Annotated in this window: 35 protein-coding genes and 1 tRNA gene; 16 read left to right on the forward strand and 20 right to left on the reverse strand. The window is 41.4% G+C overall.

All coding sequences use genetic code 11. The annotated features are described in order from the left end of the window. The first annotated feature begins 666 nt into the window (after positions 1 to 666). The 10 genes from MJ761_RS09870 (at position 667) to tssE (ending at position 14,448) form a co-directional block, all read left to right on the forward strand. Entirely contained in the window at positions 667 to 3,096 is a 2,430-nt protein-coding gene (locus MJ761_RS09870) for a type VI secretion system Vgr family protein (protein ID WP_093093572.1), read from the forward strand. Positions 3,097 to 3,099: 3 nt separating this feature from the next. Beyond that, a complete protein-coding gene (locus MJ761_RS09875) occupies positions 3,100 to 3,873 on the forward strand; it encodes a DUF4123 domain-containing protein (protein WP_093093570.1) in 774 nt (257 codons plus the stop codon). Between the two features lie 13 nt (positions 3,874 to 3,886). Then, positions 3,887 to 4,525: a tetratricopeptide repeat protein gene (locus MJ761_RS09880; protein ID WP_093093568.1), complete on the forward strand. Its 639-nt coding sequence runs from the start codon at positions 3,887 to 3,889 to the stop codon at positions 4,523 to 4,525. Beyond that, a complete protein-coding gene (locus MJ761_RS09885; protein ID WP_093093566.1) occupies positions 4,512 to 5,633 on the forward strand; it encodes a hypothetical protein in 1,122 nt (373 codons plus the stop codon). The genes MJ761_RS09880 and MJ761_RS09885 overlap by 14 nt, the downstream gene beginning before the upstream one ends. Before the next feature lie 20 nt (positions 5,634 to 5,653). Next, a complete protein-coding gene (locus MJ761_RS09890; protein ID WP_093093564.1) occupies positions 5,654 to 8,893 on the forward strand; it encodes an ImcF-related family protein in 3,240 nt (1,079 codons plus the stop codon). Continuing rightward, positions 8,883 to 10,463, forward strand: a complete 1,581-nt coding sequence (locus MJ761_RS09895; RefSeq protein WP_093093562.1) for a TssA family type VI secretion system protein — start codon at positions 8,883 to 8,885, stop codon at positions 10,461 to 10,463. The genes MJ761_RS09890 and MJ761_RS09895 overlap by 11 nt, the downstream gene beginning before the upstream one ends. Before the next feature lie 9 nt (positions 10,464 to 10,472). Beyond that, the gene (gene tssF / locus MJ761_RS09900; protein WP_093093560.1) at positions 10,473 to 12,230 is read left to right on the forward strand and encodes a type VI secretion system baseplate subunit TssF; all 1,758 of its coding nucleotides are present in this window, start codon (positions 10,473 to 10,475) and stop codon (positions 12,228 to 12,230) included. Beyond that, positions 12,230 to 13,192, forward strand: a complete 963-nt coding sequence (gene tssG, locus MJ761_RS09905) for a type VI secretion system baseplate subunit TssG (protein ID WP_093093558.1) — start codon at positions 12,230 to 12,232, stop codon at positions 13,190 to 13,192. The genes tssF and tssG overlap by 1 nt, the downstream gene beginning before the upstream one ends. Then, entirely contained in the window at positions 13,193 to 13,954 is a 762-nt protein-coding gene (gene tssJ / locus MJ761_RS09910; RefSeq protein ID WP_093093556.1) for a type VI secretion system lipoprotein TssJ, read from the forward strand. An 86-nt stretch (positions 13,955 to 14,040) separates the two neighbouring features. Then, a complete protein-coding gene (gene tssE / locus MJ761_RS09915; RefSeq protein ID WP_093093554.1) occupies positions 14,041 to 14,448 on the forward strand; it encodes a type VI secretion system baseplate subunit TssE in 408 nt (135 codons plus the stop codon). Positions 14,449 to 14,517: 69 nt separating this feature from the next. Here the strand turns inward: tssE and MJ761_RS09920 are convergent. The 9 genes from MJ761_RS09920 to thrS form a co-directional block, all read right to left on the reverse strand. Next, positions 14,518 to 14,594: transfer RNA gene (locus tag MJ761_RS09920), tRNA-Pro, on the reverse strand. 35 nt (positions 14,595 to 14,629) lie between these two features. Beyond that, a complete protein-coding gene (locus tag MJ761_RS09925) occupies positions 14,630 to 14,956 on the reverse strand; it encodes a hypothetical protein (RefSeq protein ID WP_093093552.1) in 327 nt (108 codons plus the stop codon). Continuing rightward, positions 14,940 to 15,242, reverse strand: a complete 303-nt coding sequence (locus MJ761_RS09930; RefSeq protein WP_037405883.1) for an integration host factor subunit alpha — start codon at positions 15,240 to 15,242, stop codon at positions 14,940 to 14,942. Before MJ761_RS09930 ends, MJ761_RS09925 begins: the two co-directional genes overlap by 17 nt. 100 nt (positions 15,243 to 15,342) lie before the next feature. Next, positions 15,343 to 17,700 carry a phenylalanine--tRNA ligase subunit beta gene (gene pheT, locus MJ761_RS09935; RefSeq protein ID WP_093093550.1) on the reverse strand — a complete coding sequence of 786 codons (2,358 nt, stop codon included), beginning with the start codon at positions 17,698 to 17,700 and terminating at the stop codon, positions 15,343 to 15,345. A 320-nt stretch (positions 17,701 to 18,020) separates the two neighbouring features. Next, positions 18,021 to 19,010 (reverse strand): phenylalanine--tRNA ligase subunit alpha, encoded by a 990-nt coding sequence (gene pheS, locus MJ761_RS09940; RefSeq protein WP_037405877.1) that lies wholly within the window; start codon positions 19,008 to 19,010, stop codon positions 18,021 to 18,023. Between the two features lie 279 nt (positions 19,011 to 19,289). Next, a complete protein-coding gene (rplT, locus tag MJ761_RS09945; RefSeq protein WP_025330521.1) occupies positions 19,290 to 19,646 on the reverse strand; it encodes a 50S ribosomal protein L20 in 357 nt (118 codons plus the stop codon). 12 nt (positions 19,647 to 19,658) lie between these two features. After that, complete coding sequence (rpmI, locus tag MJ761_RS09950) at positions 19,659 to 19,856, reverse strand: 50S ribosomal protein L35 (protein ID WP_037405875.1); 198 nt, start codon at positions 19,854 to 19,856, stop codon at positions 19,659 to 19,661. 280 nt (positions 19,857 to 20,136) lie between these two features. Continuing rightward, positions 20,137 to 20,670: a translation initiation factor IF-3 gene (gene infC, locus MJ761_RS09955; RefSeq protein ID WP_257377614.1), complete on the reverse strand. Its 534-nt coding sequence runs from the start codon at positions 20,668 to 20,670 to the stop codon at positions 20,137 to 20,139. Between the two features lie 6 nt (positions 20,671 to 20,676). Beyond that, complete coding sequence (gene thrS / locus MJ761_RS09960; RefSeq protein WP_093093548.1) at positions 20,677 to 22,584, reverse strand: threonine--tRNA ligase; 1,908 nt, start codon at positions 22,582 to 22,584, stop codon at positions 20,677 to 20,679. Between the two features lie 245 nt (positions 22,585 to 22,829). Between thrS and tgt the strand changes: the two genes are divergently transcribed. From tgt to MJ761_RS09975, 3 genes are all read left to right on the forward strand, one after another. Continuing rightward, complete coding sequence (tgt, locus tag MJ761_RS09965) at positions 22,830 to 23,945, forward strand: tRNA guanosine(34) transglycosylase Tgt (protein ID WP_093093546.1); 1,116 nt, start codon at positions 22,830 to 22,832, stop codon at positions 23,943 to 23,945. Between the two features lie 126 nt (positions 23,946 to 24,071). Continuing rightward, positions 24,072 to 25,454 (forward strand): argininosuccinate lyase, encoded by a 1,383-nt coding sequence (gene argH, locus MJ761_RS09970; protein ID WP_093093544.1) that lies wholly within the window; start codon positions 24,072 to 24,074, stop codon positions 25,452 to 25,454. A 1,274-nt stretch (positions 25,455 to 26,728) separates the two neighbouring features. Then, on the forward strand, positions 26,729 to 27,937 hold the full coding sequence (locus tag MJ761_RS09975) for a hypothetical protein (RefSeq protein ID WP_093093541.1): 1,209 nt from the start codon (positions 26,729 to 26,731) through the stop codon (positions 27,935 to 27,937). Positions 27,938 to 28,337: 400 nt separating this feature from the next. Here the strand turns inward: MJ761_RS09975 and xerD are convergent, their stop codons facing one another. The 8 genes from xerD to rph form a co-directional block, all read right to left on the reverse strand. After that, positions 28,338 to 29,237 carry a site-specific tyrosine recombinase XerD gene (gene xerD, locus MJ761_RS09980; protein WP_093093539.1) on the reverse strand — a complete coding sequence of 300 codons (900 nt, stop codon included), beginning with the start codon at positions 29,235 to 29,237 and terminating at the stop codon, positions 28,338 to 28,340. After that, complete coding sequence (locus MJ761_RS09985; protein ID WP_093093537.1) at positions 29,231 to 29,689, reverse strand: methylated-DNA--[protein]-cysteine S-methyltransferase; 459 nt, start codon at positions 29,687 to 29,689, stop codon at positions 29,231 to 29,233. Before MJ761_RS09985 ends, xerD begins: the two co-directional genes overlap by 7 nt. Continuing rightward, complete coding sequence (locus MJ761_RS09990; protein ID WP_093093535.1) at positions 29,682 to 30,128, reverse strand: peroxiredoxin; 447 nt, start codon at positions 30,126 to 30,128, stop codon at positions 29,682 to 29,684. Before MJ761_RS09990 ends, MJ761_RS09985 begins: the two co-directional genes overlap by 8 nt. Before the next feature lie 34 nt (positions 30,129 to 30,162). Further along, on the reverse strand, positions 30,163 to 30,546 hold the full coding sequence (locus tag MJ761_RS09995; RefSeq protein WP_093093533.1) for a cupin domain-containing protein: 384 nt from the start codon (positions 30,544 to 30,546) through the stop codon (positions 30,163 to 30,165). A gap of 71 nt (positions 30,547 to 30,617) precedes the next feature. Continuing rightward, on the reverse strand, positions 30,618 to 31,856 hold the full coding sequence (locus MJ761_RS10000) for an MFS transporter (protein WP_037405858.1): 1,239 nt from the start codon (positions 31,854 to 31,856) through the stop codon (positions 30,618 to 30,620). Positions 31,857 to 31,864: 8 nt separating this feature from the next. Then, positions 31,865 to 32,797 (reverse strand): tRNA 2-thiocytidine(32) synthetase TtcA, encoded by a 933-nt coding sequence (ttcA, locus tag MJ761_RS10005; RefSeq protein WP_093093576.1) that lies wholly within the window; start codon positions 32,795 to 32,797, stop codon positions 31,865 to 31,867. Positions 32,798 to 32,905: 108 nt separating this feature from the next. Then, positions 32,906 to 34,147 (reverse strand): aspartate kinase, encoded by a 1,242-nt coding sequence (locus MJ761_RS10010; RefSeq protein WP_093093530.1) that lies wholly within the window; start codon positions 34,145 to 34,147, stop codon positions 32,906 to 32,908. A gap of 205 nt (positions 34,148 to 34,352) precedes the next feature. Beyond that, positions 34,353 to 35,090 carry a ribonuclease PH gene (gene rph, locus MJ761_RS10015; protein ID WP_093093528.1) on the reverse strand — a complete coding sequence of 246 codons (738 nt, stop codon included), beginning with the start codon at positions 35,088 to 35,090 and terminating at the stop codon, positions 34,353 to 34,355. A 162-nt stretch (positions 35,091 to 35,252) separates the two neighbouring features. Here rph and MJ761_RS10020 point away from each other — a divergent pair, with 162 nt between their 5' ends. Then, on the forward strand, positions 35,253 to 36,125 hold the full coding sequence (locus tag MJ761_RS10020; protein ID WP_037405851.1) for a YicC/YloC family endoribonuclease: 873 nt from the start codon (positions 35,253 to 35,255) through the stop codon (positions 36,123 to 36,125). Positions 36,126 to 36,225: 100 nt separating this feature from the next. Here the strand turns inward: MJ761_RS10020 and dapC are convergent, their stop codons facing one another. Continuing rightward, positions 36,226 to 37,413 carry a succinyldiaminopimelate transaminase gene (dapC, locus tag MJ761_RS10025; RefSeq protein WP_093093526.1) on the reverse strand — a complete coding sequence of 396 codons (1,188 nt, stop codon included), beginning with the start codon at positions 37,411 to 37,413 and terminating at the stop codon, positions 36,226 to 36,228. Positions 37,414 to 37,591: 178 nt separating this feature from the next. After that, complete coding sequence (locus tag MJ761_RS10030; RefSeq protein ID WP_093093524.1) at positions 37,592 to 38,761, reverse strand: NAD(P)H-dependent flavin oxidoreductase; 1,170 nt, start codon at positions 38,759 to 38,761, stop codon at positions 37,592 to 37,594. 347 nt (positions 38,762 to 39,108) lie between these two features. On the opposite strand from MJ761_RS10030, the gene MJ761_RS10035 reads away from it, so the two are divergent. Next, positions 39,109 to 39,636: a C40 family peptidase gene (locus MJ761_RS10035; protein WP_093093522.1), complete on the forward strand. Its 528-nt coding sequence runs from the start codon at positions 39,109 to 39,111 to the stop codon at positions 39,634 to 39,636. Between the two features lie 58 nt (positions 39,637 to 39,694). Beyond that, positions 39,695 to 40,900 (forward strand): acetate kinase, encoded by a 1,206-nt coding sequence (locus MJ761_RS10040; protein WP_093093520.1) that lies wholly within the window; start codon positions 39,695 to 39,697, stop codon positions 40,898 to 40,900. A gap of 249 nt (positions 40,901 to 41,149) precedes the next feature. Here MJ761_RS10040 and MJ761_RS10045 read toward each other — a convergent pair. Next, on the reverse strand, positions 41,150 to 43,587 hold a 2,438-nt coding region (locus MJ761_RS10045; protein ID WP_275423026.1), incomplete at its 5' end, for a calcium-binding protein.

The raw sequence follows: 43,587 nt of genomic DNA on the forward strand, positions 1-43,587 counted from the left end.
TGCGCAGTGGGCAGGTTCCAGCAGAATTGCAGTCGTTGCCACAACACCGTCTGCAAATAATGGCTCGGGTGCTGGAAAGCTGGCTGGCTTAAAATTCAAATGGCCGGCAGGGGGGGATGCTTTTGCCGGCCGGATGAGGTAATTCTGTATGCTTTACATTGACTTCAATCCTAAAAATTGTGTCGTCATGGAAGTATGTAGGTGTTGCAAAATTGGTTTGAAAATTTATTTAACTACACAAAACACGGATTAATGTTAAAATTAGTCAGTTTTTAATTAATCTGATGAATTAAGCATGTGGTAAAGTTTGATATTATTTACATGCTGAAAATATTCGGAAAGATATTCTAGGATTTAACAGTGATATGTAACCATTTATGCTGAGTGCAGTGCTTGTCATGCGGCCGGATTGATGATGCGGCTGGATAGCAAGTATTACTGCAATACAATTTACCTGATGTATTGCGGGAAAAGTTGGCTGTTAGATACAAGGCTGGTTTGTGTGCAGCAAAGATATATGGATGCAATTGTTGTAATATATTCAGAATATGCTTACAGTATTTTCAGTAAGGAAATATTTTCTTTATGCCGCTAGGGAATATTTCTGCTTAATGTGTATGTGTAACAGCACCAAATATGAAAATTGTTTGAAAAAAGGGTGATTACATGCAACAGCGTTATTATCTGAAACTGAATGCAAATCTGGCTGTTTTTGACCAGTTTTCTGTACGCAGATTCAATCTGGAGGAAAAGCTGGATGATTATTATGTGTTACAGCTTGAGGCAACACATATTGCTCCTGATTTACCCTTAGGAGATTTTATCCATCAGCGTGTTACCTTTGAAATGACGCCGGATATTGACTGGACTGAGTCAATGCCGATATCGCGACAGGAATTGGATAATTCTGAAAATCAGCATTGGCATGGTGTAATTCAAAGCATGGAGCAGGTAGCTTCCAGTGCGGACGAAACGTGCTATCGTTTTACTATTGTGCCGCGGCTGGCTTTGCTAAATCGCATTACTACAACGCGGTTATTTCAGAATGAAACAGCACTGAGTATTGTTGAAAAAATTCTGCGTCATCATGGCTTTGCCAGTGAAGATTTTCGTTTGAAATCAAATCGCAGCCTGCCGCGCTATGAACACCGCATGCAGTATCGTGAAACGGATTACGCTTTTATCAAACGTGTGCTGGCACGAGAGGGACTGTGGTTTGCTTTTACACAAACAGCAGCCAATGAGGTATTTACCGTAGCTGATGATGTTAGCCAATATATTCAGCTTCGGCAGCAGGCTTTGCCTTTTAAACCTGATGCGGGGCTTGAAAGTGCTCAGGATGGGATTGAAGGTAAACTGCAAGCTCAGCTCTCATTTGATATTGCTGCAACTGCACAGGGCATTAAAGATAACTTGAAACAGCAGTTAATGCAGGGGCTGGCGGCTAAATACTCTGTATCTGAGTTTCACGTACGTTATAAGGCTCAATATGAAAGCGTGCAGGTTAAGGATTACAATTACCGGGATGCCAATAATAGTTTAGTAGGTAAGGCCGGTTTTAATGAGCAGCAACCGGCAGCATTCGGCCAGCCTTATATATATGGCTTTTTTCATCATAAAGATGCAGAGCAGGCGCAGCAGTATGCGCGGATTTTGCATGAGCATTCTACATCACGCCATATTCTTGCCACTGGTAAAAGTAATGTTCAGGGCTTTGCTCCGGGCTTCACTATGGGGTTTGCCACAGAGGCCAGAGTTGGTGCTATTCGTCAGTGGATGCTGGTGAGTGTGAGTCATTCAGGTGCTCGTGATGAAGATTATTTCAATACTTTTACTGCTATTCCTGCTGATTGCCAGTGGCGCCCCGAACCGATTAAGCATCCGATTATAGACGGTACTGTACCGGGAACGATTTGTGATGCTGGCCAAGGGCCATATGCCTGGGTGGATGAGATGGGGCGTTATATTGTTAAGCTCAATCTGGATATGGATAGCTGGCAGCCTGGTGGTGAAAGCCGGCCAATCCGTTTGGCTAAGCCTTATGCCGGTGGTCAGTACGGGCAGCATTTTCCTTTGCATGTAGGTACTGAGGTTCAGCTGGCTTTTCAGAATGGTGACCCGGATAGGCCGTATATTGTTGGTGTTTTGCATACCAGTTCAGCGCCAGACCATATTCCGAATACATGGCGTACGCGTAATGTAATCCGCACATGGGCAAATAATAAAATTCGCATGGAAGATCTGAATGGCCATGAACACATTAAAATGGCCACTGAATACCATAAAACTCAGCTGAATCTGGGGCATCTGGTAGACAGCGGGCGCGAAAAACGCGGCGAAGGCTTTGAGCTGCGCACCGATGGTTGGGGAGCTTTGCGGTCTGCACAGGCACTTTATTTGACTACAGAAAGTCAGACTGCGGCCAGTGGCATGCAACTGGATCGCAAGGTTGCAAATGATGAAGTCGAAGGTGCGTTGAATCAGGCAAACCATCTGGTTGATGTTACTGCCAAACATACCAATCTCAAGCCGAATCTGGATTCGCTGTCTGAGCTGGTGGAGGGCTGTTCTAATCTGAAAAAACCAGTCATTTTAACCAGTGCAGTGGCTGGTTTGGCACAGGTATCACCTAAATCTATTCTTAACAGTGTTGGTGAGGATATTCATCAGCAAGCCGGTAAGGATGTATTTACTGGAGCTGGCGAAAATATAACTCAAACGGCAGTAAAATCTGTACAGGTATTGGCACAAACTGAAGATTTAAATCTGATAGCTGGTAAAAAAACCGCACGGCTAGCTTCCCATGGCGATGCAGTGGAAATTACCGCAGCGAAAAAAATATCTGTGCAGTCTGTAGGTAATGAAATACTGGTTAATGCCAAAAGTGGCATTAAGCTGGCCAGTGGAGGAGCTTATATCGAAATCAAAGGTGGGAAAATCAGTTTATATAGTCCCGGACCAATTGAATATAAAGGTAATCACCAGTTTCAGGGACCTCAGGGTGGTAACTTTCCTTTACCGGAGTTACCTGCTTCAGTGTGTCGGGAATGTCTGCGTAAAGCCCGCGCACAGGGTGTTGGCATTGTAGAGAGATAATCAATGGTTACATATCGTGATGTGTTTGCGCAATTAGTCAGTTTTACGAATGAAACTGATGAGAAAATACTTTATTTGATTATCGATTTATGTAACTGTGATTATCCGCTGCTTGCTGCTATCGAGAATTGGCAACCGGCATTGCCGTATTGTCTCTTATTTGAACAAACACCTGAGGAGCAAATTAAAGAAGATGGACCTCTATTACTGGCTCTTGATACCAAAAATGAAAATCATTTGGAAATACTAGAGAAAATTTGTGAAATCACCCACATGAATAATCGCCTGCTGGCTTTTAATAGTAGCTATCCATTTGGCACTTTGGAAGAGCATTTACGTCGTGCCATGCAGGTTAAATGGGATAAACAGGAAGGTTTGCTGCGTTTTTATACACCAGATATGTTTGATCTGGTGAATATGGTATTGAGTGAAACGCAGAAAAAGTGGCTGCATCAATATATGCAGCGCTGGTTTTATATAGATGATCACGGTGAATGGATAGTTTATGAGACTGATTATCCGCTAAGTGATCAAAATGAATTTAATGTAAACGGTTTTGTCTTTACTGAAAAACAGTACAATACATTATTATTATGGGCTGATGTTTATAATTATCGGCGTAATTATGGCATTGCTCTAGATGCAGAGGAATATGGCGGTGAACGGATGCTGATAAATCAGCTATATGCTTTGGCTGCTGAGGCTGATGCTAAGCTGATTTTGAGTGAAGAACAGCGCGTTCAGTTCTTTAGTGATAATTTGCAGAAAATTATATAGGAAAGGCTGAAAGATGTTACGACGTATATTAATTACATTTTGTTTGTGTTTGGGGCTGGTACAGCTGGCTTGGTCTGGTACCTATGACGATGCTGCGGCTGCTGCTCAAAACAGACAGTATGATAAAGCCTTGGTTCTGTTTCAGAAAGCCATTGATGAAAATGATGACGCACGTGCCTATAACAGCTTGGGTACACTATATGAAATGGGATTAGGGGTTAAGCAGAATTATGCAACTGCGGTTAAATACTATACGCAAGCAGCCAAAAGAGGGAATGTAAAAGCAAATGGCAATCTGGCTGTTTTATATGAGCGCGGTTTAGGTGTTAAGCAGGACTGGGGCAAGGCTATGGGCTATTATTTTACTGGATTAAATAATGGCGATGGTAAGTCTATGAATAATCTGGGTGTAATGGCTCTTAATGGTGAAATTCTGCCAAAAAATATATCGGTGGCATGGGCATTATTTGCCAGTGCGGTAAACCGCCATGACAGAGAAGCTCCACATAATCTGGCCGTTTTGGAAAGCAGAATGACGAAAGCGGAAATTGAACAGGGTAAGGTTGTTTATAGAGCTTTGCATCAGGTAAATGCAAAAAAACCACCTATGGATATTATGTTGGATTATTTAGGCTGGCATGATACAGAATAATTTTAGACGCCAAACTAGCTGGGTACCGCCACGGCCGGTTCGCTGGTTTGTTTGGCTGACTCTATACGCTTTGGCTATTACTATTAATAAAAAATATGCTGATTCTATTATTACTCAGTTAGGGCTGGAAATTACTACGCATTGGCAAAAGTGGCTGGTTTCAGTATTGCCTGCTATTGCAATAGTTACTTTGTTGTTATTGTTACGTTGCATTTGGTATCAGATGTGGCTTATTTATCAGCGCAACAATCAGTTTATTTATAATGAAAAAGTAATGAATAATCAGAAGTATTGGTCGGAATTCATGCTTCTTGATGAGGTGATATTGCGCTGTGGGCAGCTAAATCACGCCACTGATTTTTACAATTATCTTAGCTTAAGTTCTGAAGAGCGCAAGGAATCAGTTTTTGAATCCATGAGTATGGAAATACCGACGCAAAACAGTTCTGTTGTTTATACCGATCGTTTACATACCGTTTTATCGCAGTTGGTTCAAACTTTATCTTCAAGAGAGGTTTTTACTGAACAGTATGTTCAGTATCTATGGTTATGGACGGCAGATAGGGAAAGCTGGTTGGTATTCAGGGAGTTGGTTATTGCTGAAGGTGGTTATTGCCCTGTAGTACCGGACTTTTATGTCAAATTTGGCGATTTGAATTGGGTGATTGACCGGTTTCAGGAAGAGTTGTATCAGAAAATTCTTCTGCTCGGGTTTGAATGTCAGCCTGAGTTTGAATTGTATCTGGCTATGATTTTTGCCCCTAAAGGTAAGTTGGCAAAAGTTCAGCGAGCTTTTGATAAGCATACATGGCACGCTGAACAGGAATATTTTTTCACGGCTATAACTGAAAAAATTTCTGGCTTTCAGCTTGAAAGCAGTACTCAGGAAAATATTCAATCAGAAGATACAGAATTGACTAAGGCTTTAATAGAGAAGGATTATGAAATTAAATCATATTCACTTGATCACCCAGAATTCTTTCAAAAATTGCAATATACAAGTGACTGGATGCAATTATTGCTGGCTATTTATCAGGCACATAAGCAATCCTATGTAGTGCTATTTCAGCATCATGAAAAAATAATACCTATTTCTCAGGTTAAGTAAATTAAGTTACAGGCGGGTTTATGTTAAGGTGGAATCAGTTACGACAATTTAGTTCTCATGTGAGTAGTCAATTGTCCAAGCTAAAGCAGGCGAATCAGAAAGTCACCCAGCAACCCAAAATTTTGAAATTATGGCTATTATGTAGCTGTCTTTGGTTGATATTGGTATGTAGTTTAGTTGCTTTCTTGTACTGGTATTATGATAAAAACTGGTTATTAAATCACAAATTTCACTTGCTATTACTGGCGTTGGCCGGTTTGTTTCTATGTATTATATTGCCATTATTCTGGCGTATTTTTGTGGTTATTGACGGACAGGAACGAACTATCCGTTTTATTGAGCGTTCTTCATATACCCGCGAAAGTCCTGCTCAGCAGAATTTAATTGCATTTCATAATTATCTGAAACAGAAATATCATTTACCGGTTTTTAACCGTTGTTACATTCTTGCTGTTCATGGTGAGCCTGATGCTTTTAGTGATGTGGGTGAGCAGTTGCAACGTAATGGCTGGGTACAGGTAGACAATGTTTATCTGATTTTGATTAATGCTATTGATGAGATCGAGTTTGTACCTTCATTTCGCGGTAAATATCTTTGCCCTTTTGATGGCTTGATAATTTTACGCGATATGAAAAGTAATCAAACTTCGGTTACTCATGATAATACGCAAATCTGGCTGGAAAAATTTTATCAGCTGTTAAACTGGAAAGTTCCATTTATTCATGTATTTCAAAGTGATATTGAGCTAAAAAAATTTCCATTAAATCAGGTTTTTGACTGGGATTGCTCATCAATAGATAGGGTTGCCGGTTTAAAAATCAAGGCAGATAATTTATTTATTCGGGCTTTTATGAAAAGCCGGGATCGCCAGTTTTTGTCTCTAATTGATTCCATTGCTTTGACTAATTTAAATCTAACTGAGGTTTATTCGGAACAGCAGCTGCTATGGTTTAGTGGTGTTGCTGTACAGGCAAGGCAAAGTAACTGGTGGGAATCATGGTCGATGGTTGCTGAGCATCTATATCAGCGTCCTGCCGAATTACTGGTACAGCCTGGTAGTTTGAAGCTGGCTAAAGTTGGTTTGGTGATTAATGCCATTGCATTGACTATGATTGTGTACGCCTTTGCCAGTAATTATCGCGAAGCGCAAACTTTCCATAGCCAGATTACTAATTTGAATAGATTTTCCGGTACTGGCAGCCCGCTTAACTCAATTCTGTCTTTACAGAATTATATTGCACAGGTGAATAATGTTCCTAAACCATTTTACCGGCGTTTGGGTTTCAATCATGATGATTTATTACTGAATAAGGCATTTGCAGCATATGGTAACGCAGCAAAAAAATGGTTAATAACACCTACTGACCAGCAGATTATTCTGGTATTAAAGTCTTTAGATCAGTTGCAGACTTTATCTAATGTAACAATTGCAAATGAAGCTAATGAAGAGGCCGCTAAGCAGTCCAGTAATGCTGTTGCTCTGGATGAGGGTTTTGATGCACTTAAGGCCTATTTAATGCTCCGGCGTCCTAAACGTATGGATAATATTTTTCTGAGTGATTATTTATCCCGTTTGTATCGTACGCAAGGTTTACAAAATGCGGACGCTGCGCAAAATATATTCAGATTTTATACCCGTAATATGAGTAAACATGCCAGTTGGTTTCTAAACGAAGATTCGGTACTGGTGGGTCAAAGTCGCGCAGTATTGAATAATATAGTGAGTCAACAACAGGAAGATGTGGATATTTATCAGAATTTGTTAGATAAGGCATTGAAGAAGTATGCTGATGTTGATTTGGTACAATTGGCTGGTAAAGAAAGCACTCAATTCTGGACAAACAAGAAAAAGTTATCTGGTGCTTTTACGGCTCGTGCCTGGAATGAATGGTTTAAACCGGAAATTGATAAGTTTAATCCTGAACACTTTAAAAATGGTTCATGGGTGCTTAATGAATCAGAGGAAAGTAACGAAAATAATGATATCCGTAAACAGATAATGATTTTGTATAAGCAGGATTATTTCGATGCCTGGAGAGATTTTTTATCCGGTATTCAGTGGGTTCCTGTTTCTGGTTTAAATAAGCAGATGGATCGTCTTAAGAAATATTCAGATAAAAAAAATTCTGTTCTGGTGAGATTATTAACAGTAGTTCAGATGAATGCCAGTATTGGCTATCCAGAGGATCGAACTGATAATGGTAAGGGCGTATTACAGGATTTTGAACCAATCATTGATTTAATTAAGACGGTAGAAGACAAAAATAAGCGAGCCAGCCGTAAACTGGATGAGTATCAGGAAAATTTATTGGCGATGTATCTGGAGGTGCAAAAAATTCAGGGTGCTAGTAATCAGGCATCTGCATCACAGCTTTCATTTAATACTATATTAAATGGGGATAATGGTTCCGGTTTGGCAAAAGCTGAAGAGTCAATCAATTTACAGATAGCTAATTTGGGCGAAGAGTGGCAGGATATCGGGCATACTTTGCTCAGTTATCCTTTTGTTGATGCCAAAAAAGCTCTTCTGGTTCCTGCTTTAAATAATATCAATATGTTATGGCAGCAGATGGTAGTATCGCAATGGAATTTTCGTTTTGCTAACCGCTATCCTTTAAATCCATCTGGTAAGCTGGATGTGTCTTTGTCTGAATTACAAAAGTTTATTGATCCACAAAAAGGTGTAGTGGCGCAATTTAATCAGCAATATTTAAACCACATTCTTAATCTAGTAGGTAATCAGTGGATTGTTAATCCGGCAGTAATGGATCAGGTTCAGGTAGAAGAGCAGTTTGTTAATGGCTTAAATGAATTAAATCAGTTGCTGGAGTTTGTAGCAGATGGTACGAATACAGCTTCTTTTGAGGTTATGATATTGCCCACTCCAGAAGTTAAACAGATTACGCTTATGTTTAACAAGCAAAGCATTGATTTCTATAATGAAAAATCATTCTGGCGCAAAGTTAACTGGTCTGTCAGTGAGAACACCGATAAGAAAGCGTCTATTCAGTGGATTGATACTGCAAATAAGACGGGGCAGCTAGAAGTGGTTGGCGATTTAAGCATTTTGCGTTTACTTGAAAAAGCTCAGGCGCGTAAAAATGATGACGGTACTTATCAGCTTAGTTGGACAATAAAAAACAGGGCAGTTGAAATGAATCTTAAAAATTTGCAGACTAATGATCTGATTACATTATTGAAGTTAAAAGGAGCTCAATTGCCACAACAAGTATTTAAGGTAGATCAAGATGCAAATTAGTGCGGCATTGAAAATTCTTCAAAGACGGAAAATCTATGAAGATGTGAAGCCTTTATGGGAAGAAATTGAATATTTATTGGCTCCTGTGGATGGTGAGCCTGAAGATGTTAATCATCATGATTCTTTTCTGGATATTCGGCAGGAGCTGGAAAAAGTTAGTGATATCCAGTTGGGTAAGATTGAGGATGCTGCTTATTATCTGTGCCAGAATGTAGGTAAAGATATTCGGGTCGTGGTGTATCTAACTTATGCATTGTTTCGTCGTGAGGCTTTTCGGGGATTAATTAAGGGATTGTTGTTATTGTATGGTGTGCAGGCAATATATCCTTCTTCTTTCCAGCCACAACGTATTTCTGTGATTAAAACGATGCTCCGCTGGCTAGGGGGCGCAAAAATGGAAGATGCCTTTTTATTGTGCCAAGATACGTTGCTACCAAATGAACACCAGGCTATTACTGTATTGTGCGAATTAATTCAGGAAAATTTGGCAACGCAATTTAAGGTAACAATTGATGAGCTGGCAGGTTTATTGGGTTTATTACCGGTTTTGTCAGGAGAAAGTCAAACTTTGACAGCGAGTCAGGCTACGTCCACTTTTGCTGCCAATAGCGCAAATGAGGTTGTCAGTGTTGCTAATGACGAGGTAATTTTATGCTCTTCTCAGGATTTGATGCAAACTATGAAGTCCGTGGGGCAATTCATTGCCGATAAAGAGCAGAAGGAATATGCTTCGTATCGGTTATTGCGGCAGTTCCGCTGGGATTTGCTGGAGCGTTTGCCTTTGCATCAGGATGGTATGACTAAAATAGTTCCACCACGACAGGAGTTAGTGAATCATTTGCAGACATTATACCAGCGTAAAGACTGGAGCGGATTATTGGCACAATGTCATGCCGGTTTTATGGAAGCATCAAATCATTTTTATTTTGATTTACAATTTTTTTGTTGGACAGCGATGCAACATTTGGCTCCGGAAGCAAATGTCTGGGCTGATATGCTTTGTAGCGATATGGCTTTTTTGCTGACTCGGTTAACCGGGTTGGAAACATTGACATTTAATAATGGTCAACCTTTTGCTTCAGGTGAAGTATTAGACTGGATAGCTGTTCATGCGCGCTTTCAGCAACAGAATATAGAGGAAATACAGTTATCTTCCAGCTGTGAGCTTACTTCAATGAATGATATTGATGCACAAGCTTTTGTTATTCTGGCAGAACAGGGATTTGATAAAACAATGGAATGGCTGGCTACGGTACAGTTTGAGGATGGTCTTGAACAGTTATATTACAAGCAGTTTTTATTAGCTCGATTGGCTATTAAAGGTGGTAAAACTGATTTTGCTTTGTCTTTACTGGAAAAACTTAATCTACCATTTTCACAGCAGCCATTATTTGAATGGAACAAAAAGTTAACTTTTCAGATTAAGCAGGAGTTGTTAAGGCTTTTACAGCAGAAATTTTTAACTATTAAAGGTAGCGGTAAGGAATTTGTTTCAGGGCAAATCGAAGAATTGAAAAAAGAGCTGGTGTTGCTCAATCCATTTCTGGCGCATCAATTATTGTATAGGTAGGTAGTAGATATGGATAAAAAAGACAATATTCTGCGTTATTATGAAGCGGAAATGCGCTATTTGAAAGAGGCTGGACAGGATTTTGCAGAGGCTCATCCTGATATAGCGCAGTATTTGAAGATGCAGGATTCTCTTGAGCGGGATCCGATGGTAGAGCGTTTATTTGAAGGATTTGCTTTTTTAACGGCAAAGTTATATCAAAAAATTGATGATGATATGCCTGAGTTAACAGAAAGTGCACTGGCGCTGCTATGGCCGCATCATCTTCAGCCTATTGCTTCTATGTCAATAGTACAATTGATGTTAAATAAGCAGATTTATACTAATAATCAGCATATTCCGGCCGGATTGATATTGCAGACAGCTGTTGATGCAAATACCCAAATTTCTTGTGAATATCGGACAACGCAAGCAGTTGATATTTATCCAATTGATATAAATGATTTTCGCTTAGTGCATAATGATTTGGGGCAATCTATTATTCAATTGCGTTTGCAATTGCGTCAGACTGATGCTGGTCAGAATATTCGTTTGCCAGACCAATTTTCGCTTAAGTTCCATCTTGTTGGTGAAATAGAAACTAGGTTAAATATTTATCATTATTTAATAAATCACTTAGCACAGATAACTACTGATGAAAATTTTAATACTATCAGTAATAAGCTAACATTACAGCGAGCACATTTTAACTATGATTCAGTAACTTGGTTAGGTGATAGACAGGCTAATGAACATGATTTGTTGATGGAATATTTTCTATTCAAAGAAAAGTTTTTGTTTTTTGAATTAACGGGATTGAGTGGACAAGATTTTGATAATGATAAACATGAGTTATTGGTTAATTTTCATTTAAAACGTGATTTTCCATTAGAACTGATATTTAATAATGAATATTTAAAGTTATTTTGTGTGCCGGTAATTAATCTGTTTGATTTAGAAGCTGAGCCGATAGTACGTTCTCATTTGTATACTGAATATAGATTAACACCAATGTTTTCAGCTTCTGAGCAGGTTACTGTATGTGCGGTTACTGAGGTTGAATCATTTAGTCAGATTAGTGGTAATAGAAAGCAATATTTACCTTTTAATGAATTCAAACACGGTAAACGGGAATTAAGTATACTTAAACAAGACAAACCTTATTATTATATTCGTACACGGCAAGGCATTGGCAATAAATACGATAATTTTATTAGTTTCAGTGGTGAAATGCAGGCAGATGAAGAAGAAATTTTTTCTATCAGTATTCTTGGCGCTAATGGTAATCTACCTCGACAAATCACTAAATATAATAAAATGTTAAGTCTGCATTCACCTGTTTTAGGAGTTAAGGATGCGCAAATGGTGATGGTGCCAACAGCGTTACACTATCCGCCTGATTATAAAAATCAGCAATGGCAATTTTTATTTGAAATGAGTAATAATTATCTGGCTACATTGGATACAGGCACATTAAAAAATAGTTTGCGTTTACTTAATTGGTCTACAGCTGCTGCTAATGAAAAGAGTATAGCTGCGATTAGTGCTGTTCAAACTGAAATTAAGCATATTATGCATCAGGGAATGATGATTAGATGTTTGGTTATTAATATTGAACTTGATAGTACTGGTTTTATTAATGAAGCGGATGCTGCTTTATTTGCCTATGTGTTGAATCGTTATTTAATTGCTTATGCTCAGCTTAATTTAGCCATTAAAGTTAATGTAATATTGCAGCCTGAGGCAATTACTTTGAGTTGGCCGATAAATGTGGATGAGAAAATTTAATGAATGCCAGTCTGTTCAATCGCTTACTGTTAGCACCAGAAGCATATAATTTTTTTCAGTTTTGTCATTTGCTGGAGCTATATCAGATTAATTTGCGTGTACCTGATTTACAGAGCGAAAGTGAATTGACATTGCAGTTTTGTTCTTGGCCATATCTTGGCTTTCCTGCTAGTGAACTTAAGCATGCTTTGCCTGAATCTGTTTATGATTACAAGCTACCAGTTGTATTTACTACTTTTATGGGATTAATTGGTACAGATGGTGTAATGCCCAACTGGCTTATTGCAGAAAGTGCTGAAAAAAAAGATGGTATGGAAAATCTGACAGCATTTCTGGATATATTCCATCATCGTTTGATGACTTTGTTTTATCAGATATGGAAACGTTTTCATTATGAATTCCAGTATCGTCATAATGCTTCAGATCGTTTTTCACAAGCTTTGCTCAGATTAATACATGGTCGTGATACTTTGGATATTGATCCGCGTTATTATCTGGGTGTTATTAAAGAGCTAAATAAAAAGAATAAAAATATCTTTGGTTTAAAAGAAATTGTACATTATGTTATTCCTTCTGCCAGCGAGGTAGTGATTGAAGAGTTTATTCCCGTAAAATATCCTGTTGCTCAGTTATCGCTGGGCACAGGTATTGCTTTTGGAAATGCAGTTTTAGGCCGGTTTCTGTATGATGCCAATAGCCGTATAAGAATATCGATAAAATTAAATAATTATGCGATATTGAATTTATTGTATGAGAATCGGCCTGTGCGAATGATTTTAAAAACTCTGGTCAAGAAATATGTTGGTTATACTCTTGATGTTGAACTGGTGGCTAAAATCGGTGCAGATCTGTTGCCGGTAGCTCAATTAACAGGAGCTGCTCCACAGCAATTAAGTGCAGGTGTCACTATAGGGCAGCCAGATCCGGATACGCAATTTTCGATTTTTTTAGGGGAGTTGTAGATGATTTTTCGGTTTTTGTCTGTGTTAATTTTTCTGATTGGGTTATCTAGTTGTGGATTATTGCAACAAGGATATGAGGATGCGCGTAAAGCTGGAAAAGAAGCTATTGAGCTAAAGCATTATCATTATAATTTAAGGGTGGTATCTGCGCATCTGTTAAATCAGACTGATAAATCGCAGCAAAATACTTTTAGAATGGTTATTTATCAATTACGTAGTGATGATTTATTTAATCAGGCCAGCTATTATGATTTACTTACTAATGCGGATAGTGTTTTGGCTGATGAGTTGATTAAAAAAGATATACGTATGATTTATCCTTTTGATACTCAAGAGATAAAAGGAGATATTGACAATAAAACGCAATATTTGGGTTTGGTATTTTTCTTTAATAAACCTGAAACTGATGATAAAACATGGAAAATTTTAGTTCCTGTGATTAAGTTGAATTTATTTAGAGATAACTATATTCTGGTAGATAGCTCACAGGCTCAATTAATAGCTAAAAAACAGGTTAAAGATTTGCTCAAGCAACAAAAACAAGCTGAAAAAGCACAGAAAAAAGCTGAAAAAGCACAAAAAAAAGCAGAAAAAGAGCGGGAGAAAGCATTAAAAGAGCAGAAGAAAAAGGAGCAGCAGGCGAAAAAAGCTCAGCAGATCATGCAGGAGCAGCTAGATAAAGTACGACAACAAGGTAAGCAGGAAGCTCAAGATAAATTAGACAAAAAGGTACAAAAGATATTTCCGGACGCTAAAAATTAGTATTTATTAAAAATGTGTATATTGGTATTGTTAAATAATCAAACGGAAATAATTGTTTTTATATTAGGAGGTATAAATAAATCATTATGATTGATGCGTCTTTATTGGAAAAGATTACTTTAAATTTTTTTGGAGATGTTCCGTTTGATATTCTGGATCCTAAAGAGCGCTATATTTATAGTGTGATGAATAATATCGAGCGCATTTTAAATACTCGTCGTGGTAGTGTTAAACATATACCTGATTATGGGCTACCAGATTTAAGTATTATTTATCGCCATTTGCCTTCCAGTTTGTCTTTATTACAGAAATATATTACTTTTACTGTTTTAAAATACGAGCCTCGTGTACAGGCTTTGCAAATTCAGATGGTGGAAAATAAATCTACAGATTTTATTATTGCTTATGAGCTATTGTGTAAGCTAAAAGAAGTTGGCTATATTCGTTTTTCTACTACTTTTGATGGCGATGAGGCAGTAAGAGTGTTTAGATAGTTTTAGTAACTTAAAAATCGTCTAAGTTGTTGATAAAAAAATACAGCCTGAAAGGCTGTATTTTTATTTTGGTCGGAGTGAAAGGATTCGAACCTTCGACCCCTTGCACCCCATGCAAGTGCGCTACCAGACTGCGCCACACTCCGACTTTGTAAGAAAAGCGATTATAAATATAATCGTTTTACTTGGCAAGTACGCTATTCAGGTTATCCACTACTTTCTCAATTTGCTGCCGAACCTCCGTAGCATCTATGGCCGGATTACCGTCAGCATCCACCTGATTGCGTGTAAACGGATCAATATATGGTTTAAAGCTATCGCGCAATTGTCGAATTTTAATTACATCAGCGCGAGTATAATGCTGGCCGCCATAGCCAACAACTACTCCGTGTATTTGCTGCCAGACAGAAAACTGTTCAGCACTGATGTCAGCAAGACGGCATAATTCGTCAAGGGTGAAGTACCGCTGTGCTGGAATAGGTAACAGTTGCTTATGCTTGTTTTCCATTATAGTGATCAACCATGCCTTTCAATTTTTGTGATGCGTGGAATGTAACAACACGTCTGGCTGAAATAGGTACTTCTTCGCCGGTTTTAGGGTTACGCCCCGGGCGTTGTGGTTTGTCGCGCAGCTGGAAGTTACCAAAACCGGAGATTTTGATTTGTTCTCCTTGTTCCAGCGTGCTGCGAATTTCTTCAAAAAACATTTCTACAATTTCTTTGGCATCATGTTTGCTCATGCCTGCAACTTTTTCTACCAGAATATCTGCAAGTTCAGCTTTTGTCAGCGTCATATCTAAATTTCTTTCATTAAAGAGGATGTAATTATCCCCAAATTAGTAAGTGTTTTCAAGTGTGTAAATTCACATCAAAGTAGCGTGTACAGCGATGATTTTAAGTGCGTAATTGTGCACCAATTGTACCTGCTATATCAATGAATTTTTTCATTATTTCTTCAACTTCTTCATCGGTTAGTGTTTGTTCTGTGCTTTGCAGTATAACTTTTATGGCTATACTCTTGGTATTTTCAGCCATACCTTTTCCGCGATAAACATCGAATATTGATATTTCTTGAATTGCTGGATGGGTTACTGTGGCTAAGGTGGTGATTAACTGTTCGGCGGTAGTTTGCTCCGCTACGATAAATGCCAGATCACGCCGTACCGGCTGGAATTTGGATACTGGCTGATAGGTAATTCTGGCTTGTGTTAATACAGCGTTTAAATCCAGTTCAAATAAAATGGGTGACTGGGGTAAATCATATTTTTGTGTCCAGCGTGGATGCAGTTCGCCAATAACACCAACTACTTTGTTATCAATTATGATTTCTGCTGTTCTGCCGGGGTGTAGGGCAGGATGCTGTGCGGCACGATAATCAATTTTATGTGCGCTTAATAAGCCAGCAATATCGTTTTTGACATCATAAAAATCAACATTTCGTGTTGTTACAGCCCACTGTTCAGGCAGAACTGAACCATAAGCCAGACCGGCAATTTTTTTGGTCTGAGTGTATTTTTCTGCCTGTTTGTTAAATACGCGCGCTACTTCAAATAATCTTACTCGGTTTTGTTTCCGGTTAAGATTGTTATGCAGTATTTCTATTAGCCCACCAAACAAAGTAGAACGCATAACGCTGAGCTGGCTGGCTATCGGATTTTGCAAGCGAATCGGGTTGGTGTTGCCTGCAAGATCATGTTCCCATGCTTCTTCTACAAATGCGTAGCTGATTACTTCCTGATAACCGCTGTTGGCTAATTGATGATAAATGCTGAAAAGTGGTTTTTGTGTTTCTGGTAAGGCCACCATATTCAGTTTGCCATTGGTGTGGTCGTCTGGAATATTTTCATAGCCATAGACGCGGCCAATTTCTTCAATCAGATCAGCTTCAATTTCGATATCAAAACGGAAGCTGGGCGAAGTAACTATAAACCCATCATCACAAGATTGGGGATTAAGTCCTAAATGTTGCAGGATGATGCCAATGTCTGTTGCCGCAATGGCAACGCCAAGTACTTTTGCCACTCTTGTTGTACGTACTTTTACTTGTTTTGTGGTCGGCAAGATACCTGTTGCTTCGGTGATTACGCCAATGTCGCCCCCGCAGATTTCTTTTATTAGGGTGGTTGCGCGTTCTATGGCCTGTTGCTGTAAATTGAAATCTACGCCTCGTTCAAAACGGAAAGATGAATCGGAACCAAAGCCATATTGACGAGCTTTACCAGCAATGCTATCTGGTGTAAACCAGGCGCTCTCGATAACGATATTCTGTGTATCATTCGTAACTGAGCTGGTGGCACCGCCCATTAATCCAGCGATGCTTAATACTTGTTTTTCGTCGGCAATCACCAGTGTATTACTGTTTAAGGTAACTGTTTTGTCATTCAGGCAGACCAGGGTCTCACCTTCATGGGCATGGCGAACAGTTAGGTTACCGGTGATTTTGTCTGCATCAAATATGTGCATTGGCTGTCCCAGCTCAAGCATGACATAGTTACCGATATCAACCAATGCATTAATACTACGCAGGCCACTGCGTTCCAGCCGTTGTTTTAACCATGTGGGTGTGGTGGCATCTGCATTGACTCCGCGCATTACCCGGCTAAGAAAGCGGCCACAGTCTTCCGGAGCATTGATGCTAACTGGTTGGCTGGTATTGATTGTTGGCTGATTTGGGGTAATTTCTATCGGATTTAGTGCTGTCTGGGTTAGGGCACCTACCTCACGTGCTATGCCTTTTATGCTCAGGCAATCTGCGCGGTTTGGGGTGATTTTCAGGGTTAGCAGATTATCATTTAAATCCAGATAATCACGAATATTATTACCAATTGGTGCATTGGCCGGCAAAATCAGTAGGCCGTTTACTTCATCTGGCAGTCCCAGTTCTTTGGCAGAGCAAAGCATTCCATTGGATACCTGACCGCGCATTTTGGTAGGTTTGATTTTGAAATTACCCGGCAAGATGGCACCAGGTAAGGCGCAAGGTACTTTGATACCAGGCTGTACATTGGGGGCACCGCAAACGATTTGTATTAGTTCACCTGTGCCTGCATCAACCTGGGTGATGTTGAGCCGGTCTGCATCGGGATGTTTAATTACGGATTTAACTTCGGCAATGACTACGCCGCTAAATTCAGGCGCGGCCAGACTGGTTTCTTCTACTTCCAATCCGGCCATTGTCAGTAAGTGAGCCAGTTGTTCGGCCGATAATTCAGGATTAACCCACGAATATAACCAATTTTGAGAAAATTGCATGATGCTTCCAGTATGTATTCTGTTGCGGTTTAATCCAAAAGTGTGGTGGCTATGCCAGTAATCCATGTGTTACACGATTATTTAATCAGTTTGGACGTTGGGTATTCACTTTTGGGATTAATGTTATTTGCTGATGAGTCTGTTTCGGTTGTTATTCAGTCTTAGGCACTGTTCACGATCTGAAAAATTCATCAGTAATAGGTATCAGGTTGTTTATGGCTTCGATATTAAAGCTAAAATCAGAAACAAAATATGCTGGGCTTGATGTCATGGTTTTGTTCCTGCTCTTTAATTGTCTTTTGTTTAAATAACAATTAATTTTAATCCTGAAACTGTTTCAGGAAGTTTAGGTCGTTATCGAAAAACAGGCGTAAATCGTTGATACCGTAGCGGAGCATGGCAAAACGATCTAAACCGATACCAAAAGCAAAACCTGTGTATTTTTCAGCATCTATGTTGACATTTTTCAGTACGTTGGGATGTACCATGCCGCAGCCGCCTACTTCGAGCCAGCCACGTTCGCCCATTATGTCAATTTCTGCTGAGGGTTCGGTAAAGGGAAAGAATGAAGGGCGGAAACGTACTTGTAAGTCATCGCGCTCAAAGAAACGACGGATAAAATCGGTAAATACAGCTTTCAGATCGGCCATGGTTACGCCTTCTTCAATCCATAAGCCTTCTGCTTGATGGAACATGGGCGAGTGGGTTGCGTCTGAATCGACTCTGTATACACGGCCGGGAGCAATAATGCGGATTGGCGGTTCTTTTTTGTCGAGCATGTAACGAATCTGAATGGGCGAGGTATGGGTACGCAATACGTTACCATTTTCTACATAGAAGGTATCCTGCATGGCTCGTGCCGGATGATTAGGCGGGATGTTTAAGGCTTGAAAGTTGTGAAAATCGTCTTCTATTTCCGGCCCGTCTGCTACGGTAAAACCCATGCTGTGAAACAGTTCAACAATGCGTTGTAAGGTTAGTGTAACTGGGTGCAAGCCACCCAGATTTTGCCCGCGTCCGGGTAAGGTAACGTCCAGTGCTTCGGCTGCAAGTTGTTGTTGGAGTTTTGCTTCATTTAAGGCTTCGCGTTGCTGGTTATATGCAGCCTGAAACTGATTTTTGCATTCATTAATATGAGCACCTGTAGTTTTGCGTTCTTCTGGTGTCATTTTTCCTAATGTTTTTAATAAGGCATTAAGTTCACCAGTTTTGCCTAGGTAGCGAGCTTTTACTAATTCTAATGCAGGTAAGTCAATGGCTGAGTTAACAGCAGCGATGCCTTCGGCAACGATGCGGTTGGCGTTTTCCATAACGAGATTCTTTACTTAAAAAATAAAACGAAGGTGTGTTTGTATGCTCTTTGCCTTGCTGTTGATTGTGCTGGAATTTTTATCAATACCGAGCCTGAAATGGACAAAATGGGCAATATAACACGCTATAATAAAATATGTGCTAAAAGGTTATTTTAACGCGAAATTCATGTAATCAACAATGCTAAACGATGATTTTGACAATGATTGGGTTGTTTAATCAGGCAGGAATACAAAAAAAGGAAACCGAAGTTTCCTTTTTTTTTCAAAATCAGTCTATCAGGCTAATGCTGCTTTTGCCTGTGCTGCCAGTTGGGCAAATGCGGCTTGATCGAAAACAGCCAGATCCGCCAAGACTTTGCGATCAATTACGATAGCAGCTTTTTTCAGGCCATTCATGAATTTGCTATAAGATAAGCCGTTTTGGCGTGCTGCTGCATTAATACGTACAATCCACAGTTGACGGAATTGACGTTTGCGTTGACGACGGTCACGGTAAGCATACTGACCGGCTTTCATTACAGCCTGTTTGGCAATACGATAGACGTTTTTACGACGACCGCGATAGCCTTTAGCTAACGCTAAAACTTTTTTGTGACGGGCACGAGCGGTAACACCACGTTTTACGCGAGGCATAGTTCAAACTCCTTAAGCGTAGGGTAACATTTTGTGGATAGAAGCCATATCGCGTTCGTTCACCAGTGAGGTGCCACGCAATTGACGTTTATTTTTGGTGGTTTTTTTCGTCAGAATGTGACGTTTGAACGCGTGAGCGCGTTTTACACCACCGTTACCCAATACTTTGAAGCGTTTTTTCGCGCTTGATTTGGATTTCATTTTCGGCATGGGAAAACTCCATTGTTGTTTGATCAGGCGAGGGGTGGCTGTAGACAGCACTTTAACCCACACACCACGGTTTTTGCCGCCTGAATATTGATTTATGCACAGCGGCGATGCATAAGGGAACGGATTATAATATACATGAGCCGGTAAGACAATATGGCAGTCATTATCTGTTATTAATACTTTGTGAACCGGGTAAGATATTGATAGGCTAGTATATGAAAAACCTCATTTTATCTAGGTAAAATGAGGTTTTGGTAACATAGCTGAATTCGGATAATGATTATTTCTTTTTCGGGGCAATAATCATTACCATCTGGCGACCTTCCATTTTGGGGAACTGCTCAACGGTACCAATTTCTATTAAATCAGCCTGAATACGCTTGAGTAGTTCTGCGCCCAGATGTTGGTGAGCCATTTCACGTCCGCGGAACCTTAAGGTGACTTTTACTTTATCACCGTCAGCTAAAAAGCGGGTGATGTTACGCATTTTGATCTGATAATCACCTTCGTCAGTGCCAGGGCGAAATTTAATTTCCTTAACTTGCACCTGTTTCTGCTTTTTGCGCTGTTCGTCGCGTTTTTTGGATTGTTCGTATTTGAATTTACCGAAATCCATTAATTTGCAGACGGGTGGCTTGGCGGTAGGAGCGATTTCTACCAGATCCACATCATGCTCTTCGGCCAGTTTCATGGCCTGCTGAGTAGATACTACACCCAACTGTTCGCCAGTTGGTCCAATCAAACGCACTTCTTTAATGGTGATTTCACCGTTGATGCGTGCTTCGCGTTCTTGAGCGATGGTCGTACTCCTTATTCACGTTTAATGAAGAGACAAGATTTCCTGTTTCAGTTGGGTAATAAATGTTTCAATATCCATCTGACCCAGGTCTTCGCCGCCGCGTTTGCGTACGGTAACCTTGTTGTCCTGTTTTTCCTTCTCGCCTATAACCAGTTGATAGGGTAGGCGTTGCGTACTGTTATCTCGGATTTTGTATCCAATTTTCTCATTACGCAAGTCTAAATGCACACGGAGGCCTTCTGCGCTTAAATGCGTGGCAAGTTGTTGACAGTATTCGGTCTGTGCTTCGGTAATATTCATAATTACCATCTGTACTGGCGCCAGCCATAATGGAAATGCGCCGGCATGGTGTTCAATCAGGATGCCGATAAAGCGTTCAAGTGAACCCAGAATGGCACGGTGGAGCATTACCGGGCGGGCACGGCCATTTTCTTCGGTCACATATTCAGCTCCCAAGCGCTCTGGCAGCACAAAATCTAGCTGAATTGTGCCACATTGCCACGAGCGGCCTAATGCGTCTTTAATATGGTATTCTACTTTGGGTCCATAAAAAGCACCTTCACCGGGTAATTCTTCCCAGGTAACACCACAGGCTGTCAGTGCCTCACGCAATCCTTGCTCGGCTTTGTCCCAGATGGCATCAGATCCAGCGCGTTTTTCTGGGCGCAGGGATAATTTGACGGCTACGTCGTTAAATTCAAACTGGCGGTAAATGCGCATTACCAGTTCGTTAAATGCTTTGGCTTCGCTGACAATCTGGTCTTCTGTACAGAAAATATGCGCATCATCCTGTGTAAAGCCACGTACACGCATCAGGCCGTGTAAGGCTCCAGAAGGTTCGTTACGATGACAGGAACCAAATTCAGCCAGACGCAATGGTAAATCTCGATATGAGCGCAGGCCTTGATTGAAAATCTGGATATGGCCGGGGCAGTTCATGGGTTTAACCGCATAAACACGTTTTTCCGATTCGGTAATGAACATGTTTTCTTTGTAGTTATCCCAGTGACCGGATTTTTCCCACAGGCTGCGATCCATAATCATTGGTGTTTTGATTTCCTGATAGCCGGCAGCGGCAAGTTCGCGGCGCAGATGCTGTTCAATAATCTGCCATAGAGACCAGCCTTTGGGATGCCAAAATACCATACCCGGTGCTTCATCCTGCAAGTGGAATAAATCCATCTGTTTGGCCAGTTTGCGGTGATCGCGCTTTTCTGCTTCTTCAATACGCTGAATGTATGCGTTCAGATCTTCTTTGCTCGCCCAGGCTGTGCCATAAATGCGTTGCAGTTGTTCGTTTTTGGCATCTCCGCGCCAGTAGGCGCCGGATAGTTTGGTTAACTTAAAGTTTTTCAGGAAACGGGTGTTAGGGACATGTGGCCCCCGACACATGTCTACATATTCCTGATGGTAATAAAGACCCATTGCTTTTTCATCTGGCATGTCTTCAATCAGGCGCAGTTTGTAGTCTTCTTGGCGCTGTTTGAATACATTGATGACTTCATTTCGTGGTGTAACTTTTTTGATTACATCGTAATTCTGTGCAATCAGTTCTTTCATGCGTGCTTCAATAGCTGCAATATCTTCGGGGGTAAATGGCCGCTCGTACCAGATGTCGTAATAAAAGCCATCTTCAATTACTGGCCCGATAACCATTTTAGCCTCAGGATACAGTTGTTTTACAGCATGGCCGACCAGATGGGCGCAAGAGTGGCGGATGATTTCGACACCTTCTTTATCTTTGGCGGTTATGATGCTGACTTGAGCATCTTCTGCTACCTGATCACATGTGTCTACCAGCTTGCCGTTAATTTTGCCGGCAATTGCGGCTTTGGCTAAGCCTGCACCTATGGAAGCGGCAATGTCTGCTATGCTTAATGGCGCTTCAAACTGACGGACGGAACCGTCTGGCAGGGTAATGTTTAACATGCATACTCCACAAATAACAGACCAGGCTCGCTTGCTACAAGTGAGAAAATCAGATGGCTGCTTTTGATTAGATTTATAAATTAAAGGGATTAGGTAAAAGCGTCTGTTGCTGGTGAACGTCCGCTTCAGTTAAGGAATTTATTTTAACGATTTGAATTTTGCTTGGCAATGCTTACGCGGCGAAATGTGTTGGTTTCGGCTATAATGGGATGTTCTGTCATAATTGTTGTCATTAAATTGGTTATATGCTGAAATTTACTTTACAGCGCACTGATGGTTTTGCGCGTCGTGGTACTCTGGAGTTGAATCATGGTACGGTGGAAACACCAGTATTTATGCCGGTTGGGACATATGGTTCAGTAAAGGCCATGTCGCCACGTAATCTGGAGGAAATCAAGGCACAGATTATTCTGGGTAATACTTTCCATTTGTGGTTGCGGCCGGGGCTGGATGTTATTCGAGATTTTGGCGGGTTGCACGATTTTATTGGCTGGAACCGGCCGATGCTGACTGACTCCGGCGGTTTTCAGGTGTTTTCTTTGGCACAGATGCGTAAATTAACGGAAGAGGGCTGTACTTTCCGCAGTCCGATTAACGGAGATAAGCTGTTTTTGTCGCCTGAAATTTCCATGCAGATTCAAACGGTGTTAAATTCAGATATTGTGATGCAGCTGGATGAATGCCCAGATGGCAATGTGGATGCGAGAGAGGCTGAGAAGTCTTTACAAATGAGTTTGCGCTGGGCAGAGCGCAGTAAAAATGAATTTGAACGCCTGAATAATCCAAACGCTTTATTTGGTATTGTTCAGGGGGGCATGTATGAGGATTTGCGTGAGCAATCACTGGCTGGTCTGGAGAAAATCGGTTTTCCGGGCTTGTCTGTGGGTGGTTTGTCTGTTGGTGAACCGAAACCGGAGATGTACCGTATTTTACGGGCTATTGGCCCTAAACTTCCGGCACATAAGCCACATTATCTGATGGGTGTCGGTACACCTGAGGATTTGGTATATGGGGTAGCTTATGGCATTGATATGTTTGATTGTGTAATGCCAACCCGTAATGCACGTAATGGCTGGCTATTTACGCGTTTTGGTGATGTGAAAATCCGAAATGCGATGTATCGCCATGACCAGCGCCCATTGGATGAAAGTTGCGACTGCTATACCTGCCGTAATTTCAGCCGTGCCTATCTGCATCATTTACAGCGTGTAGGTGAGATTCTGGGCGCTCAGTTAAATACTATCCATAATTTGCGTTATTATCAGATACTGACTGCGGAAATGCGCTCGGCCATTGAGGCTGGTAAATTCAGTGAATTTCAAGCTCACTTTCATGATGATCGCGCCCGTGGCGTTCTGTAATCAATCTTTTTGGTATGGGCACTGCGGTAGTATTATCGATGAAGTTGATATGATGCGGATGGAGGTAATGCGCTGTCGGCAATTTTCTTTGGATGTTGTTTGGTCTTAGTATAGTGGAGAGGTAGTATGGATGAAAAAGTCTGGTCAGGCCGTTTTCATGAGCCGGTAAGTGAGCTGGTTAAGCAGTATACTGCATCGATTACATTTGATCAGCGGCTGGCTCAATGTGATATTCAAGGTTCACTGGCACATGCACAGATGCTGCAACAGGCTGGTGTGTTGAGTGTAGAGGATTTGTCTGCAATTAAGGCTGGTATGCAGGAAATTTTGCAGGAAATAGCTGCCGGCAAAGTTGAATGGTCAGTTGATCTGGAAGATGTGCATATGAATGTGGAACGTTTGCTAACCCAGAAGGTGGGCGATGCTGGTAAGCGTTTACACACGGGGCGCAGCCGTAATGATCAGGTGGCTACTGATATTCGGTTATGGCTGCGTGAAGAAATTGATCGTGTTGTGGTTTTAATTAGGGATTTGCAGTCTGCACTGGTTGATTTGGCTGATAAAAATGCAGAAGTGGTGATGCCGGGTTTTACACATATGCAGGTAGCTCAGCCTGTGAGTTTTGGTCACCATATGCTGGCGTATGTTGAAATGCTGGGGCGTGATGGTGAGCGTATGCTTGATTGTCGCCATCGGGTTAACCGGATGCCATTAGGTGCTGCTGCACTTGCTGGTACTACTTTTCCGATTAAGCGTGAAGTTACTGCGCAATTACTTGGTTTTGAAGAAATTTGCCAGAATTCTCTGGATGCGGTATCTGATCGTGATTTTGCTATTGAATTTACTGCTGCTGCGTCGATTCTGATGATGCATTTGTCACGTTTGAGTGAGGAGCTGATTTACTGGATGAGTCCGCGCTTCGGTTTTATTGATATTGCTGACCGTTTCTGCACGGGTTCTAGTATTATGCCGCAGAAGAAAAATCCAGATGTGCCGGAGTTGGTACGCGGTAAAAGTGCTCGTGTGGTGGGGCATCTGATGGGATTGATTACTTTGATGAAATCACAACCACTGGCCTACAATAAAGATAATCAGGAAGACAAGGAGCCACTTTTTGATACGGTAGATACTCTGGTGGATACTTTACGTATTTATGCAGATATGATGCGAGGTGTTAGTGTGAAACCTGAGAATATGCGTGCTGCTGTGTTACAGGGCTTTGCGACAGCAACTGATTTGGCTGATTATCTGGTGAAAAAGGGCTTACCGTTTCGCGATAGTCATGAGGTGGTTGCACGTGCAGTACGGCTGGCGGAAGAGCAGCAGCAGGAATTAAGTGAGTTATCGCTGGATGTGCTGCAATCTTTTTCCAGTTTGATAGATGAGGATGTATATCAGGTTCTTTCACCTGAGGGTAGTCTTAATGCGCGTAATCATGTTGGTGGTACAGCACCTGCACAGGTACGCGCGCAGGTAGCACGCTGGCGTGAGTATTTGCAATCTGTTTAAATTTTATTGTACTGGCTGTTTTAAGTAGTTCGTTTGAAAATCAGGTAGGTTATTTTCTACCTGATTTTTTATTTTGTTTGAATGTTCTTTGATAATGTTTGTTTTAACCGTTTTATCTTTAAAGGAAGATGATAAGGTATGTGATTTATTGTCTGTATAAATTTTATTTGGATTAAGCTAAGAATAAGTAGTATGAATGTTAATTGGAAATATTTTTTTTGCAGATAAATGATACTGATATTTATGAAATACAAGTATGCATTGATTTAGATTAATATGTTTAATGGATAAGATAGAGATTTTATGTTTATTGATTGCAGTAATTTGTAATGTTGTTATGTAATAATTGATTAGATAAGTATATTGTTATTTTTAAAAATTATGATGATAAGGTAAAGTAGAAGATATGGGTAGTTAAATGTTACCTAGCTTTGATTTTAGTATATTTTATTGTTGTGATGCTGTTATTTATGTTTATGCTTAATGAATATCTATTGTTGATGTTGAGACAATGGTAATACTGGATGCAAATATGCTTGGTTCTTCGGTTCCGCTTCTTTTAATTTTGCAAGGTTGTTTAAATACTGCTGCAATTTATTTATAAGGCAATTCCCGAGCAAAATTTGTTGTCTGTGGCGGATAAAACAAAGCTGTATCAGCTGTTGAGGTAAGTGCAATAGTTAGTTATTTGATTCCAAATGAATTAGATCCGGGTAAGTTATCTTGAGGGTACTTTAACTCTTACTGGGTAGCAGTTTTTATATGTAAATAAAGTATGATTATTAGGTAAAACACTGGTGCTGATATGTGGTTTCTACGTTTTGCGCTTGGTGTTGCTAATCAGTTTTGATGGATTTATATGCCAAAAAGAGGTTTTATTTGTTTGATAATATGGTTAAGTTTTTTAGAAATGCAAATTTTAGGGTAATGTTTGAATTCTGTAATGGGATTCTAGGTTGTTATGAATGATGTCATACTGGTAATAATCTGAATTTTAAGATTAGGCTTAAGTTTGTGTTAGTTACAGGTTTCTCTTGTTAATAAGCACTTTTGGTGGAGGAAATAACAATCTTTTTACAATGAGTTATTTTCGATTGTATAAAATACCTAAAATTATTTCATTGAAATTTAAATACTATTTAAATGGTGTTGTAATAATCGCAGTTGATATTAAATAAAATGCACAATATGCTGGTTATTTGTTGTAGAATCATTTACAATTATTAACTTATTTAAATTAATCTTAGTATATATCTGATTTTAAAAGGGTTGTTATGCGATTGCAAATTACAAAGTTGATTTTGGCGTTGACTGTTGCGGGACTGGTATCGGCATGTGGGAATAAGACAGAAGAAGCTCCTGATAAGATGGTGCGTGCTGGTATGCAACGCATGATGAAAGAGGATAATCAGTTCAATTTTACGAGTACTCTTAAATTGGAATTAGGAGATCAGGCAGGTATAAATACTGCGGATAAGGGTTCTGAAGTGTCTGATGTGATTGTACAGCAGGCAAGTGGTGCTTCCGCGGAGCTTTTATCAAGTGACGATCAAGACGAGCAAAAACTGGCAGAAGAACTATCTGTTTATGAAAAACGGCAAATGGAATCTGTTAACAAGATGGTGAGACTGATTAGCAAATCAGTGTCGATTCCGGTTACAGGTGCGGTGGATTTTAAAAAGGGTCTCGTGGAAGTTATTCCAGAATTTCGTTATGAGAACAAAAATGCACTGATTTCTTATAAATTTCCTCTCTATTTAGACTTTAATAATTTATCTATGTATGTGGATGCTTCTGCATTCACTAATATATCAGATATGATGAATGGGGAAAATAATCCTCAGTGGGTAATAGGTGACCGATATGTGCAACTGGCTTTGCCGCAGGACAGAGTACAGCATTTACCTGTTGCTGACTTGTTAAAGAGTCTACCTAAGGCTATTGATGATGGTTATACTGCTATTGAGTCCAGCGCATTTAGCAAGGTGGATGTGGACGAATTTGGCAAAAGTCTGGAAGCAAAATCTCAGGTTAGAATTAATTCAACTTATGCAATGAGTATGAAATATGATGTTGCTATGTTGCAAAGTGTTTCTCAGGCTTTGAAGCAGGCTGCTGCCAAGGCTGGTTCGGATAGTAAGTATCAGCCGCAGGATTATGCAGTTCTACAAAATATTGTTGACGGTTTGGTATCAGTCTATTCAGGTGATGTTGAAACAGCGAATACGCCTTTCGGTTATTATATGGCACAAATGAAGAATAAATCGATACCAATTATCTATAATTTCTATTTTGATTCTAAAGGCCGAGTGATAGGTATGCGTTCTCAGACGGCGTTACCGCTGGATGAAATGAAAGAACTGAAAGGACCGATAAATATTGATTATAAAATTCAGTATGAATACACAGGAAGTCCAAAATTTACTATGCAACCTACGCCGCAGAATTCAGTTAATATTGGTTCTCGTTTAGGTCTGTACTGATAATCAAATAAAATTATTTTTTGATTTAAATAACTTTTGGCCAGTATGCTTTGCATTACTGGCTTTTTTATATTTTGCTTTCGTTTGTTTTTATGCTTAGTCTGAATATTGTAATTGGGATGACTAGATGAGAAATTTTGGTATGTTGTTGCTGTTGTTTTGTTAAATTGTTTAATATTAATAATAGGTTGATGTTGATAAGCTGATAATTGAATCTATTAAGCTAGATATAATCTAAGTAAACTTTTATTGCAGAATGGCGGTTGTTAGCTATGTGATTACTGAGGTCAAGGTATTATGTCTATGAGCGCCTATTGTGGATGTATTTTGTTTCAGTAGGATGATCGCTTAATTATTATTGTGATATGTTTGTTTATTGTGCGTTGTGTTTTGATATGGTTTATCCGCGCGGATGATGCTGATGTATTAGTTGTTTCAGACGCTCGTTGGCTACATGGGTATAGATCTGGGTAGTGCCTATATCGGCATGTCCCAGTAATAGCTGCACTACCCGTAAATCAGCACCATGGTTAACGAGATGGGTGGCAAATGCATGGCGCAAACCGTGGGGGCTGAGATGATGAATACCTGCTGCACTGGCATATTTGGTGACGATCATCCATGCCAGCTGGCGTGTAATGGCGGTTTTTTTCTGGCTGACAAATACTGCATCACACGCTCTGCCTTTAAGTAAAGCAGGGCGGGCATGAGTAAAGTAATTTTGTAGCCAGTCTGTGGCTTCTTCTCCCATTGGTACCATACGCTGCTTGTTTCCTTTACCGATGGTACTAAGTACGCCATTATGTAAATCAATTTCGTTAATGTGTAAGTTAACCGCTTCGCTGACGCGTAAGCCGGTAGCGTATATTAGTTCTAGTAGGGCTTTATCGCGCAGACCATGTGGTGTATCGGTGTCTGGGGCAGCCAGAAGGGCATCTATTTGGCTTTCGGAAATGATATCGGGCAGATGCTGGCCTTTTTTGGGCATTTGTAGCTGCTCGGTAGGTAAATCCTGACGCCGGTTGTATTCCTGCATCCAGCTAAATAAACGTTTACATGCGGATAGAGCTCGTGCCTGTGATGATGGTTTTTCACTATCGATAAATACCGCAGCAGCCAGTGATAAGGAATCTACGTTGAACCAGTTCAGTTGCTGAAGTTGTAAACGGTGGGCAATTTTGCTCAGGTCGCGCCGGTAGCCCTCCAGTGTGTTGAATGCCAGTTGTTCACTTAGCCATAGGTGCTCAAGCAGTGATTCAATTGGTTCGAGTAGTTCTGCTGGTAATGGTTCGTTTACCATGTTGCTCCCTCATGGGTAAGTAGCCAGCGTTTGATATTGAGTTCGAAAGGATTATTACTCAGACTGAAACCACCCAGACCATTGGCGGATACTATTCGATGGCAGGGAATAATGATTGGCAGGGGATTTTTGCCACAGGCCTGTCCAACTGCTCTGGCAGCACTTCCCAGTATGCGGGCAATATCGCCGTAGGTGGCTACCTGTCCGTAGGGAATATTGGCAATTGCCTGCCACACTCGTTGCTGGAATTCTGTACCAGCAGATGAGGGGGGATAGTTAAATGTTTGCAGCTTGCCAGAGAAATAGGCATCAAGCTGTTGAGCCCAATATCCTGTCAGTCTGGGTAAGGTTGGCGACGTGGCTGTTTGCCAGTGGATTGCCTGTAGTTGTTGCTGCTGGCTAAAATCTAGAATTAATGGACAGCAGGGCGCAGGGTAGGAATAGCTAGGCATGCTGTTGCAGGGTATCTAAAACGGTCTGGGCGTGTCCGGCGGCTTTAACTTTGCGCCATTCATGGATAATATTGCCATCCTGATTCAGGATAAATGTGCTTCTTTCAATACCGAATACTTTTTTGCCATACATGTTTTTTTCTTTGAGGACGTCAAACTGGTGGCACACTGTTTCTTCACAGTCTGACAACAGGGTAATGTTGAGTCCGTATTTGCAGATGAAATTATGATGGCTTTTTTCTGTATCTCGAGAAATGCCGATAACGTGATAACCCATTTGGGTAAATTGTGGCAGTAGTGCACTGAACTCCTGTGCCTCAGTCGTGCAACCGGGAGTATTGTCTTTCGGATAAAAATAAACCACAGCTGGCAGGTGTTCGGCGATGTTGAAGTTGCCACCTTCAGCATTGGGCAGGCTGAACAACATGGATTTTGACATTGTATATTTTCCTTTGTAAATTTTGTTAATTCGGTTAGTTGCGGACAAAGGCGGTAATCAGGGGATCGTTGCCAATCAGGCGACTACAGTGTCCGTGAATGTGCGGATCAAAGGTAGTGCCGGCGGGTAAGGTATCAGCAGAATAAAAATGCTCACCTGGGCCAAAACGGCGGGTGCTTCCATCTCGCAGGCCGATTTCCATGATTCCCTGTAGTACAAACAGCCATTGTGGCTTGTCGGTGCAGTGGAAATCGCTTGTAAATCCAACTGGGCTGTGACGTAATTGTAAACTTTGTGCATTTAACCACGGTGATAATTGGCTTTTTTCATTGCCGTGGTTTAATTCGATTTTTTCTTCTTTGAAGCGGGCATAGCCATCGCTATCGGTATATAAAATAACTTTGGTAAATGTTGTCATGGTTTTGCCTGATGTGTTGATGGTAATAATCAGTACAGGGTATAGTAACTCTGTACTGATGAGTTAATTAATTAGCCGATTACGCCAAGGTTGTCATCTTTGGATGGGGTGGTGTTATGTCTGGGTAGTAGCCATAAGGTTGCAATGATGTCTAACAGGTAGATAGATGCCAGCAGACACAAGGCTGCATAGAATGACCATTCTTTGACAAAAAAACCGATAACCAGTGGCCCGAAACCGCCTACTCCACGACCGAGATTGAATAGTACATTCTGTGCTGTGGCGCGGACATGTGGTGGAAAGTTATCAGATATCAGTGCACCATAGCCGCCAATCATGCCGTTGACAAATAGACCCATAATGGCACCACAGATAAGTAATGCGGTAGGGTTCTGTAACTGGGCATATTGTGCCACCATGATAAAGGAACCAATCTGGTAAATCAGGAAGATTTTCCAGCGGGCAAAGTGGTCGGCCAGAAAACCGAACAGCCAGATACCGATAATCATGCCAATTACGGTGACTGCTGTCCAGTTACCGGAAGCGGTAAGACTAAAGCCCAGTTTACTGGCCAGATAGCTGGGCATCCAGATCATTAATCCATAGTAACCAAAGTTTTGTACTGCGCACAGGATAAAAATACCCAGACTGGTTTTGGCTGTTTGCCAGTCTTTAACCAGTAAGCCCAATCGTGCTGTAAATGACAGTTCGCCTTTGGCTTTGTGTTCGCGGGTAAACTGTTCTGGTTCGCTGGTATCATGACGAATAAAATAAGATGCGACAGCAGGAAATAATCCCACGAGAAACATGCCACGCCAGCCGATAATATTGAGCAGAAATGGGGTGATAAATGCAGCAGCAAGTACGCCTAATTGCCAGCCAATGCCGACATAAGCCGAGGCACGGTTGCGTTTTGCAGCAGGCCATACTTCAGCAATCATGGCCATGCCGATGCCAAATTCACCGCCCAATCCCATACCAGCAAGTGCACGGTAAATTAGCAGGTCGTAATAACCCTGTGCAATAGCACACAAGCCGGTAAATACGGCAAACATAAGAATGGTGAGCGATAACATACGTACCCGCCCGAAGCGGTCGCTCAGGTGGCCAAATACGATGCCACCGATAACGGAACCGATAAGGGTCCATGTTACCAGTGAACCGGCCTGTGAGGTATTCAGTCCAAGGTCGTTGCTGATGGCACTGAGCATAAAGCCGAGTATCAGTAGGTCAAAACCATCCATTGCGTAGCCACTGATTGCGGCTACCATGGCTTTTGCGGGCGTTAATTTTTTTCTTGCTTCATTCATAGGTTGGCTTAATGACGGGAATCTAAGATGTTAATAATGGGTTTGTCTGTTTGTACAGGCTGTTTGATTTCACTGGTCTGTACCAGTGTTGCTGTGGAGGGAAAATTTTCGCGGTCAAAGGCAATATCGCCACCGTGTGGCAATTTTTGCCCTTGTTGCAGGCTGGTGAAGTTAAATAATCTGTAGTCCGCCAAATGGGAGGGCACAACGTTTTGCAGGGCTGAAAACATGGATTCAATGCGCCCCGGAAACTGTTTATCCCATTGTTGCAGCATGTCCTTGATTACTTGTCGTTGCAAGTTGGGCTGTGAACCACACAAATTGCATGGAATAATTGGAAATTCCTGCATTTGTGCATAGCGAATCAGGTCTTTTTCCTTAACATAGGCTAATGGTCTGATAATGATGTGTTCACCATTGTCAGATAACAGTTTTGGCGGCATCGCTTTGAGCTTTCCTCCGTAGAACATATTCAGAAACAGAGTTTCCAGAATATCATCGCGATGGTGACCCAAAGCTATTTTGGTGCAGCCATTTTCTTTGGCTACGCGATACAGGATGCCACGGCGCAAGCGGCTGCACAGGCCGCAGGTGGTTTTACCTTCATCTATAACACGTTTGACTACGCTATAGGTATCTTCTTCGATGATTTGAAAAGGTACGCCCAGACTATGCAGATAGTCAGGCAATATATGAGCCGGAAAGCCGGGTTGTTTCTGATCAAGATTAACGGCCAGAATTTCGAATTGTACCGGAGCGGATTTCTGTAGCCTCAGCATAATATCCAGTAATGCATAGCTATCTTTGCCGCCAGAGAGACAAACCATGATTTTGTCGCCCTCGGTAATCATCTGGAAGTCGTTAATCGCAGCACCAACCTGATGACGGAGTCGTTTGATCAGCTTGTTGTTTTCGTATTCGCGTTTGGGTGTATGAGACATGGATGCAGCACTAATTAAGCAAATAGCTGCCATTGTACAATAATTAAAGGTCGGCTGATGAGACTCAGCCGACCTGTATTAAACTTTACAAGAATTAGAAAAGGATTCTTAGCTTCTTTTCTCTGGTTCTTTATCCAGCTCGAATATTTGGTGGAGTACTCGGGTAGCCAGCTCCAAATATTTTTCATCAATTAATACGGAAACTTTGATTTCGGAAGTTGAAATCATTTGGATATTGATATTTTCTTTAGCCAGTGTACGGAACATAGTAGAAGCTATGCCTACATGGGAACGCATACCCATGCCAACTATAGATACTTTACACACGGTGTCATCGCCACAAATTTCATGTGCGCCGATTTTTTCCTGAGCTTTGTGCAGAATATCCAATGTATTTTGATAATCGCTACGTGGTACGGTAAAAGAAAAATCAGTGGTACCAGCTGAACCGAAATTCTGAATGATCATGTCTACTTCAATATTGGCATCGGCTACTGCACCGAGTATCAGAGATGCTATTCCCGGTGTATCCGGTACACCACGTACATTAATTCGTGCCTGATTTTTATCAAAAGCAATACCGGATACTGCCGCATGTTCCATCATATTTTGATCCTCTTCAAACGTAATTAATGTGCCTTTACCATTGTTTTCAAGGCTGCTTAAAACGCGCAGTCGCACTTTGTATTTACCGGCAAACTCTACCGAACGGATTTGCAATACCTTACTGCCTAAGCTGGCCAGCTCGAGCATTTCTTCGAATGAAATGGTGCTGAGGCGACGCGCTTCAGGTACAACACGCGGATCAGTAGTATAAACGCCATCTACATCAGTATAAATCTGGCACTCATCGGCTTTCAGTGCCGCTGCCAGAGCAACAGCTGATGTGTCTGAACCGCCTCGGCCGAGAGTTGTAATATCATTATTGGCATTGATGCCCTGAAAACCGGCAATGATGACTACTTTGCCTGCATCCAGATCAGTGCGGATACGTATTTCATCAATTTTATCAATCCGTGCTTTGGTATGGGCGCAATCGGTTTTAATTGCTACTTGCCAGCCGGTATAACTTTTGGCGTCTACGCCAATGCTATGCAGTGCCATGGCCAGCAGGCCGATTGTAACCTGTTCGCCGGTTGATAATACAACATCCATTTCACGAGGACTGGGCTTTTCCTGAATTTCATGCGCCAGTGCGACCAGCCGGTTGGTTTCCCCACTCATGGCAGATACAACTACGACAACATCGTCACCGTTGGCTTTTGCCTGTGCTACCCGACGTGCTACATTTTTTATACGCTCTACCGTTCCTACTGAGGTACCGCCGTATTTCTGTACGATCAACGCCATAATACTGCTTGCTTTCTGAGTTATTTTAATGTCAAAAAAGGAGAGACTGTGTTAACACTGCCTGCTTAATTATCCTGTCAGGACATTCTTTTTAGCATTTTTATCATGCAAAAACAAGCTGCTGAATTAGTATTTTGTCAGATTCAAGTAGCTTGTTTTCAATAATCTCGAAGTTCAGAACAATAGGTAATTGTATTTATATGTATTAATTGCTCGCTAGTGCTTGTTGCTGAACAGCAAGAATCTGCTCAATTCCTTTTTGTGCCAGACTGATTAATTCATTTAATTGCTGGATACTGAATGTAGCACCTTCAGCAGTACCCTGAATTTCAATCAGTTGCTGTGAAGCAGTCATGACTACGTTGATATCGGCATCACAGGCTGAATCTTCTGGATAATCGAGATCAAGTAGCAGTCTGTTATTAAGTATGCCAACTGAAATAGCAGCCACGGCTTCACGTATCGGATTTTCACTGATTACGCCACGGGCAAGCAGTTGGTTAACAGCCAGTGACAGGGCAACAAAGGCTCCGCTGATGCTGGCTGTACGTGTACCACCATCAGCCTGAATGACATCGCAATCAATCAGTATCTGGCGACTGCCCAGCTTTTCCATATCCACAACTGCGCGTAAGGAACGACCTATCAGGCGCTGAATTTCCTGCGTGCGACCAGTTTGTTTTCCGGCTGCGGCTTCGCGGCGCATACGTCCGTTGGCTGAAGCTGGCAGCATTCCGTATTCTGCAGTCACCCAGCCACGCCCTTGATTTTTGAGAAAAGCCGGAACATTTTCGTCGATGGTGGCAGTGCAAATTACTTTAGTCTGACCACAACAAATCAGTACGGAACCATCTGCATGTGCCAGAAAGTTAGGGGTAATACTAAGCTCACGTGGTTCATTATCAGCACGATCAGTGCGATCAGGTATAGGTATGTTTTTCATACAGGCAGCTTTAATTAAGTAATGAATAAAGAATTATATAGCTAGTGTACTGCTATTCATACCAATTAAGCCTTTTGTAGATGAAGAGGTTTTGGTTATACTTGATTTAATTGCCAGTTTGAATGTAACCAGGCAGTAAAAAAACAATTTAAGGAAAATATTATGTTATACAGTATGACTGGCTACGCAAATGCTTCAGGACAGTTTGGCAATCGCCAGATCAATATTGAGCTTAGGGCAGTTAATCATCGCTATCTGGATATTCAGTTTAAAGTTGTTGAAGAATTACGCCGGTTTGAGGGGCAGATGCGCGAATTAATCAATGCGCAAGTAGCAAGGGGCAAACTGGAGTGCCGCGTACAAATTAAGCAACTACCCAGCCAAAATACCGAGGATTTACCTATTGATCATAAATTGGTAAAGCAATTGGCGGTATTTAATCAACAGATACGTCGTCAGTATAAAGATTTGGGTAAGTTGACGGTTGCAGATATTCTGCATTTTCCCGGCGTAATTGTCGCCACGACGGAAGATGAAGAGGTACTGCTCAATGGCGTGTTGACGTTATTGAAGCAGGTGTTAACCGAATTTAAGACCGCCCGGGCGCGGGAGGGCGAAAAACTCCAGCAGCACCTGCTGAGCCGGCTCGATGATATGAGTGATATTGTGGCTGCGATGCAGCAGCTGTTTCCTCAGCTATTACAGGATTATATGAACAAAGCTGAAACCCGCTTGCGCGAAGCTGTAGCACAGGTAGATGCAGAACGGCTGAAACAGGAATTTGTTTTGTTTATGCAGAAAGCGGATGTTGATGAGGAGCTGAATCGTTTAACTACTCATATTGCTGAGGCACGACGTCTGATAGAGGAACACCGTGGCAGTGTGGGCAAACGTCTGGATTTTCTGATGCAGGAGCTGAACCGAGAAGCCAATACTCTGGGTAGCAAAGCCATTGCTATTGAATGCACCCAGGCTTCTGTTGGTCTTAAAGTGCTGATTGAGCAGATGCGCGAGCAGGTGCAGAATATTGAATAAATTGTAATGAATCTTGGATCAGTTATAACCAGAATTATCTGAGGAGTTAACAGATAATTCTGGTTTTCTGTAGCCTGCCTTACTGTATGAAAAAGCGCTGTTATAAAGCTAAATTAATTATGCGTTCGGCCGCTTCTACGCATTCTTCAACACTGGATACTAGCGCAATGCGGACATAACCGGCACCGGCATTGCCGTATGGGGTGTTGCGGGCAAGATATCGTCCCGGTAGTACTCGGATGGCTGCTTTTTGCCATAACTTTTTAGTAAAGGCTAAGTCATCACCATCGGGGACTGATAACCACAGATAGAATGATGCATCTGGTTTCTGTATGGCAAATTTCCGTTGTAATATTGGAATAACTTTCTCGAATTTTTCCCGATAAAGATTACGATTGGCAATAACATGTTCTTCATCGTTCCAGGCTGCAATACTGGCATATTGTACTGGCAGGCTCATGGCACTGCCATGATAGGTACGATAAAGCAGGAAATTGGCCAGAAGTTTACTATCACCTGCGACAAAGCCGGAGCGTAAGCCGGGCGCATTGGAGCGTTTGGATAAACTGGTAAACATAATCAGGCGGTCAAATGTTCGCCCCAGTTGTTTAGCTGCCTGTAATGCGCCTAAAGGTTTGTTGTCATCATCAAAGTAGATTTCTGAATAGCATTCATCCGATGCAATTACAAATCCATATTCATCCTGCAAGGTAAATAATTTCTGCCATTGCTCCAGATTCATTACTGCACCGCTTGGATTACCCGGAGAACATACAAATACCAGCTGTACTTTAGACCATGTATTGCTATCGATTTCCTGCCACTGCGGCATAAAATGCGGTGCCCGGCAATTAACATATTCGACGCATGCGCCAGCCAGTACTGCTGCGCCTTCATAAATTTGATAAAACGGATTGGGACTGATAACTACTGGCTGAAATTGGCGGCTGGTATCAATAATGGTCTGGGTAAACGCAAACAGAGCTTCACGACTACCTAAAACGGGTAGCACTTCAGTATCTGGATTGACATTTAATCCTGCATACCGGTGTTGCAACCATTGGGCACAGGCCTGACGCAGTTCGGTAATACCAGCTGTAATCGGATAAACAGCAAGCCCATTCAGATGCTGAATCAGGGTATCAGTGAGTATGGTTGGTGTGGGGTGTTTTGGTTCACCAATGTGTAATGAGATTGGTTGCAGATTTGCCGGTGGTTCAAGACCGTCCATTAATTTACGCAAGCGGGCGAAAGGATAGGGCTGTAATAATTCCAGTTTCGGGTTCATGATGATAAATACAAATAATTGTAAATGCTATGATACTACCATCAATCAAATTATCACGGCAGTAGGTAATGGTTATTTGTAAAGCAATATACGGTTTATTAGCACCCTGAATGATACAAAATAGTGTAACAAATAATAAAAAGCCACATTAAAGTGGCTTGGCATACTGAAAATGGGCTTAAGCAGACTTCTGCTCCGCTTGTTTGTTTCCAGTCAGTAAGTAGTCAATGGTTTCTTTTACCGTGCGCATAGCACTACCGAATGGCAGAGGATCTTTTCCACGGAAGAATAAGCCTTTATCGGTTTCGCCACGCCATGCAGCAGCAAGTTTCAGGTCAATACAGAACTGGCCGACTTTCTCCAGCCCGTCACGCAGGCCGCATACTGATAAACAATTAATCCCTTGAGTGCAGCGACGCGGGTCAGCTTTGGCATTGGCTTGTAAAATGCTTTCGCGTTTCAGATAACTGTCAAGAAATTTAGTTTTAACCCCACGTGCTGGCAAACCGGCAACAGACATAAATTCCACAATTTGTTCACCCTCTGCACCAGCCAGAGTTTTTTTGAAATTAATATGTGCATCACCTTCCTGAGTAACTGCAAATGCTGTACCAATCTGCACGGCGGCAGCACCCCATTCCTTTAGGGCAGTAGTGATTTTCTGGAAGTTGGCCATGCCGCCAGCCACAATTAATGGAATTTTCTCCCGTTCCAGATCAAGTTTTTTAAACAGCTCAAAAGTTTCTGTGAGTACACGTTTAAATTCAAAACGTTCATCATTCACGCCGGCAACGGTGGCCGCCCCCAGATGGCCAGCTGCATGAGCAGGATGTTCTATTACAATTGCATCGGGCAGGCGGTTTTTTTTCATCCAGCGTTTCAGTACGATGGCTATCCCTCGCGATTCAGATAAAATTGGCATTAAGGCAACATCAGGAAAATTTTCTGTCATGTCGGGTAAGTCCAAGGGCAAACCTGCACCCATTACAATTGCATGTGCTCCTGATTCACAGGCTTGCCGTACCATGGCCGGATGATCTTTGACTGCTTTCATCACATTAACTGCAATCATGCCATGCCCTTGTGACTGTGCTAATGCAGATTTAATTTCACGATCAAGGGCAATCCGGTTTAAAGTGTCATATTTTTCCTGCGTTGGGTTTTCCAGAGATTGCTTCAGTAAATCGGGATGCAGATGACGTAAGTCTACACTGGCAATTGTACCCACGCCATTTTCACGAGCTACTGCACTGGCTAAACTAGACGCAGACACGCCTACGCCCATACCACCCTGAACAATCGGTATCAGGTGATGATTGCGGATAATCAGTGGTGCAAATTGCTGCATATTGCTTCCTGTCTTTGATGTCAATAAGCAGCACACTTTGATAGTGCCACTTAAGTGTCAAGCCTGTAATTACTGCTGCAAGCCATTTAAAATCGTGCCTGATTCAGCTGGCTCTTTATAAATTAGTGTATCTACTCTATTCTTGCTCAAAGCTGCTGTCAAGATAATCAAAGCTACTTAATGACTCTCGATTTGGCTTTGTTGCTGGTTTGTAGGATTTGTACGACAAGGTTAGGTAATGTAAGGATTGGAAGATTAACCTTAGTGCTTAGAGAAATAATTGCCAACCCATGTTATATTCACACAGTGAGCATGAATCAGGTAATCACAACAGGGTAAATAATTAAATGGTTACATGTAATGCGCAGCGACGTGTTGTTCTGGGTGCGCTGGTTTTATTTCTGTCAGCTTGTGGCACGGGTAATCAGAAGAGGGTTCAGTTAGATAAGCAATACCATCTAACTCCAATCAGGATTACCAAAGTTAGTCATCAGCAGGGAAGTCAGGAATTGCTGCTGCAAAGTATGAGTCTGATTGGCAGACCTTACCGTTATGGTGGCAGTACTCGTGATAACGGATTTGATTGCAGCGGTATGGTACAATATGTTTATCAGCAGGCATTACAGGTTAACCTTCCTCGTACCGCACGTGATATAGCTGCTGTTTCCACCCCAATCCGCATGCGTGACTTGCAGGTTGGGGATTTGGTATTTTTCAACACCTCGGGACAGATCTATTCACATATAGGGTTGTATATCGGTAATGGTGAATTTATCCATGCTCCTTCCAGTAATGGTGTGATTCGTACAGCCAGACTGGATCAACCCTATTTTAGCCAGCGTTTTACAGGTGCACGAACGCTGTTTGCCCGCTAATTAAAAGAATTAACCATTCTTTTTTATGACTAAGTAATCGCAAAAACAGGACAACAACATGAGTGAGCAAGATTTAGTATTGGTACTTAATTGTGGCAGTTCTTCCGTAAAGGCTGCAGTAATGGATGTAGCCAAAAAAGAAGTTTTAATGAGCTGTCTGGCTGAAAAAGTAGGCAATACTGATGCTTTCATTACCTTTAAGATAAATGGTGAAAAACATAAACATACTTTAACTGACGGTCATGATCATGTTGCAGCCGTAATGGCCTTACTGGAGCAGTTAAAAGAGCTGGGTTTATATGATCGAGTAAAAGCCATTGGTCATCGCGTAGTACATGGTGGTGAGCGTTTTACCCAGTCTACTGTAATTACACCTGAAGTAATGCGTGACATTGAGGCATGCATTGTATTGGCACCGCTGCATAACCCAGCTCATATTCTGGGCATCCGAGCTGCACAACAGGCATTCCCTGAATTGCCACAGGTAGCCGTGTTTGATACCGCTTTCCATCAAACCATGCCTCCACATGCTTATCAATATGCCATTCCGTCAACTTTGTATACCCGCTATGGCGTACGCCGCTATGGTGCGCATGGCACCAGCTATCGCTTTGTAGCACAGGAAACCGCGGCATTTTTGCAGCGCGATATTAATGATATGAGCATGGTTATTGCTCATTTGGGTAATGGCGCATCCATCACTGCTGTTAAAAATGGCTGCTCACAGGATACCAGTATGGGGCTGACACCTCTGGAAGGTCTGGTAATGGGTACGCGCTGTGGTGACATCGATCCAAGTATTTTCTCTTTCCTTGCTTCGAATGCCAAAATGAGCATTGAACAGATTACTGAAATGCTGAATAAAGAAAGCGGATTGTTAGGGCTGTCTGATCTTTCCAACGACTGCCGTACGCTGGAAGAGGCTGCCGCCAATGGGCATAAAGGTGCAATACTTGCTCTGGAGGTATTCGCTTACCGTTTGGCTAAATATGTAGGTGGCATGATGGTTGCCTGTGGTAGTCTGGATGCGCTGGTGTTCACCGGCGGTATCGGTGAAAACTCTACAATGCTACGTGAAAAAGTTGTGAATTACCTGAATGTATTTGGCATGATTATTGACCACGATGCCAACAAAGTAGCCTGCTTCGGCACGCCGGGTGTGATTAGCACCAAAGACAGTAAAGCTGCTGTTATGGTTATTCCAACCAATGAAGAGCTGATGATTGCACAGGATACTGCTCAGTTAACTGGTATGCAGCTGTAACAAACCGGATATCGAAACACGGATATTAAAACTGTGTACGTTTCTAAAACTGACTTTGTATCATTACAAAGTCAGTTTTTTATATCTTTCAATGCTTTTGTTGGTTTTAATTTCAAGTAATAGCTTTATAACGCCAGTAAAATATATTGAATCCAGTATTAATTAATCATAAAAAAAGGAATCCACAAAATGGATTCCTTTTTAAGTAGAAGTAATATTTGATTTACTAAGTTACAAATTGACTTCACATTATGTAATGATAATCTTGCGCAACTGAGCCAGAGTAACGGTTTTATCTTTAAAAACAAATTTTTCTATTGTATAGAAATCATCGTAGAAGAAAAATCTCACCGTAACAGAATCATTATCGTTATAGCCATAAATGATTAAATCATCGTTGTTCCTGCGGAATTTTACCTCGGCGAAATCAACATCGGTAAACTGGATGGTATCTACTGTGTTACTGTCATAAGGATCATAATCAAGAATGGTATCTTGCCCATGCCCTTTAGCAAAAACATAGGTATCATTACCCTGACCACCTTCCATATAATCATTGCCGGTGCCACCAATCAGAGTATCATTACCCCAGTTTCCATAAAGTTTATCATCGCCGGCACCGCCATCCAGAACGTCATTGTATCCTCCTGTAATGATTTTGTCGTTACCATCATCGCCATAAACAAAAGCACGGCCATTAGTTAGGGAAATGGAGTCGTCGCCACTGGTACCATATAGCTGCATACCATCCTTACGCAACTGAGCCAGAGTAACGGTTTTATCTTTAAAAACAAATTTTTCTATTGTATAGAAATCATCGTAGAAGAAAAATCTCACCGTAACAGAATCATTATCGTTATAGCCATAAATGATTAAATCATCGTTGTTCCTGCGGAATTTTACCTCGGCGAAATCAACATCGGTAAACTGGATGGTATCTACTGTGTTACTGTAATAAGGATCATAATCAAGAATGGTATCTTGCCCATGCCCTTTAGCAAAAATATAGGTATCATTACCCTGACCACCTTCCATATAATCATTGCCGGTGCCACCAATCAGAGTATCATTACCCCAGTTTCCATAAAGTTTATCATCGCCGGCACCGCCATCCAGAACGTCATTGTATCCTCCTGTAATGATTTTGTCGTTACCATCATCGCCATAAACAAAAGCACGGCCATTAGTTAGGGAAATGGAGTCGTCGCCACTGGTACCATATAGCTGCATACCATCCTTACGCAACTGAGCCAGAGTAACGGTTTTATCTTTAAAAACAAATTTTTCTATTGTATAGAAATCATCGTAGAAGAAAAATCTCACCGTAACAGAATCATTATCGTTATAGCCATAAATGATTAAATCATTGTTGTTCCTGCGGAATTTTACCTCGGCGAAATCAACATCGGTAAACTGGATGGTATCTACTGTGTTACTGTAATAAGGATCATAATCAAGAATGGTATCTTGCCCATGCCCTTTAGCAAAAACATAGGTATCATTACCCTGACCACCTTCCATATAATCATTGCCGGTGCCACCAATCAGAGTATCATTACCCCAGTTTCCATAAAGTTCGTCATTGCCATCATCACCATTTAGTATGTCATTACCATCTCCACCAGATAAAATGTCATTTCCTTTACCTCCATTAATAAGATCATTGCCCCAATGACCAGTAATCTTATTATCATTATCATCACCGTTCAGTGTAACTGTAATTTTGTTATTTATATCCTGCGCTCCAATAGTTTGGTCTTCAAAAATAAAATTGAAAGCACGGCTGTAACTATTATTAAAATAGCCAGACAAAGCTACAGAATCTGAGTTGCTATAAGCTTTAATAATTAAATTGTTACCAGAACGATGGAAGAGGGCATCAGTAAAATTGGCACCCTTGAAAACAATATCATTACGCTGATTCTGATAGCCTGCGTTTCCTTGATCATAGATCACATCCTGTCCATGACCTGCTTCAAATTCATAGCGGTCTTTCTCCCAGTCACCGCCTTTGAGGATATCATTACCACTACCACCAATCAGAATATCGTAGCCACTACCGCCATCAAGATAATCATCGCCGTCACCACCACTTAAGTAGTCATTGCCATTTTCCCCGTATAGCTTATCATTACCAGCGCCTCCAAAGAGATTGTCTATACCACCACCTCCAAAGAGATTGTCATTACCTGGCCCTCCAGCAATAATATCGTGAGAATTCCAGCCTCTCAGTACATCATCTCCTGATGTGCCGCCCAAAGTAAAGGACATTGCTGCAATATCATCAACATTCAATACTTTATCGTCAAAAATAAAGTTAAATGCTCTGCTATAAGAATTGTTGAAATAATCAGGCAGGGTAAGAGAATCATCTTCACCATAAGCGCAAATAACCAGATCATTGCCGGAACGGGTAAACTGAGCGTCAGCCAGATTGGCACCTTTAAAGACAACATCATTGAAATGACTTTGGTAACTAGTATTTCCTTGGTCATAAATGACATCCTGCCCGTGTCCTGCTTCAAATTCATAGCGGTCTTTGTGCCAGTCACCACCTTTGAGAGTATCGTTACCGGCACCACCATGAAGAATATCGTAGCCGTCTCCTCCATTTAAGGTATCGTTACCAGCCCCGCCATTAAGGATATCATTACCATTGCCACCATTGAGAATATCATCGCCATCAT

This window comes from Snodgrassella communis, from assembly GCF_914768045.1.
Classification (GTDB): domain Bacteria; phylum Pseudomonadota; class Gammaproteobacteria; order Burkholderiales; family Neisseriaceae; genus Snodgrassella; species Snodgrassella communis.

Excerpts from the sequence above, each read along its gene's own strand:
- MJ761_RS10000 (WP_037405858.1), bottom strand. The coding sequence starts at position 31,856 with ATGAATGAAGCAAGAAAAAAATTAACGCCCGCAAAAGCCATGGTAGCC.
- pheT (WP_093093550.1), bottom strand. The coding sequence starts at position 17,700 with ATGCAATTTTCTCAAAATTGGTTATATTCGTGGGTTAATCCTGAATTA.
- MJ761_RS09930 (WP_037405883.1), bottom strand. The coding sequence starts at position 15,242 with ATGACGCTGACAAAAGCTGAACTTGCAGATATTCTGGTAGAAAAAGTT.
- thrS (WP_093093548.1), bottom strand. The coding sequence starts at position 22,584 with ATGTTAAACATTACCCTGCCAGACGGTTCCGTCCGTCAGTTTGAAGCG.
- MJ761_RS09895 (WP_093093562.1), top strand. The coding sequence starts at position 8,883 with ATGCAAATTAGTGCGGCATTGAAAATTCTTCAAAGACGGAAAATCTAT.
- MJ761_RS10040 (WP_093093520.1), top strand. The coding sequence starts at position 39,695 with ATGAGTGAGCAAGATTTAGTATTGGTACTTAATTGTGGCAGTTCTTCC.
- argH (WP_093093544.1), top strand. The coding sequence starts at position 24,072 with ATGGATGAAAAAGTCTGGTCAGGCCGTTTTCATGAGCCGGTAAGTGAG.
- MJ761_RS09890 (WP_093093564.1), top strand. The coding sequence starts at position 5,654 with ATGTTAAGGTGGAATCAGTTACGACAATTTAGTTCTCATGTGAGTAGT.
- dapC (WP_093093526.1), bottom strand. The coding sequence starts at position 37,413 with ATGAACCCGAAACTGGAATTATTACAGCCCTATCCTTTCGCCCGCTTG.
- MJ761_RS10030 (WP_093093524.1), bottom strand. The coding sequence starts at position 38,761 with ATGCAGCAATTTGCACCACTGATTATCCGCAATCATCACCTGATACCG.
- MJ761_RS09885 (WP_093093566.1), top strand. The coding sequence starts at position 4,512 with ATGATACAGAATAATTTTAGACGCCAAACTAGCTGGGTACCGCCACGG.
- MJ761_RS10010 (WP_093093530.1), bottom strand. The coding sequence starts at position 34,147 with ATGGCGTTGATCGTACAGAAATACGGCGGTACCTCAGTAGGAACGGTA.
- xerD (WP_093093539.1), bottom strand. The coding sequence starts at position 29,237 with ATGGTAAACGAACCATTACCAGCAGAACTACTCGAACCAATTGAATCA.
- tssG (WP_093093558.1), top strand. The coding sequence starts at position 12,230 with ATGAATGCCAGTCTGTTCAATCGCTTACTGTTAGCACCAGAAGCATAT.
- MJ761_RS10035 (WP_093093522.1), top strand. The coding sequence starts at position 39,109 with ATGGTTACATGTAATGCGCAGCGACGTGTTGTTCTGGGTGCGCTGGTT.
- tssF (WP_093093560.1), top strand. The coding sequence starts at position 10,473 with ATGGATAAAAAAGACAATATTCTGCGTTATTATGAAGCGGAAATGCGC.
- MJ761_RS09975 (WP_093093541.1), top strand. The coding sequence starts at position 26,729 with ATGCGATTGCAAATTACAAAGTTGATTTTGGCGTTGACTGTTGCGGGA.
- rph (WP_093093528.1), bottom strand. The coding sequence starts at position 35,090 with ATGAAAAACATACCTATACCTGATCGCACTGATCGTGCTGATAATGAA.
- MJ761_RS09875 (WP_093093570.1), top strand. The coding sequence starts at position 3,100 with ATGGTTACATATCGTGATGTGTTTGCGCAATTAGTCAGTTTTACGAAT.
- tssE (WP_093093554.1), top strand. The coding sequence starts at position 14,041 with ATGATTGATGCGTCTTTATTGGAAAAGATTACTTTAAATTTTTTTGGA.
- MJ761_RS09990 (WP_093093535.1), bottom strand. The coding sequence starts at position 30,128 with ATGTCAAAATCCATGTTGTTCAGCCTGCCCAATGCTGAAGGTGGCAAC.
- tssJ (WP_093093556.1), top strand. The coding sequence starts at position 13,193 with ATGATTTTTCGGTTTTTGTCTGTGTTAATTTTTCTGATTGGGTTATCT.
- MJ761_RS09880 (WP_093093568.1), top strand. The coding sequence starts at position 3,887 with ATGTTACGACGTATATTAATTACATTTTGTTTGTGTTTGGGGCTGGTA.
- MJ761_RS09985 (WP_093093537.1), bottom strand. The coding sequence starts at position 29,689 with ATGCCTAGCTATTCCTACCCTGCGCCCTGCTGTCCATTAATTCTAGAT.
- rplT (WP_025330521.1), bottom strand. The coding sequence starts at position 19,646 with ATGCCTCGCGTAAAACGTGGTGTTACCGCTCGTGCCCGTCACAAAAAA.
- MJ761_RS09995 (WP_093093533.1), bottom strand. The coding sequence starts at position 30,546 with ATGACAACATTTACCAAAGTTATTTTATATACCGATAGCGATGGCTAT.
- MJ761_RS09925 (WP_093093552.1), bottom strand. The coding sequence starts at position 14,956 with ATGGAAAACAAGCATAAGCAACTGTTACCTATTCCAGCACAGCGGTAC.
- MJ761_RS09870 (WP_093093572.1), top strand. The coding sequence starts at position 667 with ATGCAACAGCGTTATTATCTGAAACTGAATGCAAATCTGGCTGTTTTT.
- tgt (WP_093093546.1), top strand. The coding sequence starts at position 22,830 with ATGCTGAAATTTACTTTACAGCGCACTGATGGTTTTGCGCGTCGTGGT.
- MJ761_RS10020 (WP_037405851.1), top strand. The coding sequence starts at position 35,253 with ATGTTATACAGTATGACTGGCTACGCAAATGCTTCAGGACAGTTTGGC.
- rpmI (WP_037405875.1), bottom strand. The coding sequence starts at position 19,856 with ATGCCGAAAATGAAATCCAAATCAAGCGCGAAAAAACGCTTCAAAGTA.
- pheS (WP_037405877.1), bottom strand. The coding sequence starts at position 19,010 with ATGGAAAACGCCAACCGCATCGTTGCCGAAGGCATCGCTGCTGTTAAC.
- ttcA (WP_093093576.1), bottom strand. The coding sequence starts at position 32,797 with ATGTCTCATACACCCAAACGCGAATACGAAAACAACAAGCTGATCAAA.